Raw genomic sequence first — 57,671 nt, forward strand, 5'->3', positions numbered from 1 at the left:
GCCAACAGCGACGATGACGGCGTGCACCACGCCGTACAGGCAGGCGTGGGCGGCGGACAGTGCCTGGTTGACGGGGTCGCTGCTGGTAAAGTCGTCTGGGTTGTACTCACGGTTGCTCCAGTTCACACCGGTCCGCTTGGCGTGCTCGCGGTAGCTGCGACGTACTCGGGCTCCCTCTTTGCCGCGGAGCTGCTGCATGGTGAGGGCGGTGGTGTCTTCGCCCGGGAAGCGCATCCGATACATTTCCCGCGCGACCTGGAGCCGCCGATCGCGGTGCGTTACCGTGGCGGCCTGGGCGACGAGGAGGCGGCTGAACCGGGTCGGGCGAGGCTGACCAGGCCGCAGCCATAGGCTTTGCCGTGGCCGATTCCTCGCTGTACGGCGGTGCGGAAGGCCTCGGCGTCGGTGACGACAAGGTGGCCCTCGAACCTGACTGGTTCGATCGTGATCGGGCCTTTATCGCCTGGGCGAGCCCGTCCGCTTGCGTCGAGGCAGGGTGACGGCGATACGTCGGGATGACCGTTTTGGGCCGTGGGTACGACGAAGCCGTGCTGGTCACCTTTGCGGATCAGCCATTCGATTTGCTCTTCGGGTTTGCGTCGGGCGATGCGGATGCCGCGGGGGCGTTTGCCGTTCTCAGGCAAGGGGTGGTTTCGGTTGGCGGGGCGTACGACGGTGCGGGTGGGGTTGCCGACGAGGCGGAAGGCGAAGCGTTGTCCTGGGGTGATGGCGTCGAGTAATGGTTGCAGGCTGCGCACCTGGGGTGGTTCGGTGAGGTAGTCGGCGGGAAGTCGACTCCAGTCCGGTTTGGTGCTGCTCTGGATGTACTGGACGAAGCCGCGGTGGATGCTGTCGAGGCGCCACAGGATGGCTTGGGCTTGGCGGGCGGCGGTGGTTTCAGGCAGGTGGGGGTAGCCGGCCATGATGGTGCGGTGCATCTGGCGGATGTCGGCGTGGTCGCGGCGGAAGTCGCGTGAGTAGACGTTGATCGTGAGCTTGCTCAGGTACACGGGGTTTCCTTCGCGGTGATCAGCTCGTCCGTCAGGGGCACGGTTGCGGTGCGGACGGTGCGTGCGGTGTACCGGCGGTCGTTCGGTTGGAACGAGAGGGGGACGTCCAGTCGGACCTCGGCGTCTGGTGCGTCTGCCGGGCAGTCGACGACGGTGCGCAGCGGGGTTCGGGTGGCGAGATGCAGGTTGGCATTGCGGACCTGGTCTCGGTCGTCCAGCCACGGGTGGGTTGTCAGGACGGTGTCGAGCCGGTTGTGGGTCAGCCCGATTCCGGTGAGAGCGTTGTTGCTGGGATTGGCGGCTATGAGGGGGCGTGCGGGTGGGAAGGCGCGTCGGCCGAGGTACAGCGGCCAGACCGGTGCGCGTAGCGCGGCCTCAATCTGGTCCAGGCCAGCGTTCTCGTCGCCTTCGAGCACGACGAGAAAGACGGCGTCGGCGAGGTAGTAGCGGTGGCTGACGGAGTTGCGGTGTCCGCGGCCAGTGGTAGTGGGGATGTCCTGGGTGACCTGGTAGTCGCGTTCGAGGATGCCTTCGCGGTCAACGCGTACGCCCATGCGAAGTTGATTGAGGGCGGTGAGGGATTCAGTGTTGTCGCGGGGGATCCCGAGGGCAGCAGCGAGGAGCCCGATGATGCCTGACTTGCTGGGTTCGCGGCCGGTGTCGCGGATGTTGCCGCGGGATCGGACGCCCCATGACTGCAAGGGTGCGTCGAGGCAGAAGGCGAGTGAGCTGATGGGCACTGCGTTCAGACCTTCGTCGCGGCCAGGGTTCGGCTCACCAGTTCGTGCCGGCTTGGTGCGATCTCGTGGTCGGCGAGGCCTTCCAGGTCGGTAGTGACGGCGGCGGCGATAACCGCCCGGAGGTTGTCGTCGCCGTAGAAGCGGCGGAGGCGGTTGAAGTGTCCGAACAGGGCTCGGGTTGAGGTGACCATGAGGTCATTGGTGTCGACGGGTTGAAGGAACGCGTTGGCCAGGTTCCATGCGCCGGTGTCGCGGACGACGACGAGCAGCGTCTCGGGTGGTGTGAGGGCGGCCATGGAGTTCTGTTTGCCGCTGGGGATCGCGTCGATGAAGGCGTGGAGCCAGGCGCGGGTGGCGCGGGCCATCAGGTCGGTGTCGCCGTGCAGGTTGTCTCTGAGTTGGTTGAGGTGGAGGTTGGCGTATCGGTAGTAGCAGGCGGCGTTGAAGTCGACGGTGCCGATCATGTCGGCGCCGGTCTCGTCATCTGGTTGCAGGTCGTCGACGGCGGTGTAGTAGTCGTACTCGTTGACCACGGCGTGTGTTGAGATGGCGTGGGCGACCTGGGACGCGGCGCTGACGTTGAAGTCCTTGTTGTCTGCGATCATGCGGCCGAAGAGGGCGACGTCTACGACACGGCTGGCGTCGAGGATGCGCTTGGCCTCATCCCGCGTCTTCTTGTCCGGCTTGATCTTGCTCTGCTTGTCGGCCGTGTCGCTCTTGGTGTTGTCGGTCTTCTTCTTTTCGGCTGCTTTGGCTCGTGCTGCGGCGTCGGCGACGAGTCGGTCCCACTCGCGGTCGCAGTAGTCGGCGAGCAGGTTCACCGCGTCGGTACCGACGAAGAGCAGGTATTCGGTGAGGGCGCTTCTGCGCTTGTCGAGCCCGAATCCGAGGGCTAGCAGACCGGATGAAGCGACGGCCACGGCTTCGGCTTCGTCGCGGCCGCGTTCGCCGAGCAGGGTCGCGGTCTTGGTGATGAGCCGTTTGGTGCGGATTCCGGTTTCGTCAGGTTCCAGTCCGTGTCGTTGCAGCAGCAGCCGGGCTGATCTCTTGAGAGATTGGCTGGAGATGCGGCCGCGGAGTTGGCCGCCGAAGGTTGCTGTTTTGGGTTGGCCGACGTCGTCGCGGTTGAGGTTGCTGACGGGAAAGGACTGCAGCAGGTGCAACTCGATGATCATTGTTCTCCTCGTTAGGCGTCGACTGGCTCGACAACAGCGCCGTCGGCTGGCTGCGGGTCGGTGGTGGGGCTGTTCTTGCTGCGCGGTGGACGCGTGGGCTTGTGGTAGTCGCGTGCCCAGCGCAGTCGGATCTGGTGGGCGCGTTCGCGGGATGAGCGCATCTCGACCAGATCGTTGAGCAAGCGGAGGTAGTCGATGGCGATGTCCTCGGTGCGCAGGAGTTGAACGGCTTGGCGCAGGTAGTGGGGCATCGCGGTCGGGTCGAGTGAGAGCAGTTGGGTGAAGCGGCGGGCAGTTGACGGACGTTTGTCGACCAGCGTCTGCATCGCGGTGCCGAGGGTGCGTCCGCGGGCTGTGTTGCCGTGGGGGTGCAACGCGAAGAGGCCGGCGATCAGCAGCCAGAGATCCTGCTCGTCGATGGGTGGTTCGAAGGGGAAGACGACGTCGTACGCCTCGGCTTCCCGGTTGCCACCGGAGAAAGCTCGCCGTAGTCGCGCCAGCGTTTGCCGGGCTTCGCCTGAACGTCGCCGGTTGTCGGAGGTGACGGCGTAGTGCAGGCCGTAGAGGTGGCGGACGAAGGTTTCGCGTCGCTGGTAGATCGGTGGGCGGGCGTCCATGGCTGGTAGCTCCTAGGCGATGTAGCCGGCGAGGTGGCCGTGGTAGGCGGATATCTCGTGGTCGAGCTGTTCGGTGAACCGCCCGTAGCATTCGCCGGCGACTTCGAGGTTGCGGCCCTGTCGTGGAGAACCTTCCGCCCAGCGGACAGCCGCTTGGTCGGCGATCGTACGGATCTGTCTGGCCCACGCCTCGGTAACGGACACCGGCGACGCCGAGGCGCTGAGCGCCTGGGCGAGGGTCCGGAGGAACACGTCGAACGGGTCTGTCAGGCGGGGCCAATACGACAGGTGGAGACTTGATGCCGCCTCGGCACGGAATTGTGCGCGGTGGTCGCGCTCCATCTTGGTCAGGGCACTGCCGACATGGTTGGCCAGCTCGATGCTGTGCCCGATCACGGGCCCAGCGACCGGATAGTCGGCTCTGAGCAGGGCGACGGGCGCGGCGACCGTTTCCTCGAGTACCTGCTCGATCACGGTGCGGTTGTCGTCGAGTTGTTGGCCGAAGACCCGCAGGGTGTAGACCGCGTCGCGGGGGATGATGTCGTTGAGCACCATCTGGGCCACGTGGTCGAGTGCCGCTGGTCGCTGCCAGTGCCGCTCTGCGGCACCGGTCGGGGCGAGCAGGAGTTCCTGGCTGAAGCGCCAGATGCCTCGGTGGGCGTCGAGGCGGACGGATCGCCAGGGGCCGTACCGTGGTTTGGGGGCCTGGCCGCGTTTCGCGCGCCCTTCGCTGATCTTGGGGCGGCGGTAGGCTGCCATCCATTCGTTGTCATGTGGCTCGCCGAGCAGTCGGGTGCCGGGAGTGATGACGACCTGGTCGACGTGAGGGTCGTCGCCGCTGCCCCGGGCTAGCCATACCCGTCGCGATGGCCAGGTGAGCAGGTCGGTCCAGCCCTTCGGGTGCCGAGCGTCGGGTTCGGGTCGGGGTGGGTCGGTTTCCCACGCCGGGCAGTCGTCGGTGTCGGTCGTTCGGGGCAGGCCGTCGTCGGGGCTGTATGGCATCAGGTTCAGCAGCAGCGTCTCCTTGAGAGTGCTGCTCTCGATCAGCACCATGCCCATCCCGTTACCGGGTGCTGCCTGGGACGACTTCTCCTTGGCGTACGGCGTCTTCAGCCCGCCCGGGTCGTAGGCCTGCAGGGTCACCAGCCAGCGGGCAGCCTCGGCCGGGGACAGCCGTACCTGGTCGGTGGCGACGGTGTGGTCAAAGAGGGTGGTGTTGTTGCCGACGGCACGGTAGGGCACCAGTTTCGCCGCGCTGGCGGCGGGGACCTGCGCTACCGCCGGGCATTGGAAGAATGGCCGCTCGTTGTCGAACAGCTCGAACCGGTCGGTGGGCAGCTTCGGGGTGGGTAACGAGTCGGCGCGCCACATGTCGGCCCAGGCTGCGGCGTTGACAGGACCGTAGGCGCGGTGCATCAGGGCCAGGACCATCCGGTGCAGCGCCACGGTCATCGGCGGTGTCTGGCCCAGGATCCGGCGTATCCGATGCGCCTGGGTCAGCAGGGTGACCAGGTCTACCTCGTCGGTGGCGCCGTTGAGCCGGACGACCGGCAGCCAGGGATTCTCGGTCAGGTTGAAACGCACTCCGGTCACCCGTCCTGGTCGTCGCCGTCGTCGTTTGTCTCCGGGTCGCTGATCCGTAGGCCGCCGTGGTCGGAGTAGCGCACGGACAATGCTCCGGCCCGGCCGACGTCGTTCCGAATGACGACGGGTCGGCAATGGGCCAGCCACGGTGAGGCGGCGAAGGCGGGCGGTACCGCGATCGTTCTCAACTCCTCCAGCACGACGGGCAGGTGTCCGTCGTCGGCTCTGACCCGCACTATCGCGTCCATCAGTTCCGACAGCAGGTCGGCAGTGGGTGGCTGATCGACCGAGAGGTCCACCGCGCGACTGCCGGCCACCGGGATCGTGCGGTCGTTTTCGGTACGCAAGACGATGACGTCGACCGAGCTAGGCAGAGCGATTGCCTCATGCTCATCCATCACGGCGATGTCTCCCGTCCTCTCCCGTCCGGTTTGCGGGTCTGGCTGCTGTTCCTCGGATGCCTGGTCAGCTCAAACAGGGCGTCGTCGCGGGTCGGCGCCGGCAGGTAGAGTGCGGTCGCGGTTTTCCGTTCCGCTCGACGGGCCCGGTCGAGCTTGTCGGACGCGGTACGCCATCGCGCGCCCCACTCAGGCGGATAGTGGATGGTGTCCGGATCCGAGTAGACGGCGTCCACGAGCGCAGGTACCTCGTCAGGCATCCGCAACGCTTTCCGGCCGCGCAGCAACGCCCAGGTACGCAGCAGGATCGCATCCTGGTAGATGCGAATGGTGTGCGCGGGCCAACCCGGGCCGGCCGCCGTCTCGGTCACCCCGGTCAAGACCAGGGTGGGTGGGGTGTGCGGGTCGATGGGACGGAACCGGTGTAGCCGTCCGGCGCGCTGGATCAGGCTGTCGATCGGCGCCAAGTCGCTGGCCACCGCGTCGAAGTCCAGGTCGAGGCTCTGCTCCAACACCTGGGTGGCGACGACGATGTATCCCGCGTGTGGGGCGCGCTGCCCATGGCGACCGAACAGCGTCCGCAGTTCCTTCTCGACCGCAGCCCGCCTACCGGCAGGCAGGCCGCCGGTGAGCGACACAATCGTCGGCCGTTGCTCCATAGGCAGCGCTGCGACTGCCTCGTCGAGCAGCGCCACAGTCTGGTCGACTCGCCGTACCAGGTTGTGGATAATCGCCACCCCGTAGCCGGCGCGGGCCTGCTTCAGCGCCCAGGACGCCAGCTCGTCATCGGCGAGGCGGTGCAGGCTGATCCGGCGGGCCGTGTTGATGTCCGACGCGGTGGTCTGTACCGCTTTGGGGACGCCCCGGCCGTCGCACCAGATCGCGTGCGGGTAGCCGAGTGCCGGGACCGGCAGTTCGACGGCGTGTGGGTGCGCTTGCCGGGATCCGGCGTACCAGTGGCGCAGCAACTCCTCCCGTCGTATCCGGGGCAGGGTCGCCGACAGAAGGATCACCGGTACACCCAGCCAGCCGAGCCACCACAGCAGCCGGTCCAGGATCGTCGACATGTAGACCTGATAGCCGTGGACCTCGTCGAGGACGAGGACCCGATTGGAGAGGCCGACCAGTGGCACGGGTGCCCACGCAGAGCGGATTCCGCCCTTGAGGACCCGGTCGACGGTGCCCACCGCGAACGGCGCCAGCAATGAGCGCAGCTGGGTGAACCACTCTCGGACAGTCTCGTCTTGGGCACCATCCGCAGCATCGGTGCCGATGTGTTCCGGTTGGACGACATCCGCGAGGACCGTTGGCGACCGGCGATCAGTCAGATAATCCGCAGCGGCGCCGTGCAGCAACTTCACCGACAGCCCGTGGTCAAGCCCGGTCAGCAGCCGGTCGACCTCGTCGAACATTTGGTTGCTGGTGGCCCGGGTCGGCATCGCGATGAAGAACCCTGCCAGTCGGAGCTGGCAGATCAGGCTGATGGTCGCCTGCAAGGCCGCTTTCGTCTTCCCTTCACCGGTCGGTGCCTCGATCACCAGAACTCCTGGACGCGACACCGCGGCGACCAGACGCTGAACGGCGCCCTGGAGGGGCCGCGGCGCCTGGTCGAACAACGACATGAAGTTGAGGTCCCCAGCGGGCTGCCACTGCGACCAGCCCAGACGCTCGACAACCTGCTCGTGCGCCCGGGATCGAGCGACTCCGACGTACTCCGCCAGGTCGATATCGCTGCCAGCGTGAGTGGCCTTGTTAATCGAGCCTGAAGCGATCCAGTCGCTCACCGTTGTCAGGCCAGCCAGCCCGACTGCCGCCCCGCTGCCGAGCGTCGCCTTCGCCCATGGCGCGGTGCGCGGATCGGGCAGCCCGAGAAGCTGCGCGGTCCGGCAAACCAGCTGCTCCACCCAGCGGGCCCAGATGTGTCCGCCGTGGTCATTGACCGCCAACTCGGCATTGAGGACGACCTGGGGGGAGAAGAACCAGCCGTGATGCCCGCCCAGGGCCTGGGACAGGGTGTGAGCCGTCGTAGACGACGTCCCCCAATCGGTGAGCAGCCGCCGGATGTGGTACGCCGTCAGGATGCCGTGGAACGTGTCGGTACGCCTACCCGACGACCGGACCCTGCTCAACCGGCGCGTCTGCGCTGCTGCCGCCGGAGGAAGAGCGTTTACGACTACGTCCGCCCGGAGTGCTTGGAAGGCCGGGGATAGCTTCCCGAGGTCATGCAGCCCACAAAACAGGCCGACCCACGCGGCTGGCGTCGCGCCCAACGGCTCGAACGCGGCAGCGAACTCGCTCCGGCACGTGGAACTGAGCAACCTGTCGTAGAGCAGCTCGGCAACAGCGGCAGTGTCGATCGTGTGACAGATCAGAGGATGAGGAACCGTCTCCTCTCCCTGCTTGGACTTACCCGCCTTGCCCCAGAAGACCCGTACATCTATTCGCTCGTGCTCAGACACCAACACTCGCCCATCGGCCCGCAGTCGACGACGCCTCTACGGCACTCGGCAGCTATAGCGCCACCTACAACCAGCTGAAGACGCCCGAGAGTGGCCGGTCACACCACGTTTTCCAAGACCCCTGTCAGATAGGCGACTGGCGCCAAAAAACTCAGTGCGGTCTTTCCGCGCTGCTCGACTTGGCCGAACGTCCGTTACGTGACCGGAGCTCGGCCCGAACAGTCAATCCGCCAGCCGCACTGCTCCCCAAGAAGGATCAACATCCGCCGACTCAGCACATCTACCCGAATGGCAACGACGCTCATGCCCGGCAGCCACAGACCGCACCGCCGGCCTCCGGGTCTGCACAGAACTGATCCGGCGTCACGCGCTCTGGGGCGTCATCGCCACCCCCGTCGGCCCGATGCCGCCGACCAATATCGGACTGCACACCTGGGTCCTCAGTCAGCCCGACCCCCAGCAGCCCACGCGCCGCGGACCTCTTCGTCGTCGACGCTACCGCCGCCTCGGCCGACCGGGCCCTCAGCCAGATCACCGGTGCCCCCAGGGCGGCCCACCAGTCCGATCACTACGCCGAACAACCCAGCGTCCACCGCACCTGCCGGCCACCGAAATGCTCGATGACGAAGTCACCTGACCCTACAGCGCTACCAACCGAGGGCCAACGAACTCGCCACCAACCCGAGCCAGATCCTCGCCGACGTCAACGATCTCGAAAACTACTCGACCGCGCCCGGCGCAGCCTCCCAGCCGTACGCCAGACGCCGGCCCGCACCGTCACGCGACGCTTCCCAAACCGACCTCGCCGACCTCATCCGCGGTGATTCTGGCCCTCGTCGGACCAGGCACTCGCACCTTCGACTTCACCAGCGGCACCGGGTCGATCCTGCGGATGGCCGCCGACCAGGCCTTGACACGAGGTACGGCCACCCGCTGCTACGCCCAGGAGATCAGCCCGCAGTACGCCCTGATCACCCTGCTGCGGCTGTGGCTGCTGCACCTGCGCGCCCGACGCAGCATGGACAACGCCGAGCCTCCGGTCGTGCGCGTCGGCGACAGCCTGCTCGCCGACGCGCTGCCCGACCTACGCGCCGACGTCGTCGTGGCGAACTTCCCCTTCGGCATCCACAACTGGGGACACGACCGCCTCGCCTACGACCCCCGCTGGACCTACGGTCTGCCCCCACGCACCGAACCCGAACTCGCCTGGGTGCAACATGCCCTCGCCCACCTCGCACCCAGCGGCACCGCCGTCGTGCTCATGCCACCAGCAGCCGCGTCCCGCCCCGCCGGCCGTCGCGTCCGCACCGAACTTATCCGCCGCGGCGCGCTACGAGCCGTCGTCGCCTTACCCGCCGGACTGATGCCGCCCACCGCCATCGGGCTGCACATCTGGGTGCTCACCCAACCCGACCCAGACCAGCCACCCCCCGGCGACATCCTCGTAGTCGATACCACCACCACCGACCGGCCGCTGACCGAAACCGTACGCGCCGCCTGGAGCGCCTACCGGTCACACGAATACGCCGAGCTGCCTGGCGTCCATCGCACCGTGCCCCTGATCGACATCCTCGACGACCAGGTCGACCTCACCCCACAACGCCACCTTCCGCACGCCAACGACCCCGCCACCGACCCGGCACAGATCATCGCCAAAATCGGCGAATTCGACCACCTGCTCGACCATCTGCGGCGCGGCCTGCCAGCGGTACAACCGGTGCCAGACGGACCGCTCCGCGGCGCCCCGCAGGCCGACGTCGCCGACCTTATTCGGTCGGGCAGCATCACCGTGCACCGCGCCCCCACCCGCAGCCGGTCGACGGGTGTCACCGTCACCGGCATCGTATTGACCGCCGCCGACGTCTTCTCCGGCGGCCCGGCCACCGGCACGGCGACCCGCACCGCAGGCGACGAGCCGGGACCTGAGGTACGCCACGGCGACATCCTCGTCCCCGTCATCGGCCGCAGGATCAGCGCATGGGTAGCCACCCCGGAACAGGTCAGCGCCGAACTCGGACCCGGCATCCAACTGATTCGCATCGACACCACCCGCTTCGACCCGTGGTTCATCGCCGGCGTCATCTCCCGCAGCGACAACCGGCGAATCGCCGGACGCGCCTCCAGCACCGGCAACGGGGCTATACGCATCGACGTCCGGCGGCTGTCCATTCCGGTCGTGGCGCTCGAACAGCAGCACGCGTACGGACACGCCTTCCGCCAACTCATCGAATTCCGCACCACCCTGGAACGAGCATCAGCGACCGGAGTCACACTCGCCCACGAGATCAGCGACGCGCTGACATCAGGCACCCTTGGCCTCACATCCTGATCGACCCCCGATGAAGCTGGGCAGTTCGGCAGCCAGGAGCGACGACCAAACTGGTCGTCCAGAATCGAGCCGCCCGAATCTGCGGCCCTACCACCCGCGATTCGCCCGGTACGCTGCTCCCAGCCGCACATCAACAGGCACGCGCCGCCCTCGCAACACGAGTGTCGAAAGGGCCGATCTTGCGAACCAGAGTGAATGAAATCGGAGTGGTTGATCTATAGCGCTGCAGGTCAAGAAGCCTGCTCCCCGCGCACGCGGGGGTGATCCCATCCAGCGTGAGCTGGCCGAGGAACTGTTGGGCTGCTCCCCGCGCACGCGGGGGTGATCCCGTCAACACCGGACCCGTCTTGTCCTTCGAGTCCTGCTCCCCGCGCACGCGGGGGTGATCCCGGCTGGCACTGGCACGACGTGTACTGCTGGACCTGCTCCCCGCGCACGCGGGGGTGATCCCGGGCTGGACAAGGTGGCCGGCGCCGGGGACCGCTGCTCCCCGCGCACGCGGGGGTGATCCCGTGTTTCCGTGTTCACGCCCTGGGACGCTACTCTGCTCCCCGCGCACGCGGGGGTGATCCCGACATCATGCTCCAGCCGAGGCAGCACGAGTTCTGCTCCCCGCGCACGCGGGGGTGATCCCGCGCAGTCCGTCATCGGCTGGGGCCCGTCGTACTGCTCCCCGCGCACGCGGGGGTGATCCCTGCACCGCGACATCGCCGCCGCCCGCCGCATCCTGCTCCCCGCGCACGCGGGGGTGATCCCTCGGCCAACGTTTACATCGACTCGGGGAACAACTGCTCCCCGCGCACGCGGGGGTGATCCCCGGGAGGAGCCGACGATCACCATCGCCGAGCTCTGCTCCCCGCGCACGCGGGGGTGATCCCGGCATCGACGGCACGGTGGTGGCCTCGCCGGACTGCTCCCCGCGCACGCGGGGGTGATCCGTGGGACATCGTCGGCAACCAGCGGTCCTGGTACTGCTCCCCGCGCACGCGGGGGTGATCCCGCGCTACCCGCCACCCACACGGCGAGGGTCTGCTGCTCCCCGCGCACGCGGGGGTGATCCCGGGATGTGCGTGGGTTTCTGGCTGGCCGCCCACTGCTCCCCGCGCACGCGGGGGTGATCCCCATCATCGCGGGCGCCGCTCTGCTCGTGTCTCCTGCTCCCCGCGCACGCGGGGGTGATCCCGTAGCCGAGGAACGCATCCACGTTGGTGGGGGCTGCTCCCCGCGCACGCGGGGGTGATCCCATGGTGATCCGCTTCGACCCCGGGATCAGCGTCTGCTCCCCGCGCACGCGGGGGTGATCCGAACCCTCTACCCACAACCCCTTGACCCAGAGTCTGCTCCCCGCGCACGCGGGGGTGATCCCATCCACGCGCAGCCGGTGACGGTGGCGGGGACCTGCTCCCCGCGCACGCGGGGGTGATCCCGCGCGGGCGGCCCACCGGTCCCGGGTGCGGTCCTGCTCCCCGCGCACGCGGGGGTGATCCCACCGCTGCCACCGGGCGGTCCCGGCCGAGCAGCTGCTCCCCGCGCACGCGGGGGTGATCCCGACGACTGGAACTGCGTCCACGCCGTGGAGCCCTGCTCCCCGCGCACGCGGGGGTGATCCCCGCCCAGGCGCGTCAGCCTGGTCGCGCAGTTCCTGCTCCCCGCGCACGCGGGGGTGATCCCATTGCAAACATCATCCGCCGATTGGTGGTGCCCTGCTCCCCGCGCACGCGGGGGTGATCCCGGGAACCACCTGCCGGGCAGTGGCCTTGGTGGACTGCTCCGCGCGCACGCGGGGGTGATCCCGCCTGCCGGAGCTGCGCGGTGTTCTCGGCCACCTGCTCCCCGCGCACGCGGGGTGGCGGCCACGCGCACTACCCGCATCCTCCTGGTGACCGACCGGCCATCATCTCAATCTGCCGACAGCCCGCCTTCGAGGAGTTGCCTAATCAGTGAGGCCGGGAGCTGCCCGCCGGCTGGCAGAGCGCCCGCGAGAGCCCGCTATGACCGATTCGGCGAGGTCGAGCGCGCGGAGCAGAGTTCTCAGCTGCGCCGTCGGCATGGTGCCGTGGTCCAAGCCGCATGCTGATACAAGCGCCTTGAGCTGGTTCGCCGGGTGGTGGCGGGTGGCCGCGAGGCAGGTGGGGCGAGTCAGCAGATCGCGTGCGGCGTACCCGTCGCCCGCAGCGTGGTGGATCAGTTCGACGGTAATCTGCTCGGCAGCTGGGTGATCTTGGCCGAGGGTGTCCAACAGGGTGAGGCCGAGCCGGGTGTGGAAGACAGTAAGTCCGGGCTTGGCGGGTCCGAGGGCGTGGTAGGCGGTCAGCGCCCTGGCCTCCTGGTCGTCTGCGAGGTTGGAGTCCGGCATCAGCAGGAGCAGGCAGGCGGTGACGGCGTCTTCCCAGGGTTCGCCGCGTTGGGTGGCGTCTAGCATCGCGCGTGCCTGCCGGTGGCGGCCTGCTACGACGTGGGCGATGACCGCTATCTGCCTGCCGTCGAGCATGCGCTGGCCGACTCCTTTGTACTGGCTCAGGCGGTGGCCGGCTTCGTCCCATTGGCCTGCGGTGGCGAGGGCGTGGGCGCCGGTGCCGAGTAGGACGGTCCATAGCCACGTTCGTGTCTTGGTGTGGGCGCCGGGTGTGTCGGTGAGGCGGGCGGCGGGGATGGTGAGGCTGTCGATCAGAGTGTCGGTGCGGGTGTCGATTGCCTGGAAGAGGGTTTCGAGCAGGGTCCAGGCGGCGGGGCCGTCGCCTGCGCGGATGTGGAGGCGGGCGAGGTTCACGATGGGTTCGAGTGCGTGTTGGGGTTCACTGTCGTGGGCGAGTGCGATGGTGGCGAGCCGGTGGCACCAGGCGCGGGCCAGATCGGGCAGGCCGCAGTCGGAGGCCAGGAGGGCGGCGAGGTTGAAGACTGCGGTCGCTGCGGCCACGTCGCGGTCCTTGCTGGCGAGGTGGGCGCGTTCTTGAAGATCGGCTACGCGCCGGGCCAGGGGCGTGCAGGCGGGCCGGGGCCGGGCGATCAACGGGAACCTGCCGGCAACTGCCGGGTTCATGAGTCACCACCCGGTGTGAGAACGCGCGGCGCTGGGTCCGGGCCGAAGATGATGGTTTTGGCGACATGGGCGAGGGCCGCTTGATGGAGGCCGGGAATGCTGCGGCGGTTCCAGGCGAAGATCACATGGTGAGCCAGTACCGCACGGAGACCGCGCCGCAACCGTCCGGTTTGGTTGAGCCGGTTGAGGGTGTCGCCTGCGGCGGTATGCGCCTCGAACCACGTGCCGGCGGCGGCCAGCGGCGTCCCCTCGCGGGTCAGGCTCGCGGGGTCCACCGTGAGGAGTCGCTGTAAGGACTGCTGGTGGGCGTCGATGAGCGCGGGCGGGGGTCGGTCCCGATGGTCGGCGACGCGTGCCCACACGTCGCCTTGTTCGTACCAGTCGAGGCCCGCCGCTCGCATCATCGCCGCGGAGAGCATGATCGATAGCTCGCGTTGGTGGGCGGCTAGCTGGGCGGTGCTACGGGCAAGTAGGCGGCGGCTGTCGTGGTGCCAGAGCCGGTGGGCGATGTCCATAGCCTCGGGGCCGCCGAACGCGTGGGTTTCGGGTTCGTAGATGCCGGGGACGGCAGCGCGGAAATGGCGGTCGTGCGTGAGCCGTTCCAGCTCGCTGGTCAGGTAGCGGTCGGCGTTGGTCGTGGTGTCGGTGGGGAGGTAGCGCAGCCGCCAGTTGTCTTTGCGTACGTAGAACCAGGTGGTGATGAGGTGGCGGGCTTCGGCTTTGGCCAGGATCGGCGCGAGATGCCTGCTGGCTGTCTGTTCTGCGGCATGGGGGTCAGGGAAGGTGATCGTGGTTTGTCGCCATTCGGGTGCCGTCATCAGTGCTCTCCTCGGTTAGGTGAGGGCGAGGAAGGCGTCCCAGCCGGTGGCCGGCCTGCCGGTGGTGGCGGTGTGGACGGCGAGTGCGGCTCCGGCGGCACCGTTCATCAGCTCCGGATCGCCGCAGGTGTCGGTGGCGAGCTGATTGGAAAGCTCGGTGGCGAGGCCGGGAAGCTGGGCGGTGAGCTGGGTTGAGCGGTGCGGGTTGGTGCTGGTGGTGGCCATGCGGCAGGCCGCTTGGAGGAGTCCGGCTTTGCCGTGACACAGGCCGATCTCAGGAAGCCGGTCACGCTGGCTCTCGTCGGACAGTACGGCGAGCACCGCTGTCTCCGCCTGCTCGTGGCGGGCCTCGTCATGTAGGGCGAGACCGGCGAGTTGTTGAGCGCGGGCGATGCCGGGGGTTCCGTAGCACCAGGAGGGCCGGTGCCGTCGTGGGGTGGTGTCGGGGGTGACGTAGCCGGGCCACCAGGTTCCGGCAGGGTCGTCGTGGCGGTGGTGGTCGGTCCAGTCGCACAGGGCGGTGAGGGCGGTGAGGGCTGCGGGTGTGTCGTGGCCGTGGAGGATGGCGTAGGCGAGCAGGGCGATGACTGCGCTGATGCCGTGGGCAGCGCCGATGTTGCCGTGGCCGTGGGGGAAGTCGGGGTGTGGTGTGCCGCCGAGCCCGGAGGGCAGCCACCACGGCGGCTGGGTGGTGTGGTCGCTGAGGGGTTCGGTGAGGCGGGCGAGGTAGCCGATCAGGTGGTGGCTGACGGGGTGGTCGGGGTGGGCGTGCAGGTGGTAGAGGCCGAGCCCGGTCAGGCCGTGGACGAGGTCGAACTCGCACATGGTCAGTGGTTCGCGGCGGTCAATGCGGGCGTGGGCGGCGGCCAGCCGTTGCCGGGTGAGGGTGATCGTGGCGTCGTTGAGCTTGGCGAAGGCGCGGTGGTAGCCGCCGAGGGGGCGGGCGGTGTGCAGCATGAACGCCAGTGCGGGGGCGCCGTGGAAGGGGTCGGCGTTGCGGCCGATGCTGACCGGCTCGCTGGCTGCGGCGTGTATCCAGCGGTGGGCGGTGGCTTCGTCGCCGTGTCCGGCGACGGCCCGTTCGATGTGCAGCAGGGCGATGCCGGCCGCGCCTGCGGCCAGCGATTGTGGCCGGGTCCGACCGTCGGGTGACGGGCCAACGATGGAAGGGCTGGCGAGTCTCGCGCAGACCGCTGCGAGCGCATCCGATGGGCTGGCGGTGAGGGTTGGGGTGGTCACGGGGTGCTCCTTGTCGTCCAGCTCAGCGCGGCGGCGCGGCCGAGGTGCAGGCAGGCTCGTTCGCTGTCGAGGTCGGGCCCGGCGACGCGGACGTGGTGCAGGTGCAGCAGGTCGGGCAGCAATTCGACCGGCGGGACGGCGCTGATCGTGGGCAGGTTGTCGCGCCAGACGGCCACGGCGTGGCGGCGTTCAGTCCAGCGGTCTATCAGGTTCTCGCCGCCGGGCAGGGACGCCACGGCGGTGGGGTTGTTCCGGTTGGTCAGGTGGATGGCCTGGTCGTAGACGGCTCGTGGGGGTGCTGGCCGGTGTGTGCGGGCATGGGCTATCAGCCATCCCAGGGCATCGTGTGGATCGCCGATGACCGCCGTAACGAGGTCGACCATGCTGGCGGCGGTCAACGCTTGCCAGTTGAGAGTCGGACGTCGCGCGGTGACGGCCGTTTGGGCGAGTGCGGCTGCGGAGTCGGCTGCAAACACGGCGGTCGTCGCCTGGTAGGCGGCCGGGCTGCCGAAGCGGCCGGGCTCGCCGAAGTCGGTGTCCCACTGGACTCGCTGGGTCAGGTCGGCGTCGGCCAGCTCTCGGGTCCAGCCGGTAACGACGTCGATGGGCAGGCCGCAGATCCGTAGTCGTAGGTGTGGCTCGGGGTCGGCGTAGCGCAGGAACCACCACCTGCCCGCACCGGGGAGCCGGGATAGAAGCCTGGGCAGATGGGTGTTCAGGATGGTGGCCTGTTCCTCGGGCCGGGCATAGATCTTCAGGTAATGGTGGTCGCTGCCGGGCAGGCTGCCGTGGGTCCGGATGTCGACCGGAGGGCTGGCGAGGCGGGGCGCTGGTGGCCTCGGGGTGGTGGCAGTCAACGGGATGACGATCTCGTGTGGGTGCCCGCCGATCCAGGCGTCGCCGTCGGGGTTGAGGCGCAGCAGGGCGGTGGGGTTGCGGGTCAGGTGGTCGCGTAGCAGCGCCTGGTGAGCGGGCTCGTTGAGGTCGAGGCCGAGGGTCTGGTCGCCGATACCGAGCGAGACGGCGCTGGGGCAGCCGGTGACGTCGAGCCAGGCGGCGAGCGCCTGGCTCCACCGCCACGCCGGGGCTGTCCGGTCGGGTAGTTCAGCAGCGTTCAGGTGCCACCGCGCGGGGCTCAGGAGGGTCCGGCCGTACCTCAGCGCGGGCAGGAACGGTAAACCTTTGGCCGCTGGCCCCCACTCCAGCGGCGAGCAGCGGGTGGCGAGAGCCACCGGCGCTTCGGCCAGGAAGCGGGCTAGAGGGTGAGCGTGGCGTACGGGCTCGACCGCGTTGACTGCGATCGGCTGCAACGCACGGCGGCGAGAGATCGATACCAGATACAGGCGACGCGCGTCGGCGGTAACGGCGATGTCGTCCAGGCCGATCGTGGCCTGCGACGGCGCGTGGTGTTCACCGACCGGGATCAGATGTGGCAGCAGCTGGGCTGCACGGTTGACATCCAGGCTGACGGTGTAGCGGGTGACAGCCGACAGTTGGGCGGGCAGCGCCCGATCGCAGGCGGTCGGGCTGTCGGCGGCACGCACGGCCATCCGGTGCCGTTCGGTCTCGCTGAACAGGTCCAGGAACCGGCCCGCAGTCGAGAAGGCTTGCGCGGATGCGCGCACCACCGATAGGAGGAAATCGCCCCGCGTGATGGCCTGGAGGGAGTCGGCGTGGACGCGGACGGTGAGTTCGGCGGTGGGCGGGATCTCGGTCGGCGGCGGGCCGGCCAGCGCCTGCAGCGCCGCGTCGTCAAGGACGACCTGGTGTTCGCGGCGCAAGGCGGCCCGCTGCGCCAAGGCGAGCAGTCTACGGTCCCTGTCGGTCAATGCTGCCGAGTCTGTGGCTGGCGTAGCGGTGAAGCCGTCCGGGTAGTCGATACCCACCTGAGCATCGACGGCGTCCAGGACCGGGACGAGGGCGTGCAGGCCGTACCGGTGCAGGAAACGCGCGTGCCAGTCCCGCCATCCCGCGGATGTCGGCCGGGCGAGGCGGGTCAGCGCGGCAGCGGCACGGCACGCCTCGGCCGTTACCGTCGTCGGGACGACGAGGTCGCAGTCCAGGCGCAGATCGATCCCGACCGCATGCTCGGGCTGGACTGCGGCGGCGGCTCTGCCAAGCTCCCGGCGGTGGCCTGCGGCGTCGGACTCGTCCGGTGCGCCGTCGTGTCGGGCCTTCAGGTCGCGCACGCGGCGCAGCTGATCACGGAGAGCACCCACATCGCCGCCTTCGGCTGCGGCGGTCTCCAGCTGAACCAGGAGGTGCGTGAGGGGGTTGGTGTCGGTCGACGGTGTGCGCAGGCTCGTCAACAGCAATCGCTGTGCCACCATCTGGCCGACCAGCCGCTGCGCGCCCTCGCGCGGCACCCCACAGTCGGCCATCAGTTTGCCGGTGAGGTCGGCCCACCGGATCGGCTCAGCCGCCAGCGCCAGAGCCGCGCGGATCACGTCGGTAGCTGTGATGCGCAGATGTGCCGGCGCGCCCTGGGGGTCGCTCGTAGCGGCCCGGTATCCCAGCACGAGCTTCCCCGACCGCTCGACGAGCAGGTTGTTCACGTGTACCAACAGGTGCTGGCGCAGCCGCACGTCGGACTCCAGCCGATCGATGACGGAGGCCAGCCAGGGTGCCCGGAGGCGGGCGACGCGTCGGTGTGCGGTGCCCCAACGGATGCTGCCGGTGCGGCTCGCGGTGGCGGGAGCAACGCCCGCGAACAAGCCGTACGGTGTGGCACGGGTCGTGGCGCGTAGCAGATAGCGCATGACCGAGAGCACGACCCGGCGGGCGTCGGCCTGCCGCAGGCCGCCGTTGATGGTCGCGGTGACGCGCTCGGCGAGGTCCGGCGACGCGTGGGTCAAGGCCGTCGCGAACCCCGGAACCGTCAACGTCTCGCTGAGCCATGCCCGCCAATTGGCCGCCGCGTCGCTGCTGGTCAGGTCAGGCCATGCGCCGAGCTGGCCGGGGCGAAGTAGAGCTGCCCGCAGCATCAAGGCGTCGTTCACGCTGCGATACACACCAACCTCCCCTGAGGCGTGCTCATCTGTTGGCGGGTGCGGAGTGCCCGGCCCGCATGGGCACGTTTCGTCAGGCCGGGCACTCCTGCCCTGGTGTCGATGGCTCGCTGTACGGCCTGCCGTGGATTGGGCTGGCATCAGAGCGGGCCACCAGCGGATGCGGCTGGTCAGCAGCTGGTGCAGGCCGACTCACACGTGTTGCCGCAGTTGTCCTCGGTCATCCTGATGATGTGCTCGACGGTGCCGCCGGCCTCGATGAATTCGATGTCGAGATCGAAGTCATCGAGAGAGCCGCCCTCGATGTCGGGCTGAACCGTGGCGAGCTGTGCCATGACAACCTCCTGATGTGGAGTGATAGGGGTTTCTCCGGCGCGGGCCGCAGAGGGGGCGCCGAAGTCTTCTAGGGCCAGGTGACAGCCAGGACGCCGTGTCGCTTGGTGGTGTGCCACCCGGTCAGACCGCTGGTGTCGCCGGTGTGCGGGTGGTAAATGATGTGGGCAGCGCCGCGCCGGTAGTAGCCGCCGGCCCAGGCGCGGATCATGGCGAGCAGTTCCCCACTGACTTGCTCGGCGTCCGGCCCGTGGGCGATGACACCGGTCTCGTAGCCGCTGACGGTCTGCGGGTTCTCCCGTTTGATGCGGTAGGCGAGAGTGCCGCCGCGTACCAGTGTGGGAGTGCCGATTCGGACCGTGCGGTTGACCACGCCCTGATCAATCGCGGCCTGCGCGGCGTGAATCAGCGGCATTTCCGGCCCGCTGGTCAACAGGTACAGCTCCAGTTCGTCAGGCATGTCGAACGGCGTGCCCGACCATCTCTCCACCGGCTTGGTGTGAAGCGCCTTGCGCAGCGCTGGCACATCGAAGGTGAGAGCGCTGTCCTGATCGAGGCGCAGCCCGACGTCGGGGGTGACCGGGATCAGTTGCTCGCTGGCGGCGCCGTCGCCCTGCATCGGCACGAACGAGCCGAGCCGGTAGTTGCTGGCCGCCAGCACCGACCTGCCGGGGGCGCGGTCGAAGGCGACCAGGCGGGTGATCCCGGCGAAGCGCAGCGGCACGACGATCCGGCCGTTCGGGGTGAGCTGATCGAGCCAGGCGGGCGGGATGTCCCACGCCCCGACCGTGACAATGATCCGGTCATACGGCGCGTACGCTGCCACGCCGTGCTCCGCGTCGGCGAGCACCACGTTGACCTGCTCGTACCCGGCCCTGTGCAGGCCCGCGCGGGCGCGGTCCACGATGTCGGCGTCGATGTCTACGGTCGTCACCGAACCCGTCGGCCCGACAATCTCCGCGATCAGGGCGGCGTTGTACCCGCCCGAACCGATCTCCAGCACCTTCATGCCTGGCCCTACGTCGGCCTGTTCGAGCTGGATGGCCTGAATGTGCGAGGCAGAAACCACGCTGGTCTGACGCCCCTGGCCGTCGATTTTCGGAACCAGTGTGGTGTTGGTCTGATACACCTTCTCCAGTGGTTCGCCCGGTGCGAAGTCATGCCTGGGCACCGCGTTCATCGCTGCAGCCACCCTGTGGGTGGTGATCAGACCTTCGTCGCGCAACGCAGTCACCATGGCCTGACGCAAGGCGGTGGCGGCATCGTCAACCTGCACTGTCATCGGAACTCTTCTCGTCGGAGGGCTGCCGGACTCGTGCGTCCTGCTTCGCCCAGTGGATCTAGCGAATTGGGTGGTAGACCTCGCCCGGAGGTTTGTCAGGAAAGTGTTAGTTGCTCGCGGGTCAATGGATGGGGACCGCGCCGGGGTTCTTGTCTCCGTGACCCTGCCGTCAGTGGCAGTCCGGCACCGGTCGCGGACGGGCCAGTAGCCGACCGATGGGTGCTGTCCGCTGCGGATGCGCCGACGGTGACGCGGGCGAGGAAGCGATCGGCGTACGCCGTGGCCAAGTACGGCGGTGTTGGCATGCCAGTAACGGGAAGGGTTCGGGGCGCGTGGCGCAGAATCGCTCGGCCAACAGTGTCGGCAACCACGACAGCGTCGAGGGCCTCCCCCGGCAGCCGGGTTGACACTGGTATCCGGGCTCGGTACTGGGCTGAGTGACCTGGGTCATCGCCTGATGGCACTGCCCACAATGCGCCAGCCCTGGCGGCAGATGAGTCTCGCGAAACCTTCATGAGCGCGGTCCCGTCTGGGCCTGCGGTGACGTACGAGTCGGCGGCGTTAGCCCTGTGGGGCCTGTCTGTAGTGGGTGGTCGACGTCGTGCTGCCGTCGCGATGAGGGATGTCATGGCTCATCGGGTGCAGGGCCGGACCGTTTGCGAGTGTGATCGCCGGCTGGGCTGTGTAGCCGCTGCGGGCGAGGAGGCGCAGTCCGTCCGGAATGGTCATGGTCCATGACGGCAGTTCGATCCCGTCGAGCTGGCTGCGGAGGTGCGTCATCAGTGCGGTGCCCAGGCGGGATCGCTGGTGGTGGGGGTGCACAGCGAGGTACGCGAGGTGGTAGTGCGCCTCGGTGGGCTGGTTGTTGGCGATGATGTTGTCGAGGGCGGCGAACTGGTTGGTGTGCGGGCCGGCGGCGTCGGCGAGGCGGGTCGGGTAGTTGGCCGGTGGTGGCAGCGGCCGGTACCGGTGGAAGCAGACGGCGGCGGCGGTGATGCCGCCGTCAGCGCTGAGGTAGATGTCGCCGTAGAACATCGCGTGCTCGATCCAGATCTTGGTGACAGCGGCCAGGACTTTGCCGCGCTGGTCCAGATCGGGGACCAGCCATGCGCCGAGCGGGGTGGGATAGAGCGCGGCGGCGATCATTCCCGCGACATGGTCCATCTCAGTCCACCGGGCGGTGCGGATCCGGTGTCTCATCTCAATGCCGCCCTGGTCTTAGTTGCCCTTGCGGGCATGGATGAAGCGGCGTTCGTAGGAACTCAGGAGCACCGTGGGGTCGGCCATGAGCGCGGCGAACCGGTCGGCGTCCGCGTCGGTGATGCCGGTGAGGTGGGGCCGTCGGTGTGTGACGACGCCGGTGACGAGGCGGCCTCCGGGGCCGCCTCCGGTCCAGGTTTCGGTGGTGGTGTGGACGCAGTACTGCACTATGCCGTTGTTCAGGAGGAGGGTTTCGGGGTCGGCCGTCCAGGTGCCGCCGTCACGGTTGGTGATGGTGGTGTGGAGCTGCTGCATGACGGCGTGGATGAGGGTGGCGTCTTCGTTGTCGGGGGCTCGGTGGATCCGCGGCGGGGTGGGTGTGAAGTCGGCGAGGACGAGCCAGCCGTCCGGCCGCAGCCGGGCGATCATCTGCTCCAGCACGTCGATGGGGTCGCGTAGTGGGTGGGGCCAGCGGGCGATGATGTGGTCGTAGCTGTCCAGCTTGCCGGGCAGCATCTCTCGGTCGAGGTCCCGTGGGGCGAGGTCGATGACGCTGGTGGGAGTGAGCTGGCTGGTGTCGGCGTCGACTGCGGTGACTGACCCGTAGCGGCCGACGAGTTGGGCCAGGCGGGCGGTGACATTGCCGGTACCGGCACCGATCTCCAGGATCCGCTGGTTGGTTCTGATGTCGAGCCGGTCGAGGTCGGTGAGGAAGATCGGGTCGAGTAGTGGGGGTGCGGTGTGGGCGGGTAGCGGCGTGGTGGTCACGGGTCCTCCTCCTGCTGTCGGCGGTGTTGGTGATGTCGCCGGCATCGGTGCCGGTGGCGTCTGACGTGCTGTCAGTTGCTGGTTCTGGCGGTGGTGGGCGGGCGGATGAGCTTGAGGAACTCGGTGGCCTCTTGGATCACTTCGTCTTGGTGGCGCAGGAGGGGTTCGGCGGCGTACTCGGCGGCGATGTCGGCGTAGGGGTCCGGGATTCCGGTGGTGTGACCGGACAGTTCTTCCAGGAACGCCAGGACGCAGAACGGCACGTACCACGGGTTGTAGCCGCCCTCGTGGGCGGCGACGAGGCGTCCGTGGCAGAGCCGGTCGGCCGCGTCGACGAGGAGTCGGGTCATGGTGCGGTAGCTGTCGGCGGTGAGGACCTGCCGGGACATGGGATCCCAGGCGTTCGCGTCGAAGCCGGCCGCGAGCAGAATCAGGTCGGGCTTGAACCGGTCGAGGGCCGGGAGGACGACCTGGCGCATGGCCTTGACGTAGGCGGCGTGCCCGCTGCCGGCGGGTAGTGGCACGTTGAGGGCGTACCCGGTGCCGTCGCGTACACCGTGTTCGTGGATCCAACCCGAGTTGGGCGGGTAGGACAAGGCTTGGTGCAGGGAGATGGTGAGCACGGTCGGATCGGTGTAGAAGATCGACTGGGTGCCGTTGCCGTGATGGGCGTCCCAGTCCACGATCGCGATCCGCGGCAGGCCGAGTTCGGCTTGGGCGTGCCTGGCGGCGACCGCGAGGGAGTTGAACAGACAGAAACCCATACTCGTGTCGGCGGTGGCGTGGTGGCCGGGTGGCCGCGTCAGGGCGTATCCCCTGGTGAGCTCACCTTTCACGACTGCGGTGACGAGTTCGACCAGGCCACCGGCGGCAAGTCGGGCGATGTCGTAGCTGCCGCGGCCTACCGGGCTGAAGCCGTCGCCGGCGTCTCCGCCGCTGCGCTCGCTCTGTTCCTTGATGTGCTGCACGTGGTCGCCGGTGTGGACTCGCAGGAGTTCGGTCATGGTGGCTTCGCGGGGCTCGATGACGACGAGTTTGCGGAGCAGGCCGCAGGCGTGGATCAGTTCGTGGGTGCGTCGTTTGGCGTCGGCGGCTTCGACGTGCTTGCCGGGTTGAACGCCTGCTAACGGGTCCGCGGGACGCAGGCCGGCGCTGGTGCCGGTGTCGTGCCATGCGAACAGCGGGTGGTAGACGTAGCCGGTAGGGCGAGGGATGTCGGTGCTCGCGGCAGGATGAGGGGTCATCGGGGTTGCCTTCCGTCAGTCGGTGGACGGCGCGGAACGAGGGACGCGGGGGTGTTCTCCGGTGCGGCTGGTACGCGGGGGCGCGGGATCGCCGCCGTCGGCGATGTGGTGGCGATGTCGGCGACGAAGGCGTCGATCTGCCTGCGGGTGACGCCGGGCATGCAGATGACGTGGCTGATCTCGCCGTCGGTGGCGATCAACCATTTGCGGCGGACGGGTTCGGGTGGGGTGGGCAGCACGACGGTGAAGGCGTGCGGGTGTCGCCAGGCGGGCCAGCCGGCGGCGGTGAGCCGGTCGACGGCGTAGGCGGCGAGGCGTCGGGATTCGCTGACCCGCCACCGGTGGCCTTCCCGGCCGTAGGTGGCGATGGCGTGCCACAGCAGGGCTGCCGACAGTCCGCAGCGGGAGCCGCTGATGGTGGTGTCGACGGTGTCGGTGTAGGTGATGTGCCGGCTGTGCGTGCGGGCGTGATTGCGGATGAGCACCACGCCGCAGGGTGTGGGCACGCCGAAGAACTTGTGTCCGGACACGGCGATGCTGCCGATGCCGCTGCTGCTGTCGAGGCGCAACCGGCCGTCGAGGGCCAGGGGAATGCCGGACAGCGCGGCATCGACGTGCAGGTGCCCGCCGGGGGTATGCGCGGCCAGGATGTCGTGGATGCGGGTGGTGTCGTCGACGGCCTCGGTCATGGTGGTGCCGGCGGTGGCGACCACGATCGCGGGCCGGGTGGGGCGTCGCCGGATCTGCGCGGCGAGGTGCGTGTAGTCCATCTCGCCGTCGCTGTTCGCTTTGATGACGACCGCGCGGGTGCCGATGATGTCGAGGATCTTGGGGATGGAGTAGTGGGCGGCCGTCGAGTGGTAGACGACCGCGCGGGGGTGACGGCGGTGAGCGGCGTGCAGGGCGGCGAGGTTGCCCTCGGTGCCGCCGCTGGTCACGTAGCCCCATCGGTCGTCCGGTGGCATGGTCAGGGTTTCGGCGACCCAGGCGACGACGGCCCGCTCCAAGGTTTTGGTGTGGGCTGCCCCGCCGGGGTCAGTCGTGGGGTCGCCGATGTTGTTCCACAGCCGGTTGCCCATGCGGGCTACGACCTCGTTGTAGTCGAGGTCCACGGCGCCGGGAAAACCGATGCTCGTCGCCGCAGCGGCGTCGGCCCGGTCGACGAGTTGCTGGAGCACGGCCGGGACGTCGATCTCCACTCGGCTCAAGTCCGCGGCAGCGGTGAGGTCGGTGACGGGAGTGGTGGTCACGCCGGCCGCCAGGCCGGTAGGTGGTCAGTGAGGACACCGTGCAGGACGTCGAGCTGTGCCCACATCTGCCGGGTGTTGTCGTCGCCCTGCTCGGTCAGGTTCGCGTACCGGTTGTGGTACGTGGCCCGGTCGGGGTCCAGGGTCTTGGAGCAGCGGATCCCGGTATCGCCGATCGACCGGTTGCGGTTCTGGTCCACGTACAGGGCGGTGCCGTCGGTCAGCAGGGCGTAGCACTGGCCGCGCAGGTCGAACATCGACATCCTGCCGCCGAGCGGTTGGTCACGGATCTGACGTGCGACCTGGTACCAGGGCCCCATCTCGGAGTCCAGCGTGGTCACCGCGACTCCGACGTACCGGGCGGAGGACGGCAGGGCCATGTCACCGCCGTTGACTAGGGAGTTCTCCGGACCGAGCGGATCCCACCTGCGTCCTGCCCTTGCGGCGCGGGTGATGTTGTCCCGTGCGATGGCGGCGAGGTCGACCAGGACCCGGTGCAGGTCGTTCGACTCGGGCGAGGACAGGAACAGGCGGGTGGCAAGCTTCAACTCGAACCCATGCGGCTGGTGATCGGCCGGTACGACATACAGCAACCCGACACCGTGCGGGCCGAGGGCGTCGCTGCGGTCCAGTCGCTCGAAGGCCGCCAGGACGTGTCCGACGTTGGCTCGCTGAAGCCGGTACCCGACCTGCTGACGCAGATGTGCCCACCGGCGTGCCTCCTCGGTCACCGGCTCGTCCACCGGTGCCAGACCGTACGGGCCTTGCGACCCGACCGGACCCACCGGGGCGATGGGGGCCACGGGCTCCGACACCGGGCCGTACGGGTCCGGTGTGGAGGCGGATGGCGAGACCGGTGCCGTTGGGACCTCAGGCGGGCGAGGGTAGCCGGCGGGTACCCGCGCCGGACCGTAACCCGGCGGTGGTTGCGCCGGTACCTGGCCAGCCGGTCTCGGGTAGCCGGTGGCGGAATGGCCCGCTGGGGGATGCTCCGGTCGCCAGCCGGGATCCAACGGATCGTAGTGCCGCCCAGGTGGCGGCGGGGCTGCGTGAGTCATCATCCTCGCTCCCGCCTCAGATCGAGACGTTGACGGTGTCGGGGACCGCGTGGGTCTTCGGCGTGCCGCGGCCGATAGCGGCGTACACCTGCGGGCGGACCCGACGCAGGTGCCCGGCCCACATCCCGCCTCCGACGGCGGTCGCGACGATGATCGCGGGCAGCAGGAACGGATACAGCGACCCGGGCGCGGCGCCGAGCAACGATCCGACGTTGCCGACCATCAAGCCCAGCACCACCGACCCGCCGATCAGCCCCAGCACCGGCGCAACCCGGAACGACCATCTCCACGGCCCCGGACCACGCACGCCCTCCGATGCCGCAACCGCCGCCACGGATGCGGCGAACAGCAGGCACAACAGGCCGAGCGCACCCACCGTCGACAGCCACGTGAACATCACCGCCACCGGGTCGGCCCCGGACGCGGCGAACGCGGCCACCACGACCGCCGCGATGACGGTCTGGGTCAGCGACCCGCCACGCGGCGCGCTGACCCGAGTCGCACTACTGGCCTGCGCGAGGCCGGCGGGCAGGACGTGTTCCCGGGCCATCGCGAACACATAACGCGCAATCACGGAATGGAACGCGAGCATCGAGGTGACGATCGCGAAAACAAGCATGACCCCCGCGACGGCCACCCACCCGCTACCAGCACGCTCCAGAACCAAGAACGGCAAGCCCACCGCCGGGTCGGCAGCAGCCTCGGCGACCTGCCGGGGCCCGACCGCGACGCCCATAGCCCAGGCCGCGATCGAGTAGACCGCGCCGAGCACGGCCACCCCACCGATGCAGGCGCGGCTGATCGACCGCCGGTCGACGGCCTCCTCAGCGAACGACCCCGCCGCGTCGATGCCCATGAACGCGGCCACACACAACGCGACCGCGCCACCGATGCCACTGACCGCCAACCCGGACGCCTCGGAGCCCTCCCAGGACACCTCCCCACCAGCTGGCTGCCACAGCGCAGCGGCCACGAACACCGCCACGATCAGCAGCGACACCGCCAGCACGGCGACCAGGACCCGGGTGGACAGCACGATCGCCCGCACACCCAACACCCCGACCACCGCCAGGGCGATGCCCGCCCACACCCACCACACGCCACCCAGCGTGCCCGCGAGAGTCGCACCAACCAGCCCGTACAAGCTGACCTGAATGCTGTTGTAGGCCAGCAGCGCGACCATCCCGCCCGCCACTGCCCACCGGCGGCCCAGGCCATGCGCGAGGATCCCGTAGTACGCCGCCGGATGCCCCACCTGACGTGCCATGGCGGTGTAGCCGACCGCCAACAATGCCACCGTCACGGCGACGACAACGAACGTCAACGGCAGCGCCGTCACTCCGGTGGTCGCATACGTCGCGGGAATACCACCGACGAGGACCACCATCGGCGCCGAAGCAGCCGCACCGAACACCCACAACCCGAACGGACTCAACGTCCGACGCGCCAACCCCACTTGCACTGTCACCGCGACTCCCCCCGCTGCGGCGAGTCCGCGCACGACCAGCTACGGCAACCCTTCACCGGATGCCGATCCACGGCGGCGGCGTTGACCGGCACCAGGTACACCGCCACCGGCCGCACCGGGCCGGAATGCCAGTAGCTCTGGTCGCGGGCGAGGCGCCGTTCGGCCACGTCCTTGTCGGGCGTGAACCCGAACAGGTCGTGGCTGCCGTTGCGCCACTCGCGCCGGATCGCGTAACCCCACACGAACTCGGTCGACGTTCCGGCTCCCGCGTCCGGGACGGCACCAGCGGGACGCGCCAAGCCCAGTCGCGTGGCCAACCACTGCCCCACGTTGCGCCGTCGTAGGGCGGTTGTGGTGACGGGATCGGTGGCTGTGGTCAGCATGAGAAACAGTCCTCCTCCAGAAGTTGGGTATGACGAGGTGGCCCGCTGGCCGACGAAACGCCAGCAGGTGATCAACGTGATGTCAGAGCCGTGCCGCTCAGGGCGAACGCGGTGACGCCGTCAGCAGCAGCGCGCCGCGAAACGGAATCGCCGTGCGCTCGGCACGGACCCGAGCTGGCAACTCGTCACCCGTGGCGTCGCCGGATCGTCCGGCGCACGGTGGTCGCCACATGCGCCACAGCACCGGACCACCGGGCTCCAGCAGGATCGGCGACCGCGGCACGTAACCGAGCCGGGCCAGCAGGCCATCCCGAGGACGGTCCGTGCTCACCTCCGCGTACGCCGGCAGCCCCACCACGTCGAGGGACCGGTGGTAGCCGGCCAGCAACGCGCTGCCCACCCCGGCCTGCCGACGGTCGGCGGCGACCGCCAGGTGCGCGAGGTAGTGATGCGCCGTGTGCGGGTGCACCGCGTCGACGTACGCGTGCAGCAGACCGAACCGGGTCGCATGCGCGCCGAGCAGCCGATGCAGGTCGTACATCCACACCGCGGACGCCGGTGGTGTCGCCGGCCGCGAGTACCAGATCGCGACGGCGGCATGGTCGTCAGTCGTGTCGACCTGGCCGTGTGCCAACCCCTGCGCCACGACGAGCCGCGCGTACCGTCGCAACACCGCCGGGCGCTCGGCCGCATCCGGCACCAGCCAGGCACCCAACCGCTGACTCAGCAACGCGTCCGCCAGCACCCTGGACAGGACGGCGGCATCATCGCCGGTCGCGCGACGGACACCGGATTCCATCAACCGCATCTCAGCTCCCCGAAGCTTGATTGACACCGTCGTGTCCGGTCGCCCCAACAGCTGGTGGTGGCGTGACGCAGACACTTCCAGCTCATGCTTGGCAATACACCTTTCTGGGCGACCGCAGGCAGACCGATCTATGGGCATCCTGACCAGCCCGAACGCGTCGCAGGACCATGTTTGCCCAGCAGGATGGGTATGGTGCTCTCGATCGTCGTCCATCACAGCCCTAGCACCTGCCGAAAGGGGCACCATGGGTATTTCCACATCCACGAGCCGGGGCGTCAGTCCGCAGGCGCGTGGCCGGGAGTTGGCTCGACTTGGCAAGCAGCTGTGGCGTGAGACAGAATCCGTCAAGGCGGCCGCAGCTGAGTTGATGAGTCGAAACCCGGACGTTCCCAGTATTCAGGCATACCGCTATGCCGCTGGGCTTTCACAGGACCAAGCAGCATTGCGCTATAACGAGGTGACCGAACATCAAACAAGCCTCGGAGGAACAACGATAAATGCGTGGGAGACGTGGGCGCGCGCCCGAGGCGCGGGATCACCTCCGAACTTCTCTAGCTTGCTCATTCTTGCCGAAGCCTATGGACGGGGACCACTCGGAGTCGCCGCCGAAGACATTTCACCAGGTGACCTGGTTTCAGAGGCATATGAGCGACTCCCTCCCGAAGACCAGTTATCGTTAAAGAAATTTTCGGCCAGGAGGAGTAGTCATTCGCCAGGAGTCGTCAGCGCGACGACCCAACTAGACCGACAAGTCGAAGGCTGGGGCCACCTCGTTGGATCAGACTTCAACCTAACGGTCCCCACTGTCGACTACGGAAACCCCGAAATATGCGTGTTTTCGCTACCGAATCCCCGTCCCGGGAACCTCCTAGATATCGATTGGTGGACTTTCGGCTTTGGAATTGAGCGCTTAATAAGGCAAATAAAGAACCTAGGAAGGCGCCTTGAGGTCGACATCTGCTTCGGTGTCAACGAAGCAGGCTTGGTAATGGCCACATTCCTAGCTTCCGCCCAGTTCTCCCGATGCGCCATAGGCTACCTCCGCTGCAACAAGGTCCGTGACAGCATTGTCCTCGACTCAACTTCCTTCTACCCCGATGCCGAGGAGGCCACTACGATTCTTATCTGCGATTTCGAGGTCAAGCATGCGGATGTAGTCGGCTTCATCGCCAGCGAGATTCGGCGCAGATACCCGAAAGCACTGCTCTACTTCGCGGTTTTCGGCGCGATGACGAAGGGGTCAGACCTCGAAGTAGCAAGCTTCGATGACCTTACGGGCTCACAAATCATGCGAGCAGCAGACTTCTCGGCAGTATTCATAGCTGCAACAATGAGTCCGCCCGGCATTGAGCCACCCCTTGAACTACGATAGACCTGGAAGGTACCCATGGAAAACGTTGCCCAGCTGCCTGAACTTGCCAGGAAGACAGCGGAGGTGGTGGAAACTCTCATGCTTGAGATCCGCCCGAAACTAATGGAAGCCGCCTTCTCAGGCAACGTTGGCGAGAGTGAGAACCTCCGGCACTCGGACAACTTCTTGTCTGTCCACGACATGTGGTTGCATGAGCGGTATTGCGAGCTGATGGCCCGTCACCTCGGCTCGTTTGTGTACGCCTCCGAGGAAGCGGAACCACAAGTCGTCGGCAATGAGAGCGATCCGGATCTGTGCATCCTTGTCGACCCCCTCGACACCAGTGAACTGGCTGTCCGAGGGCTCCTCGGGTACACGCACATCATGATCTACTCGCGGGCGCTCGCGCGGCCGATCGTGTCGGTAGTCGGCGATATTTACCACCATGTGCGACTATATGTCGCAGCGCGGCACGAGGACGGCGAGGACTACGCTTATGCATATACCGCCGATGGCACTTATCACGCGCTCGGCCACCGAGAACCTAAACGTTTATCGGAGGCGCTTCTCACGAACTTCCTCATGCGGCCTACTGAGCGACTCTTGCCATTAAGTCGCCAAGAGCGCCTGATGAACGCCCTGGATCAGCGCGATAAAGACGGCAAGAGTCGCGGCAGGATCGGGGTTGATTTTGGCTCGGTCAGCCTCTGCCATGTGGCGACAGGCTTTACCGAGGGAGTACTGGAGTTCGCCAAGGGCTTCGCGATATGGGATTTAGCCCCGGGTCACTACATTCTACATTCAGCCGGGGGTGTCGTCCTTGACCTTACAGGAAAACCGATTTCCCTTGACTACAATTTACGGTCATTGTCCGACATTTCGCGAGCAATGGACCGGAGGCAGAAGTTTGTCGCCGCAGGCACCCTTGATCTAGCTCAAGAAATCTTACGCCACCTCGACTTGTCAGAGTGAATGCAAGCAGGCAAGCCTGAATCAAAGGCATATAAGCTGCGACATCAACAGCGTGAGGGCGCCCGTGAAGTGGCGGGGGCGCCCCTACGTCGCCCAAATCGACCGCAACCGCCCATTCCCGGCGACGCGGTCCGGTCACCGAGATGGTTAGCGGAGGCAGGATCCTCATCCGCCATTAGACCTTAGGCGCCGTGTTTGCTGCCGGCACGTCCCGTGTCTTAATGGCAGTGATCAGGCCAGCTGTGCGCAGGTGTCGGCTCCTGCCGGGCGTTGATTGCAAGTGGCGAAGCGCAGAAAGGCCGGGATGTGTGGTGGTGGGCGAGCCCACCACCACAAAGGCTAGCCGTTCTCGGTGCTCCGTCCCTTCTCGGCGGTCCGGCTGCCGAGTACGCGGACGGTGCTGCTCAGCTTGATGGGTAGGTCGTCATATCCCTTGAGGAATGGCTCGATGTCGATTGTTCGGCGGAGGCTTCGGCCGGGGCCGTATGGCTGTTGGCGTTCGTGGCCGGTGACCCAGAACCGGTGATCGGGTTTCGCCCGGGTGCGAGTGCCTGCGGGTTGGCTCCGTTGCGGTGGTGGAATGGTGGTGCGGGGTTTGATCCGTACGATCCTGACGTCGGGGGCGGGGCGCTGGTTGCGTTGGTACGCCTTGGTGGTGCCCTTGGGCAGTTTCGCCGGTACGGTTTCGGTCAGCTGCTGTTTGATCAGGAGCCAGGTGGTGATGAGGGGGCCGAGGGGGTGGCGTCCGTCGAGCTTGGCGCGGCGGGCGATGTAATCGGTGTGGATCGGTACGAGCCAGCCGATCTCGTGTCGCAGCGCGGGCATCAGGTCGTCGTCTAGGGCGCTGCCAATGCTGCGGTAGCCGATGATCTGCCAGCCGTCGGCGTGGGGCGTCCAGGAGACGGCGGCGAGCTGCCGGGTGTCGCCGACGGGTTCGGGCCAGGCGAGCAGTCCGGCTGGTGAGGATGAGAGTTCGTCGGTGACCGTCGCCGGGGGCTGGTCGCCGCTGACCTCGTTGATCCGATCGGTGAATTCCTGGTTGATCCAGTACATGGGTACGAGGTCGAGTTGGTTGGCCAGAGTCCTGCGCTGGCCGGGGTCGTTGATGGGTGCCGGCAGTCCGGCAGGACCACGTAGGAGCCTGGTGAACCGGTCGCGGATCTTCGGCAGCATCTCGGCGGTGATCCGGGCCGGCGGCCAGTCGGCGGTGGTGAGCAGTGTTCTGCCTTCACGGCCGAGGACGATGCCGCGGTGCAGTGTGCGCAGGACCGCGTACTCGTCGCTGCTGGGTGGCCAGAGCATGAGGGCGGCGCAGTGGGCGGTGAGGGCATCGGAGTCGTCGGCCTCGATGTGCTGGGCGCAGCGGTAGCAGACATGCCACTGGTTGCTGTAGGTCACGAGGACGCCAGCCGAGAGGTCCCCGATCTGGATGAGGCTGGTGCGGTAGTTCCACACGGGCAGTCCGGCGGTGCAGGTGTGGCAGCGGTGGAAGACCTGCTGGAGCTGGCTGGCGTCAACGGGCACCACGTCGTGCCGGTCTTCGGTGACGGGATGCCGGTAGACGGTGCGGTCCCCATCCGAGTCCTCGGTGAGAACGTGGTGACAGGTGGCGCAGGCGGTGAGGGTAGCGAGGTTCATTCGACGCTCCCCCGCTGGTCGCGGCGCAGGTCACGCAGGCGTGGTCCACGGCGGCGCTCCCGGTCGGGCATGGTCATGCCGGGCGTGTAGAGGACGTGACGGTCGCCGCCGTGGTGCTTGGCGTGGTACATGGCGGTGTCGGCGCGGTGCAGGGCGATGTCCTGCACCGGGTCGGTGCTGGCCACGGCGGCGATGCCGAGGCTGGCCGTGACGGTCACCGCGACCGGACCACTGTCGGCCTGGACCTTGACCGGCGCGGCGATCACGCTGTTGAACCGATCCGCGATGTCGCTGATCGGGTGGCGGCCGACGGGCAGGATGGCGGCGAACTCGTCGCCGGAGAGGCGGGCGACGGTGCCGCCGTAGGTGTGGGCGAGCCGGTTCAGCCGGTCGGCGGTCTCCATGAGCAGGTCGTCGCCTGCGTCGTGACTGTGGGTGTCGTTGATCTCTTTGAACTGGTCGAGGTCGATCAGCATGACGATGAGCGGTTGCGGGTCGCTGGTTGCGGCGATGGTGGCGTGGACGGTGCGCAGGCCGGTGCGGTTGAGTAGGCCGGTGAGCGGGTCGTGGGTCAGCTGCCAGGCGGCGTCAGCTAGCTCTTTGCGCAGCCGATGGATGGTCGGCCGGGTGGACAGGTAGCCGACTCCGACCCCGAGTGTGGCCGCCACGATGGTGGCGATCACGAGGAGTGTGGTGGACACTGGGTTCCTCCTTCGTTGGAGAACCCGGGACGCGTACGTTGTCTAGGCGAGGCGTCCCGGGTCCAGATGCGACGACGGCCCGCCTTCTGGCGGGCCGTTTGCGTGCTCGATGCCCACGTGGCACGGGCACTGCGGGGCGGGCTTTGGTGTGTTCCTCGGCAATGGCGTTGCCCGCTCGGTCGGGTGGTTAGGGTCTGGCCTGCTTCTGCGTGTTTGGGCTGGCCGGGTGATGTGTGGTGGTCGTGCGCCAGGGCCAGAGGTAGGCAGCGAGGCTGTACCGCCCGCTGGTGTCGGGGTGGACGCGGTCGGCCTCGACGCGGCGGGTGGTGTGACCGTCGTCGACTTCCCAGGAGATGACGGCGGTGTCGTGGTCCCAGGTGATGATCGGGTGCTCGCCGGGCATGTCACCGATGCGGACAAGGTCGAGGTCGTCGGCGATCTGGCGGACGGTGGCGTAGTCGAAGCGGGCCAGAACGCCGCCGAGGGCGGTGTAGTCGACGGCGACGACGGCGGGGTATTCCAGTTCGGCCACCGCGTCGGCGGTCACGGTCGCGGGCGCCCATGTGGCGTCGGGAGGGGCGATGTCGTCGCGGTGGTCGAGGACTTCGACGCCCGCGGTGGTGTGCAGGGCGGTGGGGTCGAGTGCGAGCCAGTGTCCGCCGGTTGCGGCGCCTCGGCGCAGCAGCTTGATCAACGATTGGCGTTTCGGGTCGCGGTAGGTGCGGTCGAGGCGCAGGAAGCCGGCGGCACGGTCGGGTTGGCCGGGTGTTCCCCGAGTGCCGGTGGGGGTGTGCAGCCAGGTGTGGGCCTGAACGCGTCGTGGGCTGCCGTCCTTGTCGTACCAGAGCGGTACGCCGTTGGAGCCGATCCAGTCTCCGTCGGGCTCGGAGTCCCAGATCAACGCTGCTTTGGTGGCGGCCTTGGCGAGGACCTGCTGGCCGGTGATCCGGTGCTCTCGTGCGGCGAGGGCGTGCTCGGCCAGGGGCAGCACGTCATCGAGGTGCCACCACAGGCGTTTGGGTGGGGTTGGCATAGCCAAACTCCTTTTCAGGGGATGAACCCGGGGACGCGCATGCCGTGGCGTGGCGTCCCGGGTCCAGATGCGATGACGGCCCGCCTTCTGGCGGGCCGCTCTTTCTGTGTGCGCCGCCGGAGGGCGGCGTCCTCGACGTGTCGGTCGAGGGTCAGTGGGGGGCGGTCGGTGGGACGGATCCGTCGAGGTTCCAGGTGGCGCCAACGCGGGCCGGGTAGCGGCCGGAGTGGGCGTCTCCGCCGGGGTACGGCGACTGGTAGGGCTCGTCGGTGCGGGGCCGCCGGTCGGTGACCCGGTCGGGATCGCTCGGGGTGCCTTTCGGTCGATGCTCGTAGCGCTCGGACCGCAGGTTGACCAGGTCGACGTGGGAGGTGTAGGGCATGTAGACGCCGTGCAGGATGGTGCCGCCGAGCCGGTTGCAGCAGGCCACCGAGACCGGGTACCAGCCGGTCCGGGCGAGGGTGACGAGGTGGCCACAGTTCAGGGCCACCTCGAACACGCACAGCCGGTGCAGTTCCTGACCGTCCGGCGGACTGGCCGGGTCCGGGCCGCCGCCGGTGCCGGATTGGGTGCAGGGGTGGCAGATGGGGCCGAGGTCGGGGTGGTAGCCGGCGTCGCATGCCTCGCACACGATGCGCAGGCAGGACCGGCATTCGCCGGAGGCGATGGTGTGCAGGCTGGTGCCGCAGTAACCGCACGGCCCGGTCAGGCAAGCGTCGGTGTGATGTCCCGGGGAGTGCTGCTCGCAGGGGTGCTCACGCATGGCGACCTCGCCGCAGGTGCTGGTAGACAGTGGCGGCGGTGAGCGGTCCGCCGGTAAGGCTGGTCGGCGGGCCGATGCGCTTCCAGCCGACGAACTCGCACGCCAGCCAGGTGGTGTGGCCGTTGGCGGTGACGGCGACGACGTCGCCGGTGGACAGGGAGCGCAGCCGCAGCAGCCGATAGGTGCAGGCGATGAGGAAGTCCGCCTCCCCGTTCGGCGTCGCCCGTTCGGTCTCCAGGTGGTCAAGGTCGGCGTTGAAGACGTGGAAAGCCCAGTCGGCGAGTTGCTCCGGGGCAGCGGTGGCGGGCAGGTGCCGCCAGTGGGTGATGACCTGGGTGAGCGTATGGCCGGGCTCGTAGGGGAAGAACCGGCTGTCGGCGTTGTGATAGACGTCGATAACGTGCAGGGTCATGGCAGCTCCAGTTCGAGGTCAGGTGTGGGATGCGGGATCGGTCACGGGGCTTCGCAGCGGTGCGGGCGGGCCGATCGGGCGGGCGCGCAGGATCTGCTCGGGCAGCACCATCGCGGCGGGCTGTCCGGTCAGGGGGTGTGTGGTGATCCGGTACCCGGTGGCCCAAAGCAGGTTCCAGCGCTCGGCGGGTGCCGCTGGGCGGGTGCCGGCGGGGTCGCCGTGGAAACTAGACGCCGAGGTCGGCAAGCTGCGCGGCGAGCGGGGTCGCCCGGTAGTGGCTGATCCGACCGGCCAGCATGGGGCATCCGCTGGCGGAGTAAGCGGCGCACACGGGGTGCATGCCCGGCTCGTGGCTGATGAACGCCCGTAGGTCGCTGTCGCGCATCGCGAAGACGATCCGCGCCGGGTCGAGCGGGCCGCCGCAGGTCTGGCAGAGCCGGTCGCGCAGCGCCTCGAGCTGCCGGTGGTAGTCGACGTTGCCGAAGCGGTACCGGCCATCGGGTGTGCGGGCGGTGATCCAGGGGACGACGAGCCCGCCAATGACGGGCCGGCGGGCCAGGCGTACCGGGATGGCGGGAACGTCGGGCGCGGTCATGCCCTCACCGCCAGACGGTGCGGGCCGGTGAGGGTGTGGCGCATCTGGTGGATCGCGCGGCGTTCCAGGCAGCGGACGGCTTCGGCGCTACGACCCATGAGGAGGTGGGAGAACCAGTCGATGTCGGTCAGGTACCAGCGGGGCTTGAGCATGTCGTGCTCCAAAGGACAGCAAGAAGGCGGCCACCGGGTGGTGACCGCCTCAAGGGATGGGGATCCCGCGTCCCGATCGCGTGGGCGAGGGGCGCGGGTTTGTGGGTGCCAGATCCGAGGCTGGCGACGGCGGCCGACCGGTAGTGGTGGGCGCGTTGCCGTCGCGCGAGGCGTCAGATCAGAGGCACATAGGAAGTAGGGAGAGCCTTCAGGCTAGGCGTGTGGGAGCCTCGACGGTCGGGCTGTCAGGTTCGGCCACCTGGCAGCACCTGACAGCCCGACGATGGCCCCTTCCCTTGTCAGGTTTGCCCGTCGGAGCGGGACCCTGCGGGGCTGCGGGACCTCGTCCCGGTGGCAGGCTGCCGCTGGGTCCCGCTCCGACCAGCCGATACCGGGGTACCGGGGTGCGGGAACCCGTCCCCTAGCAGCGACGTAGGACCAGCGCGTCCTCATGCGCCACAAGGTGCACAGGGATGCCGTCGTCCCTGGCGCGGCGCACCGCCAGGAGGCCGAACATGTTGGCCCGGTGCACGATCTGCCCGTCGCGGACGGCGGCGAGCATTGCCGCAGCCCGCTTCACCGGGACCAGCCCCACCGACCGGGCGACAGCGAGCAGTTCGCCGGGCAGGTCGATGAAGTCGTCCCGCTGGCGGCGTACCGGTCGGCAGGTGATGATCACGGTCCCGCCGGGACGCAGCAGCGGGTAGCTGGCGGCCAGAATTGCGGCGAACCCGTCGAGCAAGCGAGACCAACCGCCGTAGGCCAGGTTGCCGCGCTCCCGGTCCCCATACTGGTGGTCCCGCTTGCGTACCCCGGTACTCGTGGCCCGCACGAGACCGTGGGTCCCGCGCCCGTACGGCGGCGAGGTGAGCAGGAGTCCCACCCGGCCGACCGCGGACGCGGGCACCAGATCGAGCAACCCGGTGGCGTCGCCGGTGAGCACCTGCGCCGCCCCGGACGCGCCTTTCGACGCGGCGAAGGCGACGTTGGCCTCGGCCATGGCGGTGTAGCGGGGCTCGATGTCGATCCCGATCCCGTCTCGGTCAAGGTGCATGGACTCCACCAGGGTGGTGCCGGACCCGCACATCGGGTCGAACACCAGATCGCCCGGGGCGGTGTACGAGCTGATCGCGTGGGCGGCCAGGTGGGGCAGCATCTTGGCCGGATGGCTGGAGGTCTCCGGGACGTATCGGCCTCTCCGCTGGTCACGAGCAGGTATCTGGCAGGTCAACCAGACCGAGGTGACCGGCATGGACTCAACCATCGGCGTCCTCGGCCTCCGTGCTGCGAGTCAGGATCAGCACGTCGGTATGAATGTCGAGCTGTGTCTGCTGGCCACGTCGGGGCGGTCGGTCGGCCGCCACGATGTGCTGCAGGTACGCCAGCCCGGCCCGCTTCGCGGCGATGACCACGTCGACCGGCAGGACAACGTCGCCGTGCGGCAGCAGCACCGCCACGCAGCCGCCGGACACAAGGCTTTCGCGGCAGCGGAGAAAGAAGTCCACCGGCGAGGTGGTGTCGGCGAGCGGCCAGCCGGTGACGATCAGGGTCGCCGCCTCCCGGCCCCAGCCGACCTGCCGAGGCGTGTGCAGGTGGCTGCGGCGGCGGGCGGCGATGACCGCGCGGGCCAACTGCGGCCCGCCGGCCAGGTCGATGATCAGGTCGGACGGGTGAGTGAGGTTGTGGACCAGCCGCACGCCCATCGCGTTGGACATGGTCTCACCCCGGTTCGGGGCGGGGACCGGCCAGACGGTGATCGGCACGGGCGGGTCGCCGGGCACCACGTCCCCCACAGGGTTCGGCGCGCGGCGCGGGTTTCTATCGGTCATAGGCACGGTGGCCCCCGGACCGGCGGGCGTACTGACGATCCCCAGTGCGCCGCTGACAGGCCGATCGAACCCACCCCGCCCCTGACAGAATCCGTCACCCCGGCCGCCTGACAGCCCTGTGACCGGGCGTGCGGGGCATCCTGACAGGGCGGAACCTGACAGACCCGGACACAACCTGTCCCGGTCCGACAATCGCCTCTGGTGTCAGGTCGAGCTGTCCCAATCGGTGCGGACGGAGCCTTCGCACAAGGCGGCGCGCTCCGCGTCGAAGGGACATCACCATGGCAACCATCAGCCGCACAAGAACTGCCGACACGGCACTGACCACCGCCGAGACGGCATTCGAGCTGCTGACGTGCAAACCCGCGCCGCTGGTGTTCGACGCACGGCCGGTGCCCGGCCTGCCGGACACCACGATGCCGCTGGACAAGCTACGCCAGCTGCTCATATTCGAGCGCTACGACAGCACCACCACCGACGAGCTGTGGCGGCAACTCGCCCACCACGCCCGCGAATGGGGACCCGCCTGGGTCGTCGGCGCGATCGGCGTAGCGCTGCCCGCGCTGACGCACCTCGCAGCGAAGATCAGCCGCGGCTACGCCCGGCACGCCGACGACGTGGACTCCGAAGTCCTCGCCGGGTTCCTCCACGCCCTGCGCACGGCGGACCTCGCCCCACCCCGGCTGTGGCTGCGACTGTGCTGGGCGGCCTATCGCGCAGGCGTCGCGGTCGTCAAGGCAGACGACGCCGAGGAACTGCCGCCCGACCTGTCCAGCGGATCGCGCTCACCACGGATGCCCTACGGGCACCCGGACCTGCTGCTCGGCCGGGCAGCCGCCACCGGCCTGATCACCACCGACGCCGCCGAACTGATCAGCGCGACCCGATTCGGCGACGCCCTGATCGAGCACCTGGCCGCCGAGCAAGGCGTGACCGCATCGGCCCTGCGCATGCGCAGAAGACGAGCCGAGCGCATCGTGGCCGCCGCCATCACGCGAGGCCACCTCTCCGGCCCGATCCACTCGTCCAGCCGCCGCGAAGGCATGGCTGCCTAACAACGCCCCACTCTTTTCGGACAGAGGCCGCCCCGGCTTTCGCCCGGGGCGGCCTCTGTCGGCATACAGCTCCGAGTGCAGAGGTAGGTAGGTACGGCTGCAAGTGCACAGCGGCACCGAGTTCGATCTACGTCCGGCGACCCGTCGCCTGGGTGATGCTGTTGCTGAGCCCAGCCGCCTCCTCGGCGCGCGGATTTGCCGATGAGAGCGCACTCGATCTTGTTGGCGGGCTTACCCAGTCGGCGGGTGTTTTACTAGGAAAACTGTTGTCGGGTCGATGCCCTGAGCAGTCGCGAGGTAGGGCAATTCGTGCTCCCCGCCTGACAGTTCGATGGCGGCCTTGCCCGCAAGATGGGCGGAGTTGACTGACTGGCCGTTAGCAACCGAAGAGTAAAGGGCGGCCGCGTAGTTGAGGGCGTCGCCGTCGTCGATGCTGTCTGTCATGCCGATCGCCAAGGGTGCAAAGCGGTCGACGAGCGCATCGGCGGTGCCGGAGGACTTGCAGGCGTTGAACACGATCAGGGTCGGCGGCGAGTCGGTGGCTTGGCACGCCGAGGCGAAGGCGCTCGCAGTGAGGTGATCTCAGCAAGATTCGGGTAGGTAGCGGTATTCGAAGTGAGTCAGGTGTAGCGCGGCGGCGACGATCTCGCCGATCCGGCGTGGGCTGGCGGTGGTGTGGCGGAGCGTTTTCCAGCGTCCGGTCAGGATGGCGAAGCCGCGTTCGCCTTGCCAGCGCAGGCCGCGTAGCAGCCGGTTGTAGGCGCGGTTGTCGGGTGCGAGTCGGCTGCCGTCGGCGGGCTGTTTGATCGGTGTCTTGATGCCGTGGCCTGCGCTTTCGTAGCCGGAGTCGGCCAGGGTGGGCAGGTCGAGTTCGGCGGCGGACCAGTTCAATGCGGCGGTGACACCGAGTTCGCGGGCGCAGCTGGTGTCGTGCAGATGCGCGGGCATAGCCTGCGAGGTCCAGATCGGCAGCCCGTCTGGGCGCATGATCGCTTGGATGTTCGCGCCGAAGTCGCGGTGCTTTCCGGAGTACCAGGCGTCGATGGTCTCGCCCTTGACCGACAGGGTGGTCTCGGTGAGGCGGTCGCAGTCGAACAGCTTGCCGTCGAGGATCACGTGCGACCAGCCGTCGTCGGCGGCACGGCGCAGCGCGGTGTGTAAGTCGCTTGCTTGCGCGGCGAGTACCGCGATGCCCTCGTCGCGGTAGCGGTACGCGGTCGCCCGGGAGATCCCGAACCCCGCGCCGAGCAGGGCCAGGTCCTCGCCCTTGCGGAACCAGATCAGCACCAACAACGCCTGGTAGAAGCAGGTCAACGCGCGAGTGCCGCGCCGGGTCCCCTTGGCTCGACGCTCGGCGGCAAGCAGCCGGCCGAGATGCTGCACGAGTTCCCTCGGGACGTCGACCATGGCACGATAGGCAATCACGTGGAGCCCTCTCGAAGACGTGTTTCTGTCGCAAGGACGTGTCTATCGATGGCTCCACGCCTGTTTCCATCACCGCCCGACTCGACACCTTCGCCCGTGTCGTACTAATCAACACTTTTGCGCTGCTGAGATCACCTCAGTCACCACGATGCCGGAGTGGAAGTCATCTACATCTTCCTCGAAGGCGATCAGCTGCTCATCGCCGTGCCCGGAGAAGTGGACGACGTGGGGGCGGAATTTGGCGATGCCGTCCTGCAAATCCTGCGTAGTAGCCGAAAGGCGCACGTCAATCTCAACTTGATCGCGGTGGAGTGCAGCTTCGACTGCTCGGCGGATCCTGGTGTGTTCGCGGGTGACGCGGAGGTCTCCCTCGGACGACGCGCCCAACATGAGGATACGGAGCTTTTCGGCTTTCGGCGCGCTGAGTGCATGCAACGCCTGCTCTGAAATGGCGATTCTCTCCTGCGATAGTGCAACCTGCTGGGCGAGTTGGCGTTGCTGGACCTGTGCTGCCCGCTGGGCGATAGTCTGCTGACGGGTGGCCCGTTGACGTTCAGCTGCTTCTGCGTTCGCGATCTTGGTTTGCAGCTTCGCCGCATCGGTGCCATAGCCAGCGGCTTTGGCCTCCAGCGCGGATGCGTCTCGGCCGTACTTGTTGGCAGCCTCCAAGGCCCGGACGGCTTCGCGTCTCTTGCTTTGAGCTTGCGAAGGGCTGCGAGTGCGGCCGGCTGCTTGATCGGCTCTGGCTGCGTCAACGCGCTTGCGCGCCTCTTTGGCGCGCAGGTCTGCGGCCTTGCGCGCGCTTTCCGACTGCGCCCTCTGCTTGCGCTCCAACTCTCGCCGATCCTGCTGGATACTCACGAGTCTCCTATCGGGACGGTTGATGATTGAGTTAATCGCTGCCGTTACTGGCCTTTCCATGCACGGGATGTCGGACCCGTGAACTCTAGGTCATTTGTCCGAGTTAGGAACGACGCTCGGGATTCGGTGGAGAGCTGCGTGTTCAGGTCGAATTGAAGCAGCCGGTGCCATCTGTCCTTCTGCCACCACCGACGCGGAGCCGACCGAACCTCTACGGTGACGACGTAGGGACCGTCTGCGAGCGTCGTGGGTGGACCATCCCACTGAAACTCCACGAACTTCTCCACCATCCCTCGTCCATCCACTGCAAACGGCGCGTTGTATGTCCGTGAGTCGGAGTAGATGTCAGACCGACAAGCAATCCACGGCATGATCTTTGGTAGAGCGACGAAGTCGGCCGTCGGCTCGGCAACATCCCGACGCCTTGCTTCGGGTAAGTCGACCCGCAATCGAAGCCCAACCACCGCCAGCGGCGCCGGTGCCGGATTATGAATCACCAGGGGTAGCACTATCATTATCTTGTTTGGTCCAAAGGCGGCTGCGTAGACCTGCGGCGGATAGCTGCGAAGCCGGCCACGGCGAACCTGGATCCACCAGAACGAACCGATCGTGAAGAATAGCGCGCAGATAGACGCCACCAGGCTGGGGGTAATCCATGCGTCTGAGGCGCCAATGACTGGCTTGGCGAGCGGCATGGGCGCACGCTACCGCAGAGGAGCCCGAGCTACACCATCGGATCAGGCCGAGGCTATCCAATACTGCACCGCCACGGCAATGTCGCCGAGGTTGCTTCCGTTCTCTTGCTGGACGAACTGCCAGAGCGGCCATCCGCAGCCGTCAAGCTCGGCCCAACCGCGTACTGCCGGCGCTGGCAGTTCGTTCTCGACGATCGTCCCGACGTCGCCCGCGACCGTCCCGCAGCCAAAACGGACCGGCACGCCACCGATGCTGCGCCACCTGATCAGGAAGCGTTGGCTGGCACAACCGTTCATTGTGGCGAGATAAGGGTGGTCCGGGTCGTCGGGTGATAGAGATCGCCAGTCCCCGCAGAACACCCGCAGGTGAGCTTCCCACTCCCGACGGAGACACCAGCCCCGCAGAACAGTGGGAAAGTCTGGGCCCTGATCTGGGTGGATTGAGTTGCCTACGTTGGCGCCGTTCCACAGGAGCGTATCGTCCACGTTTTGAACCGTAGCGCATCACGAGGAAGCTCCACGACGTCGCAACCTGGTCTGGCTCACGGTGACCGTCGTCTACGAACGCCACCCAACTGTTGCGGCGGACTTTTGTAAGTGCTCAACGCTCGCGGTCACTTTAGCGACGGCACCCTCTCATGCCGCGAGCCGCGCGCTACGTCAGGTACGGGTAGCTGACCGCGACGACCGCTGACCGCCGATGAGCGGTACGGTTCGGCGGTGGCTGCCAGCGACGGAAGACCGTCGATCTTTGTTGACATCGACGGCGTGCTCATCCCGCTACGTCAGCCGGTGCCGGTCGTCAGCGCAACAGCAGCGCGGGAGACGATCCCGACTGCGACGGCAATCCCCTGCTAGATCGTCTTGAACCCGACGACGGTGGCTCCTCGCCTTTCCGGGTCAACTGGTCTGGGCGAGTACCTGGATGGCCGAGGCGAACGAGGTGGTGGTACCTCGGCTCGGCCTACCTGCTCTGCCTGTCGTCGACTGGATCGACGGTGACGAAGAACCACCGAGCGGGATGCACTGGAAGACCGCGTCGGTGGCGCGGTGGGCGGCAGAACGTCCGTTTGTCTGGCTCGACGACGAGATCACCGACGCCGACCGGCGATGGATCGCCGCACATCACCCACACCCGGCGCTGCTGCGACGCGTCGACCCGTACGTGGGACTGACCGACATCGACCTCCCGGCAGTGCGCCAATGGCTCGACCACCGAGAATAGGCAGCTTGATCCGCTGCGCCATCCATCGCGCATCGACTCGTCCGCCGCGATCCGGTCTGAGCGCGACTGACCCGAAAGTTACGGAGTGTAGCTGTCGAGTGGGTCCGCCGTCTGACATTAGGCTTGCTCGACAGGCACCATCGGCACAGTCTCGATGGCACCGGACAGCGCATCGTCAAGCGGCGGCGACGTGAGTCGCTGTCCGGTCTTGTCAGGGCGTGACAGGCGTGGGGTGGGTTCGATCGGCCTGACAGCCGAGTTCTGGGCGTTGCATGTCATCCACGGCATGCCCGCCCGGTGGGGACCATTTCCTTCCGGCGGGGCCCCAGGGTCCGGCATGGCTGGCGCGGCGTACTGACACCGCAACCCCTTCGCATCAGGCAAGGGAGGAGCGCCCCCAACCGGACCTCACCGGTCCTTCGCCCTGGTCCTCACCGCGGCGGCCCCGCAAATCCCTTGTGGAGCGCCGCAATGCACACGACTCTCTCGGTTTTGTCCGAACTCGCCGCCACGCCGCAGCCGTTGGCGGTCAACAGCATCAACCAGGTCATCTCCAACATCACCGGCTGGATCATGGGCATCATCGCGCTCGTCGCGACGATGTTCCTGGTCATCGGCGGCCTGCGCTACATGACGGCCGGCGGCGACCCGGCCCAGGTCGAGCAGGCCAAGGGCAACTTCAAGAGCGCCCTGATCGGCTACGCCTTGGCGGTTCTGGCCCCGGTGATCCTGCAGGTGTTGCAGGGCATCCTTGGCGGCTAGGCGGCCACGGTCATGGTCAACTGGCTGATGAACGGCCTGGTCGGCTGGCTCGCCGAGACGGTCAACGACCTTCTCGGCGGCCTGCTGGCCTTCCTCACGTCATCGATCTTCGTCTCGCCGGACGTCACCGTCCTGCCCCAGGTGCGATCGGTCGCCGGCAACAGTGCGCTGGTCGTCAGCGCCTGCTTTGTCCTCGCGGTCATCGCCGCCGGTATCGCCGTGATGCTCGGTGATTCCGTCGAAACCCAGTTTCAGGTCAAGCAGCTGGTACCCCGGCTCGTGGTCGGGTTCGTGCTGTCCGCGTTCGCGGTCCCGCTGACCGGCGTGCTCATCAGCATTGCCAACGCCTTGACGGTGGCGATGGCCGGTGAGTCCGCACCGACCACCGAGGCCATCACCTTCGTTCGCGCGCGCGTCGCGTCGGCGATGACCGACCCGAGCAACGCCCTGCTGATCGCCGTTATCGGGCTGCTCATCGTGGTGCTGATGTTCATGCTCATCGGCACCTGGCTCGTACGGATCGGGATGCTGGTCATCCTGGCGGGCATCGCGCCGGTGGCGCTGGCCTGCTACGCCACCCCATGGACGCAGGGCGCCGCCGACCTGTGGTGGCGGACCCTGCTGGGTTGCCTGGCGACACCCACGTTGCAGGCGGTCGCGTTCTCGGCGGGCATCAACCTGCTGGTCGATCCGGAGGCGAATCTGCCGATTCTGCTCGGTCTGCCCGGTTCGGACGCCCTGAACCTGCTGCTCGTGATCGTGGTCCTGTGGACCACGATCAAGATCCCGAGCTTGATGAGCCGGTTCGTCGCTCACCAGGGCCGGCCGCCGAACATCACCGGACTCATCCTGCGGACCGTCGCCGTCCAAGGAATGACTCGCGGTCTGGGCGGTCGTACGCCAATCCCGGTACGGCCAACCCGGTCGACATGAGTTCCCGCACCGGCCACCACTACTGCCGGATGCGCCACGTCTACCTCAACGGAGTGATACATGACCAACCTCGATGACATCCCGCGGGCCGTCGTGCCGGCCAACGTCAACGAGCCGGATCGCATCGCGTTCGGCCTGACGTTCCGGCAGCTCGGCATCGTCGGTGGTGTCGGCCTGGCCGGGTTCGGGATCTACCGCGCGTACGGGCACCTGCTTCCGCCGGTGGCGTGGATCGTCGCCGGGGTCCTTGTGTTCGCGATCGCGGTCGTGGTGGCGCTCGGCCGTCGCGATGGCCTGCCCTTGGACGTGTGGCTACGCCACGGTCTCGCGTTGTCCCGCAGCCCGCGCGTCTTCGCGCCGGGCACCGCGCGGGCCAGCTCGGTCGCGGCCGTCGTCGGAAGGCCGAGGGTTCCGGCGCCGCTGCGCTCGCCGGTCACGGCGGTCAGCGCGACCGGAGTCCTGACCAGCGAGGGCAGCGACAAGGTGCTGATCGCCTGCGGCACCACGAACATCCACCTACGCACCGGCGGCGAGCAGGGCGCGCTGGTGGACGGGTTCGGTCGGTTCCTCAACAGCCTGACCGGACCGGCGCAGATCGTCGTGGCCGCGCAGCGGCACGACCTGACCACGTATGCGCAGGCAACCGTCGATCACGCGCCGCGCCTGCCACACCCTGCGTTGCAGGCCGCCGCCGACGACTACGCCGAGTTCCTCCTCGACCTCGACAGCGAACGGGACCCGTTACGCCGCCAGGTCCTCGCCGTCGTCACCGGCGCGCACGCCGCCGACACGGCCGTGCGTGCCCTGTCCGGCCTTGGTGTCGAGGCCGCCGCACTGGACGGGCCGGCCGTCGCGTCCGCCCTCGCTAACGCGGTCGATCCGTTCTCCCCACCGGTGCCTGGCCCTCGCGCGGTGCCCGGCGCCCCGATCACCTCACGGAGCACATCGTGAACCTGTGGAAATCTAAGAAAAGTGTCGCGGCCGGGGACGGGATGCCCTCCCCGGCCGCGTTGTCGGTCACCCCCTGGCATGTGCAAGTCGGCGACGGGTACGCCGCGACCTACGCGGTGTGCGGATACCCGGCCGAGGTCGGCCCCGCATGGCTCGATCCGTTGCTGTCCTATCCCGGACGGGTCGACGTGGCGGTGCACGTGGATCCCGTCGCGCCGCAGTTGGCCGCGCCGATGCTCAAACGCCAGCGCGCCCGCCTCGAATCGTCGCGCCGCCTGGATGCCGATCAGGGACGGCTCGGTGACCCGATGGTCGAGGCGGCAGCCGCCGATGCCGCCGACCTCGCCGAACGGGTTGCCAGGGGCGCGGCGAAGCTGTTCGACACCGGCATCTACGTCACCGTCCACGCCCGTACCCTGGACGAGCTGCGCACCGTCACGGCGGGCGTGAAGTCGGCAGCCGCGAGTGTTCTGCTGGACTTGCAGCCGGCGACGTTCCGCCACCAGCAAGGCTGGGTGGCGACGTTGCCGGTCGGGGTGGACCCGCTGCGGATGCGCCGCATTCTCGACACCACCGCCCTCGCTGCCGCCTTCCCGCTCGCGTCGGCGGACCTCGCCGCTCCGGCACCGGGTACCGTCGCCCCGCCCGAGGGTGTGCTCTACGGGGTCAACACGACCAGCAACGGGGTGCTGGTCTGGGACCGGTGGGCGCAGGACAACCACAACAGTGTCGTCCTCGCCCGTTCCGGGGCGGGCAAGAGCTACTTCGTCAAGCTCGAAGTCCTGCGCAACCTGTACCAGGGCACGACCGTCAGCGTGATCGACCCGGAGGACGAGTACGCGCCCCTCGCAGAGCACGTCGGCGGCAGCGTCGTGCAGCTCGGCCAGCCGGACGTCCGCATCAACCCTCTCGACCTGCCTGCCGACAACCGGCCCGACACTCTCACCCGACGTGGCCTGTACCTGCACACGCTGATCTCGGTCATGCTCGGCGCGGCACCGCCGCCGGCCGAACGCGCCGCCCTGGATCGGGCCATCACCGCCACCTACGCCACCGCGGGGATCACCGGCGACCCGGCCACCTGGACCACACCCGCCCCGTTGCTGCGGGATTTGGCCGCCACCCTCGACGCGGATGACGACCCGGCCGCCGGGCAGCTCGCGGCGCGGCTCGCCCCGTGGACGTTGGGAAACTTCGCCAGCCTGTTTAGCGGGCCGACCACCACCACGTCGACCGGACATCTGGTGGTGTGGTCGCTGCGGCACCTGCCCGACGAGCTACGCACCGTCGGCACGCTCCTGGCCTTGGACTCGATCTGGTCGGGCATCGACACCCCGCCCACGAGTTCGCGCCGGCGGCGCAGGCTCGTGGTGGTGGACGAAGCATGGCTGTTGATGCGCGACGGCGAGGGCGCACGGTTTCTGTTCCGGATGGCCAAGGCCGCCCGGAAGCGGTCCGCCGGGCTGTGCGTGATCACTCAGGACGCCGCCGACGTGCTCTCGACCGACCTGGGTCTCGCCGTCGTGTCCAACGCCGCGACCCAGGTGTTGATGCGCCAGAGCACGCAGTCCATCGACGCGGTGAGTGAGGCGTTCAGCCTGACCGCCGGGGAGTCGCGGCTGCTGCTGTCGGCGCCCAGGGGCGAGGGTCTGCTCGTCGCGGGCCGATCGCGGATCCCCTTCAGGAGCGTCGGATCGGCCGCAGAGCATCGGATCGCCGTCACGGGTGTCGGGGAGGCCGAATGATGACCGCCCCGACCTGGCCTACCGAGGTGTGGCAGTGGGTCATTGTCCGGCCGTGGCTCGGTTTCCTCGCCGCCGCCGCGATCGTCGGCACGGTGTTCGTCCACGATCAGCTCCTCGCATGGCGGCACCGGCGGTTCGCGGCCGACGCCCGGTGGCTGACCATCGCCGCCCCACCCGAGGTCACCGCCGAGGGCGCCGCCGCGTTCTGGACCACCCTCATGGGTGTGCTGACACCGTCGGTGTGGCGTCGGCGTGTGTTCGGCTATCCGCACGTCGGGTGGGAGTACACCTGGACCGGCCGTGCCCTGACCATCCGGGTCTGGGTGCCCGGCACGGTGCCGCCCGGCGCGGTCGAGGCCGCCGTCCGGGCGGCCTGGCCCGCCGCCACCCTTACCACCGCCGACGCCGCCGCGCCGATCCCCGGCGAGGTGGGCGAAGAGGTGGGCGGGGCGCACTGGCCGCAACACAGCGACGTGCTGCCGTTGCGCGCCGAGCATGACACCGATCCGCTGCGGGCGCTGCTCGCCGCCGGGGCCGAGGTCCGCCATCGGGAGCACGCGTGTGTGCAGATCCTCGCCCGCCCGGCACCCGCCCGCCGGGTCCGCGCGGCTCGGCGGGCCGCAGCGGGCGCCAACACCTATCCGCGCGGGCGGCCCGACGTGGCCGCCCGCGCCGTCTCCGGGGCGGCCCGGTTGGCGATCGAGCCTCTGCTGTGGCTGCTCGACGCGTTCACGCCCAACCCGGCCCGGACCCGCACACCAGCCACGGCAGGGCGGGTAACCGAGCGGGACCCGGTTGCCAGCGCGGACGCCCGCACGGTCGTGGACAAGGCGGTGCGGGTGCCGCACTTCGAGATCGCGGTCCGGTTCGCCGTCGCCACCGCCCCGGACAAGACCCCACCGGACGCGCAGCGGGCGAAGCAGATCCGTGAACGCCTGGTCGGGCTCGGGCACACGATCGCCTCGGCCGCCGCGGCGTACACGGGCCCGAACCGGCTGCGGCGGATGAAGATGCCGCAACCGGTCGCCACGATCGCCGGGCGCAGGTTGCGGCGGGGGTTCCTGGCCACCGTGCCGGAACTCGCCGCGATGGCCGCACTGCCACTGGGCCTGGCGGTGCCGGGCCTGGACCGGGCGCGGGCGAAGGCGGTGCCGGCGCCGGTGCAGGTGCCCTCCGGCGGGCGTGGGGTGAAGGTGTTGGGCCGGTCGCAGATCGGCCACCACAGTGTCGGCCTGCGGGTGACCGACGCCCGGCAGCACGTGCATGTGGTCGGCAAGACCGGCGTCGGCAAGTCCACGCTGCTGCTGAACATGATCCTCGGCGACATCAAAGCGGGCAGGGGGACGGTGGTCATCGACCCGCGCGGAGACCTGATCACCGACATCCTCGACCGGCTCCCCGCCTCCCACGCGAGCAAGATTGTGATCATCGACCCGGACCAGGAGAACCCGGCCTGCTTCAACCCCCTGGATGACGGCGGTGACCGGCACCTGGCCGTGGACAACCTGGTGGGGATCTTCGCGAAGATCTTCCAGGGGCAGTGGGGTCCCCGTATGGACGACACCATGCGGGTGGCGTGCCTGACGCTGATGCGCCACGCCAAGCCGACGCTGAGTCTGGTGCCGTCGCTGTTGCAGGATCGGGAGTTCCGGGGCCGGTTCACTCACGGCCTGGACGACCCGGATGGGCTCGCCGGGTTCTGGATCTGGTACGACGGCATCAACGAGCAGTTCCGCGGCCAGGTCATCGCCCCCGTCCTCGCCAGGCTCAGAGCGTTTCTGCTGCGGGACTTCGTCAAGAGCGTCATCGGCAACGCGCACAGCTCGTTCGACATGGGCAAGGTCCTCGACGGGGGTGTGCTGTTGTGCCGACTACCGAAGGGCATCCTCGGTGAGGAGACCAGCCGCATCCTCGGGTCGATGATCGTCGCCCGCGTGTGGCAGGCCGCCATAGCCCGCGCCTCCATCCCCGAAGACCAGCGAAAGGACGCCAACCTATACATTGACGAATGTCAAAACTTTTTGACATTGCCGGGCAGCGTCGGGGACATGCTGGCCGAGGCGCGCGGCTTCCGGCTCGGGCTCGTGCTGGCGCACCAGGACTTGGCACAGTTGCCCCATGATGTGGCGGCGGCGGTGTCGGCGAACGCGCGCAGCAAGGTGTTCTTCAACGTCGACCCGGCCGACGCGCGGGAGCTGTCCCGGCACACCAAACCCGAGCTGGACGAGCACGACCTCGCCCACCTCGACGTCTACACCGCCGCCGCCCGGCTGCTGGTCGGCAACCGGGAGCTACCCGGGTTCACCTTCGTGACGAACCCACCGGCGCCGGTCGTGGGTGAGGCGACCGCGATCCGGCTGGAATGCGCCGCCGCCCACGCTCGCGCCGACGAAGAGCCGCCGATGCAGCAACTCGCCCGCACGGCGATGAAGCGGCGTATGAATTCCCGCGAGCGCTGAGCACCGAAGCCGCTCGTTCGGGGCCTCGGCTGGGTGCGGCATCGGGGGCTCGTTTGGGGGTGCCCACGACACGAGACCCCAGACGAGCCCCCCCGCACTCGGCCTGTCAGGTGCCTGGCCTGCCCAAACCGGCCCCACGGCGGGGTCATGCGCAAGATCAACCTATCCAGACTCCCTACGGGATTCTCTCTCCACGGGGTGAGCCATCTATGCCGCAATCGCGTACTGCCAGCCTGCTGGCTATCTATCCCCACATCACCAACCGGGACCGTCTCCTGCTCCAGCTCCTCGACGACCATCAGGTCCTCACCACCGACCAGATTCACCGCATGCTGTTCCACGCCCGCCGGACCTGTCAGATCCGGCTCGGTGAGCTGGCCGCCCTGGGCCTGCTGGCCCGGTTCCGGTTCGCCCGCGACGGCGGCGGCAGCCACCCGTGGCACTGGACGCTCGGCCACCACGGGCACCGCTTCCAGGCCGCCGCCCACCACCGGCCCGAACCCACCCTGCGCACCAGCCGGCAGACCGCGCAGCGACTTTCGGCGAACCCACACCTGACGCACCTGCTCACCGCGAACGAGTTCTTCGTCCGCCTCACCGCCCACGCCCGGCAGCACCCAGAGGCGCGGTTGGACCGGTGGTGGTCCGAGACGCTGACCACCAAGCAGTTCCGGACCATCACCGCCGACGGACACGGCCTGTGGAGTGTCGGCGATGCCACGGTGGGGTTCTTCCTGGAAGCCGATACCGGCACCGAGCCCCTGCGGAGCCGGGTGGTGACCAAGCTCGACCGGTACGCACGCCTGACCCGACGCGGCGGACCCCGCTACCCGGTGCTGTTCTGGCTCGGCAGCGAACACCGCGAAGAACACCTCCACCAGCTCCTACGTGGCGAGCACGACGATGTTCCGGTCGCGACCGCCACCCACACCAGCGAGCCCGCCGAAGCGGTCTGGCTCCCGACCGGCGCCACCGGCCGGGTCCGGCTCGCCGAGCTGCCCAGCGACCATGGCCAGCCGGTAGCGGACAACCCGAACTACCAAGACGACGGGGACTTCGTTCTCTGACAGCCCCTGACAGGCGCACGGCGGATTCTGTCACCGCAGGTCAGAGGCATGGTCGTGTTTCCTGACAGGGGATGGTGCTGTCAGGTCACGACGCTACGGTGCAGCTTCTTCTCTTTGCTCGCACCGCCGCTCGTCTGTTTCCTCTTCGGATCTGCCCGCGCCAGCGGGATCACCCTCACAGCTCACCCTCCGGTCGGCTCGTGATCCACGCCCGCGCCATCCACGGCAGCTCTCCTGGTCCAGACGCCGCGATCCGGTGGCACCACCCCTACACCCATCCATGCCCCGCCCTGTCGCGAAGGGAGCACTCCGCCATGCCCAAGCCCACGTCGCTCACCGACAAGGTCGTCACCGTCTGCTTCGCCCCCGGCGAAGACGCCGACTGGTTCGCCGCCTCGGAGAAGGTCAACGACCTTCTGCATGCCAACGGCACCCCGGCCCGCCGCTACCGCGTCCGGCACCGCCGCTTGATCGGGTGGCTGACCCGGTTCCTCGGCTATTACCTGCTCGACGCCGCACGCCGCTTCGGCGCGGTCACCCTCGCCGCGGGAGGCCGCAAGAGTCGCCTCGACCTGACCGGCACCACCGCCCAGGCCGCCCGCGCCGCTGGCCTTCGCTGGCGTGCGTGGAACACCCACATCAACGCCACCACCAGGCCGGCCCGCCCGTGGGAGGACTACCTCGCCCAGCACCACGCCGACCCTGGCAAGGTCACCCTGAACGAGGCCCGCCGCCGCTTCGAACAGCAGCCCCGCGTCCTGGCGATGCTCGCCGCCTCGTTCGACCCCTACGAACTGTCCGTCTACCAGGCCGGCGAAGCCACCTACGTCGGGCTCCACTGGCGCATCGCGCTCATCGGCGACGCGCTGATCACCACCGAGGGCCGGCTCCTCGCCCCGGACAGTGACTCTGTCGCGGATCGGTTCCGGTTCCTCAACGAGGCGTGCGCCTACCTGCGCGGCCTGCGCTCCAGCGCTCGCCTGTGCGCCGTCGCCATCGCCTGATCCCTCCCGCCTGAAACCTCCGAAGGCCGGTCGCAGCCCCCGCTGCGACCGGCCTTCGCCATGCCCACAACCCGACCAGAGAAGGAGTTCCTCGATGTTCCTGACCGATCCGGCGTTGCGGCGTATCGCCGCCGACACCAACGACGTCCTGGCCGAGCAGCTGTGGCGCCACGACACGGCTGCCCTCGACGCGCTCGGTGACCTCGCCCGCGTCCTGCACAAAACCGCCCGCGACTTCACCGACAGCTCTGCCACCCTCGACCAGTCCCTCGTCCGGGTGCGTGACCTTGCGGAAAGGGCCCGGCAGGGGTTGGCTGCCCGCGCCGACCTACACATCGCCGGCTACGGACAGGCCCTCACCGGCGCGCTCGTCGCCCGCGAGCGGCACATCATCCTCGGGGCCGCGCTCGTCACCGCGTACCGCGGGTGGCGCAACCACCGGGCGATCGGCGACGGCGACGAGCGGCACCTGCTCCTGCGACGCAGCGACCCGTCGCGCGGCGTGGCGACACTACGGCGCAAGGACCCAGGCACCTGGCTGGTGGTGCCCGACACCGAGGCCGCCAGCGCCTTCACCATTCCTTACCCGGACCGTGTCGTCGGTGAGGTCACCGAAACCGAGCAGGGATGGGCGCCGACCGCGTACACCGACCCGCAGCATCGCCGGATTCAGTCCGGGATGGTGTATCCGCTTCCGGTGTGTGACGACCTTGCCTCGGCCTGCCGGTCGCTGCTGCGCTGGTGGCACCTGCGCCACTCCGACGCCTGGCGCAGCCGCACCCCCGCACAGCTCACGCCGGCCGAACTCGCCCACCTCGCCAGCTAGGTCAGGGGATGCTGATGCTGCACCTTGACACGATCGGGCGATGGGTGGCCCTAGCCACCGGCCGCACCCTCGATCAGCACGCCGCCGACCCGATCCCCGCCGCCGCACACCTACCCGAGGCCGCCGCCACACTGCGGCACCTGCGGACCGAGTTGCTGCTCGCGGTGGACCGGCTGCGCACTTCACTGATCAACGAGGACGACCTGAACGCTTCCGCCAGCACGGTCGCCGGCAGCGTGGAGACCGTCCGGGAGCTGGCCCGCGAGTACCGGTACGCCCGCAACTGGATCGACACCCTCATCGGCGACGAGGCACGGGCCGCGTACGCACAGACACATCCAGGCCAGACGGTACGACGGCGCTACGTCAACCCCGGCGACACCGTCCTGGTCGTCCTGCCACACACCGACTCCTGCCGCAGGCAGAACCTCGCCGGACACACCACCCGCATCCGGGTCGGCACGTCCGACGCCAGGCTCCGCCCACCCGGCAGCGTCAACCCGCTGCGGCTGTCCCACGCCGACGCCGGCATCTACCGCGACCCGACCGAAGACCGCCTCTACGTCCTCCACACCGGCGATGAGACCGCCGGCGCCGGCCACTAACCCCTCAGCCGCATCACGCAGCCCCGAGGCCACCGGGCCGCAATCCCCGCAGCGCCCCACACGGCAGCACACCGCATCGACGTGCCTGCCGCGCTGGCCGCTGCCCGCGACCCGGCGCACCACCGCCCGGCCACAACCCCGTGCCGGGCATCCCAACCACAAGTCCCAAGGAGGGACCGATGGAAAACCTGTCCCTGACGCCTGCCACGCAGGCCGTCCTCGACGCCCTGACCGAACTCGGTCAGGGCAACGTCCACGAACTGGCCGACAAGGCCGGCAAGGCCCGGTCGACCACCGACAAGGCGATCAAGACCCTCGCCGACGCCGGACTGATCGCCGAAGTGGACACCGACGCCGACCCGGCCGAAGGCACGCCCACCCGGTGGACCCTGGCCACCTCGGTAGAGGCCGCCGACGCCGTACCGGACGACGCCACCGACCTCGGCGGCGAGCACCCGGTTAACCCGGACGAGACCGTTCCACTCAACGGCATCGACCCCGACAACGCGGCCGATCAGCCGGACATCGGCGACACCGAGCAGGCCGACCAGACCGACTACGGCGACGACGGCGCGACCCTCGACCTGATCGTCGCCGAAAGCGGCATCGGACACGTCACCGCTACCCGGCTGCTGGCCGCGATGGAGCAGGCCGACGCCGCCCGCCGGCTGCCCGGCGAGCCGCAGCGGTGGATTCCGGGCCCGACCAAAGCCAGCGAGGTCGACCCGAACCCGGAACCACCCCGTTGCCCGCTCTGCTGTCAGGTCATTCGCGGCCTGGCGAACGCGCCGAGCGCCACGGCGGCGGTGCTGCCACTGATCCGTCCGGACGGCACGCTGCACATCGTCGGACCGGACGGTGAGACCCACATCGTCACCCTGCCCACCCGCACCGCCCCCCGCGCAGCGGCCACCACCCGCACCGTGGCCCGTAGCGGTGACGGGACCGTCAACGCCGACGGCAACCAGCCATTCGGTCGAGGCGAGTTGGAGAGGCTCACCCTCGACTATCTGGCCGCCAGCCCCGGCCGTCAGATGACCCCGCAGGACATCGCCACCGCGCTCGCCGCGCAGCTCAACCGGGCGGTCAGCAACGGGGCGGTGCGCAACAACCTCACGAAGGCCGCCGCCGCCGGCCGCATCCTGCTGGTCTCCGACAACCCGCTGACCTTCGTCCACCCGGCACCGACCGACAGTGGCGCCGCCGCCGAGGCCGACCCGGGCAGCACCGCGCAGTCCTGACCCACACCCATCCCCCGCCGTCGGGGGCCGAGCCGCGCGCTCGGCCCCCGCGGCCGCATCGAGAGGAGCACCCGTGCCGCACGAACTGGAGAGGTTCGCGGACGGAACCACCGCCTTCGCCAGCGCCCGCCTGTCGGCCTGGCACCAGCTTGGCACCGTCACCCAGGACACCATGCGCGCCGAAGAGATCATGGCTGCCGCCCAACTCGGCGACTGGGGTGTCCGCACCATCCGCACCGTCGGCATTGACATCGTCGATGGGGTCGAGGTGCAGATCCCCGCCGACGACAAGCGGATGACCGTCCGCCGCAACCCGGTAACCGGCGCCACTGAGTATCTGGGGATCGTGGGCACCGACTACACGGTGGTGCAGAACGAGCAGTGCGCCGACATGCTGGATCGTCTTGTCGATCAGGTGGGTGGCGCGCACTTCGAGACCGCCGGCAGCCTGCGTCGTGGCAAGTCGGTGTTCGTGACGATGAAGCTCCCGGACGCGATGGAGATCGCCGGGGTCGACCGCCTCGACCTGTACCTGATCGGCACCACCAGCCACGACGGCACCGCCGCGCTGCGCGTGGACGCCAGCCCCATCCGAGTCGTGTGCGCGAACACCCAGCGGGCCGCATTCGCCAACGCGGTCGGGCACTACACGTTCCGGCACACCTCCAACGTCAACTCCCAGATCAGCCAGGCCCGCGAAGCCCTCGGGCTGATGTGGAAGTACATGGAAACCTTCGAGAAGGCCGCCGAACGGATGCTCCAGACCGAGATGACCATGCGCGAGTTCGAGCAGGTCGTCGGCCAGGTGTGGCCGGTCAAGGACAACGCGTCCGAGCAGACGAAGAACAACGCCAAGCAGCGGCTCGGCACGCTGAAGTACCTGATCCGCGAGGCCGACACCCAGAAAGCCATCACCGGCAGCCGGTGGGCCGGCTTCCAGGCCATCACCGAGTACCTCGACCACTACCAGCCCGCCAAAAACGACATCGCCCGCGCCAACCGGGTACTCACCGGCAACGCCGGTGAGCTGAAGGTGGCCGCCTTCGACCTGCTCAAGGTCTGACCACACCTCGTCCACACCGCCGGGGCGGCGGCCACCCGTGCCGCCGCCCCGGCCTGCGAAGGAAGGGACACGCCCCATGACAACGCTGAGCACAACGACGTGGGGTTCAGACCGGGCTGGCAGCCGATGAGCGGCCACATCCGCCACCCCCGCGACCTACGGCAGTCGGTGTGCGGACTCCATGCCGCCGACGTGCAGCGGTGGGAAACCGAGAACCCACCGCGCATCGACTACACCTGCGAAGACTGCTACACGCTGCTCCCCGAGGCCCAGCGCCCCGATGACGCCAACCACCCAGCAGGCGACGCCACGCTCATCGACACGCTGCGGCGCATCGTCGCCGAGCGCCAGTACGCCAAGATCGACGGCGTCATCGTGGACGTGTGGTCCGCCTCCGTCACCATCCTCATCTGGGACCAGCTTCGCGACGACAAACGACAGCGGCTGCTGACCCTACCGTCACACGAGCTGATCCTGCGCTGCGTCGCGATCTACACCCGCCTCACCCACAACGGAGGCGACACATGACCGGCCCCCGGGCAGCCGCAGTGGTTCCACTTCGGGCCGTGGGTGTTCTCCATCGACGCCGCACAGGCCCTGATCGCTGCCACACCCGTGACACCGAGCCCCTCGACGTCCCGACCTGGGCGACCGCGTACGGCCTGACCCGGCTCGACGACCCGCACCAGCGGGCAGTCAGCCTCATCGGCCCGACCAGCACCGCCCTCAACCGGACCCACGCCATGACCACCGACCTGACCACACCCCGGATCGTCGCCCAACTCGACATCACCGGGCACCCACCCGCCCCACTGCTCATCGACGGGACATACCTGGGGCTGCGCCCTCTTCCTCGACCACGGCGGCGACCTCTGGCACGTCCCCGCCATGGCCCACGGCACCTTCGACTGGACGTACGCCGCAGAAATCGACAGCCGCCACGACCACTACGACGCCAGCCGGCACATCGAGCACCTGCTACGCCAAGCCGCCCACGTCCTCCAGACATCCATCAACTGACCCGACCGCTCAAGGTGGGCCGCCCGCGCGGGCGGCCCACGGCCCTTTTCCGTTTCACCACCCGAGGAAAACGCCGTACCGCACCAACCGCAGCGTCTACGACCGCGACCGCGAGCGGCTGACCCACCGCTAGACCGCCGGCCTGATCGCCGGCTTCCTCCGCGATATCCCCGCCAGGCGCTTACCGCTCATCCATCGCGCATAACCACAGCACCAGTCCACCCCTGCCGGCCACGCACGCCACCCTTCTTCGTTTGCAACGGAAGGTCAACCACGATGACCAAAGCCATCATCGGTGTCGTCACCATCGTCATCGTCGCCTGCTTCGGCCTACCCATGCTCCTCCTGTCGGCCGTCACCGGCAGCAGCTCCAACGGATGCAGCACCGTCGCCGCGCCCGCCCCGCGCCCCACCAGAACACAGCCCGACATCGGCACCTGGGACACCGAGCAGCTAGAAATCGCCGCCACCATCATCGACGTCGGCGTCGCCAAAGGCATACCCCGCTGGGGATGGGTCGTCGCTGTCGCCACCGCCATGCAGGAGTCCGGCCTGCGTAACCTGCCCCACCTCGGCGACGGCAACGACCACGACTCCATCGGGGTGTTCCAGCAACGCCCAAGCCAGGGATGGGGCACCGTCACGCAACTGTCCGAGCCCGCCTACCAAGCCGGGAAGTTCTTCGACAAGCTCCTGACCGTGCCCGGCTGGGAGTCGATGCCACTCACCCAAGCCGCCCAGACGGTGCAGGTCTCGGCCTTTCCCGACGCGTACGCGAGGTGGATCGACGACGCGTTGCACCTGGTGGACCAGCTGGCCAACACCCTTACCGATTGCGCCACCGACGTGCTCGCCGCCCTCCCGGACGGATTCGCGCTACCCGCGAACACCCCACCCGCCGTCGCCACCGCCATCTTCTGGGCGGCGAACCAGCTCGGCACCCCGTACCACTTCGGGGGGTCATGCACCGACCCCCACTCCGGCAACCCTGACAAACAGTGCGACTGCTCATCGCTCATGCAGGCGGCGTACCGGGCCGCCGGGATCGCCATCCCCCGCATCACCACCGACCAGGCCAAA

General features: G+C 68.4%; 54 protein-coding genes, 1 pseudogene and 1 CRISPR repeat array (1 of these 56 running past the window's edge). Of the genes and pseudogenes, 19 read left to right on the forward strand and 36 right to left on the reverse strand.

What is annotated here, in order from left to right; translation table 11 throughout:
• The 8 genes and pseudogenes from JMF97_RS29120 to cas3 form a co-directional block, all read right to left on the reverse strand.
• Nucleotides 1–318 (reverse strand): annotated as a pseudogene (locus tag JMF97_RS29120) (CRISPR-associated endonuclease Cas1); the annotation flags it as partial.
• On the reverse strand, nt 279–1,010 hold the full coding sequence (gene cas6e / locus JMF97_RS29125) for a type I-E CRISPR-associated protein Cas6/Cse3/CasE (RefSeq protein WP_203224454.1): 732 nt from the start codon (nt 1,008–1,010) through the stop codon (nt 279–281). The gene cas6e and the pseudogene JMF97_RS29120, both read right to left, overlap by 40 nt.
• Entirely contained in the window at nt 1,001–1,750 is a 750-nt protein-coding gene (cas5e, locus tag JMF97_RS29130; RefSeq protein WP_203224455.1) for a type I-E CRISPR-associated protein Cas5/CasD, read from the reverse strand. The genes cas6e and cas5e overlap by 10 nt, the downstream gene beginning before the upstream one ends.
• 5 nt (nt 1,751–1,755) lie before the next feature.
• Nucleotides 1,756–2,925 carry a type I-E CRISPR-associated protein Cas7/Cse4/CasC gene (gene cas7e, locus JMF97_RS29135; protein WP_203224456.1) on the reverse strand — a complete coding sequence of 390 codons (1,170 nt, stop codon included), beginning with the start codon at nt 2,923–2,925 and terminating at the stop codon, nt 1,756–1,758.
• 11 nt (nt 2,926–2,936) lie between these two features.
• Entirely contained in the window at nt 2,937–3,542 is a 606-nt protein-coding gene (casB, locus tag JMF97_RS29140; protein WP_203224457.1) for a type I-E CRISPR-associated protein Cse2/CasB, read from the reverse strand.
• A 12-nt stretch (nt 3,543–3,554) separates the two neighbouring features.
• Nucleotides 3,555–5,135, reverse strand: coding sequence for a type I-E CRISPR-associated protein Cse1/CasA (casA, locus tag JMF97_RS29145; protein ID WP_203224458.1), 1,581 nt, complete (start codon nt 5,133–5,135; stop codon nt 3,555–3,557).
• The gene (locus JMF97_RS29150; RefSeq protein WP_203224459.1) at nt 5,132–5,524 is read right to left on the reverse strand and encodes a hypothetical protein; all 393 of its coding nucleotides are present in this window, start codon (nt 5,522–5,524) and stop codon (nt 5,132–5,134) included. Before JMF97_RS29150 ends, casA begins: the two co-directional genes overlap by 4 nt.
• A complete protein-coding gene (gene cas3 / locus JMF97_RS29155; RefSeq protein WP_203224460.1) occupies nt 5,524–7,983 on the reverse strand; it encodes a CRISPR-associated helicase Cas3' in 2,460 nt (819 codons plus the stop codon). Before cas3 ends, JMF97_RS29150 begins: the two co-directional genes overlap by 1 nt.
• A gap of 820 nt (nt 7,984–8,803) precedes the next feature.
• On the opposite strand from cas3, the gene JMF97_RS29160 reads away from it, so the two are divergent.
• Nucleotides 8,804–10,312, forward strand: a complete 1,509-nt coding sequence (locus JMF97_RS29160) for an HsdM family class I SAM-dependent methyltransferase (RefSeq protein ID WP_307817135.1) — start codon at nt 8,804–8,806, stop codon at nt 10,310–10,312.
• A 239-nt stretch (nt 10,313–10,551) separates the two neighbouring features.
• Nucleotides 10,552–12,167: direct repeats of the CRISPR family, unit length 29 nt; unit sequence CTGCTCCCCGCGCACGCGGGGGTGATCCC.
• A gap of 78 nt (nt 12,168–12,245) precedes the next feature.
• Here JMF97_RS29160 and JMF97_RS29165 read toward each other — a convergent pair.
• The 14 genes from JMF97_RS29165 to JMF97_RS29230 form a co-directional block, all read right to left on the reverse strand.
• Nucleotides 12,246–13,229, reverse strand: a complete 984-nt coding sequence (locus JMF97_RS29165; protein WP_203224461.1) for a hypothetical protein — start codon at nt 13,227–13,229, stop codon at nt 12,246–12,248.
• Nucleotides 13,230–13,348: 119 nt separating this feature from the next.
• A complete protein-coding gene (locus JMF97_RS29170; protein WP_203224462.1) occupies nt 13,349–14,170 on the reverse strand; it encodes a thiopeptide-type bacteriocin biosynthesis protein in 822 nt (273 codons plus the stop codon).
• 15 nt (nt 14,171–14,185) lie between these two features.
• A complete protein-coding gene (locus JMF97_RS29175) occupies nt 14,186–15,409 on the reverse strand; it encodes a lanthionine synthetase C family protein (RefSeq protein WP_203224463.1) in 1,224 nt (407 codons plus the stop codon).
• Nucleotides 15,406–18,420: a lantibiotic dehydratase gene (locus JMF97_RS29180; protein ID WP_203224464.1), complete on the reverse strand. Its 3,015-nt coding sequence runs from the start codon at nt 18,418–18,420 to the stop codon at nt 15,406–15,408. Before JMF97_RS29180 ends, JMF97_RS29175 begins: the two co-directional genes overlap by 4 nt.
• A gap of 167 nt (nt 18,421–18,587) precedes the next feature.
• Nucleotides 18,588–18,752, reverse strand: coding sequence for an FxLD family lanthipeptide (locus JMF97_RS29185; RefSeq protein WP_203224465.1), 165 nt, complete (start codon nt 18,750–18,752; stop codon nt 18,588–18,590).
• A 68-nt stretch (nt 18,753–18,820) separates the two neighbouring features.
• Nucleotides 18,821–20,026 carry a methyltransferase, FxLD system gene (gene fxlM / locus JMF97_RS29190; RefSeq protein WP_203224466.1) on the reverse strand — a complete coding sequence of 402 codons (1,206 nt, stop codon included), beginning with the start codon at nt 20,024–20,026 and terminating at the stop codon, nt 18,821–18,823.
• 567 nt (nt 20,027–20,593) lie between these two features.
• Nucleotides 20,594–21,196, reverse strand: coding sequence for a GNAT family N-acetyltransferase (locus JMF97_RS29195; protein WP_238360382.1), 603 nt, complete (start codon nt 21,194–21,196; stop codon nt 20,594–20,596).
• 54 nt (nt 21,197–21,250) lie between these two features.
• Nucleotides 21,251–22,000 (reverse strand): class I SAM-dependent methyltransferase, encoded by a 750-nt coding sequence (locus JMF97_RS29200; protein ID WP_203224468.1) that lies wholly within the window; start codon nt 21,998–22,000, stop codon nt 21,251–21,253.
• Nucleotides 22,001–22,071: 71 nt separating this feature from the next.
• A complete protein-coding gene (locus JMF97_RS29205) occupies nt 22,072–23,244 on the reverse strand; it encodes a class II histone deacetylase (protein WP_203224469.1) in 1,173 nt (390 codons plus the stop codon).
• The gene (locus JMF97_RS29210; protein ID WP_203224470.1) at nt 23,241–24,494 is read right to left on the reverse strand and encodes a histidine decarboxylase; all 1,254 of its coding nucleotides are present in this window, start codon (nt 24,492–24,494) and stop codon (nt 23,241–23,243) included. Before JMF97_RS29210 ends, JMF97_RS29205 begins: the two co-directional genes overlap by 4 nt.
• Nucleotides 24,491–25,234 carry a hypothetical protein gene (locus tag JMF97_RS29215; RefSeq protein WP_307817136.1) on the reverse strand — a complete coding sequence of 248 codons (744 nt, stop codon included), beginning with the start codon at nt 25,232–25,234 and terminating at the stop codon, nt 24,491–24,493. Before JMF97_RS29215 ends, JMF97_RS29210 begins: the two co-directional genes overlap by 4 nt.
• Before the next feature lie 331 nt (nt 25,235–25,565).
• Nucleotides 25,566–27,011 carry an APC family permease gene (locus JMF97_RS29220; RefSeq protein ID WP_203224502.1) on the reverse strand — a complete coding sequence of 482 codons (1,446 nt, stop codon included), beginning with the start codon at nt 27,009–27,011 and terminating at the stop codon, nt 25,566–25,568.
• A 2-nt stretch (nt 27,012–27,013) separates the two neighbouring features.
• Nucleotides 27,014–27,400 carry a hypothetical protein gene (locus JMF97_RS29225; protein ID WP_203224471.1) on the reverse strand — a complete coding sequence of 129 codons (387 nt, stop codon included), beginning with the start codon at nt 27,398–27,400 and terminating at the stop codon, nt 27,014–27,016.
• Between the two features lie 97 nt (nt 27,401–27,497).
• Nucleotides 27,498–28,208 (reverse strand): GNAT family N-acetyltransferase, encoded by a 711-nt coding sequence (locus JMF97_RS29230; RefSeq protein WP_238360384.1) that lies wholly within the window; start codon nt 28,206–28,208, stop codon nt 27,498–27,500.
• Between the two features lie 367 nt (nt 28,209–28,575).
• On the opposite strand from JMF97_RS29230, the gene JMF97_RS29235 reads away from it, so the two are divergent.
• Entirely contained in the window at nt 28,576–29,580 is a 1,005-nt protein-coding gene (locus tag JMF97_RS29235) for a hypothetical protein (RefSeq protein ID WP_203224472.1), read from the forward strand.
• A 15-nt stretch (nt 29,581–29,595) separates the two neighbouring features.
• Nucleotides 29,596–30,531, forward strand: a complete 936-nt coding sequence (locus JMF97_RS29240) for an inositol monophosphatase family protein (protein WP_203224473.1) — start codon at nt 29,596–29,598, stop codon at nt 30,529–30,531.
• A gap of 339 nt (nt 30,532–30,870) precedes the next feature.
• On the opposite strand, the gene JMF97_RS29245 is transcribed toward JMF97_RS29240, so the two are convergent.
• The 9 genes from JMF97_RS29245 to JMF97_RS29285 form a co-directional block, all read right to left on the reverse strand.
• Nucleotides 30,871–32,169, reverse strand: coding sequence for a hypothetical protein (locus JMF97_RS29245; RefSeq protein WP_203224474.1), 1,299 nt, complete (start codon nt 32,167–32,169; stop codon nt 30,871–30,873).
• Nucleotides 32,166–32,870, reverse strand: coding sequence for a GGDEF domain-containing protein (locus tag JMF97_RS29250; protein WP_203224475.1), 705 nt, complete (start codon nt 32,868–32,870; stop codon nt 32,166–32,168). The genes JMF97_RS29245 and JMF97_RS29250 overlap by 4 nt, the downstream gene beginning before the upstream one ends.
• Before the next feature lie 187 nt (nt 32,871–33,057).
• Nucleotides 33,058–33,903: a hypothetical protein gene (locus JMF97_RS29255; RefSeq protein ID WP_203224476.1), complete on the reverse strand. Its 846-nt coding sequence runs from the start codon at nt 33,901–33,903 to the stop codon at nt 33,058–33,060.
• A 151-nt stretch (nt 33,904–34,054) separates the two neighbouring features.
• Complete coding sequence (locus JMF97_RS29260; protein WP_203224477.1) at nt 34,055–34,666, reverse strand: hypothetical protein; 612 nt, start codon at nt 34,664–34,666, stop codon at nt 34,055–34,057.
• Nucleotides 34,659–35,078: a hypothetical protein gene (locus JMF97_RS29265; RefSeq protein ID WP_203224478.1), complete on the reverse strand. Its 420-nt coding sequence runs from the start codon at nt 35,076–35,078 to the stop codon at nt 34,659–34,661. Before JMF97_RS29265 ends, JMF97_RS29260 begins: the two co-directional genes overlap by 8 nt.
• Nucleotides 35,079–35,304: 226 nt before the next feature.
• Entirely contained in the window at nt 35,305–35,673 is a 369-nt protein-coding gene (locus JMF97_RS29270) for a hypothetical protein (protein WP_203224479.1), read from the reverse strand.
• Nucleotides 35,670–35,825, reverse strand: a complete 156-nt coding sequence (locus JMF97_RS29275) for a hypothetical protein (RefSeq protein WP_203224480.1) — start codon at nt 35,823–35,825, stop codon at nt 35,670–35,672. Before JMF97_RS29275 ends, JMF97_RS29270 begins: the two co-directional genes overlap by 4 nt.
• 421 nt (nt 35,826–36,246) lie before the next feature.
• A complete protein-coding gene (locus JMF97_RS29280; protein ID WP_203224481.1) occupies nt 36,247–37,089 on the reverse strand; it encodes a TRM11 family SAM-dependent methyltransferase in 843 nt (280 codons plus the stop codon).
• A complete protein-coding gene (locus JMF97_RS29285; RefSeq protein WP_238360385.1) occupies nt 37,082–37,540 on the reverse strand; it encodes a hypothetical protein in 459 nt (152 codons plus the stop codon). The genes JMF97_RS29280 and JMF97_RS29285 overlap by 8 nt, the downstream gene beginning before the upstream one ends.
• A 395-nt stretch (nt 37,541–37,935) precedes the next feature.
• Between JMF97_RS29285 and JMF97_RS29290 the strand changes: the two genes are divergently transcribed.
• Entirely contained in the window at nt 37,936–38,709 is a 774-nt protein-coding gene (locus JMF97_RS29290) for a hypothetical protein (RefSeq protein WP_203224482.1), read from the forward strand.
• A gap of 231 nt (nt 38,710–38,940) precedes the next feature.
• Here the strand turns inward: JMF97_RS29290 and JMF97_RS29295 are convergent, their stop codons facing one another.
• From JMF97_RS29295 to JMF97_RS29315, 5 genes are all read right to left on the reverse strand, one after another.
• Nucleotides 38,941–39,225 (reverse strand): hypothetical protein, encoded by a 285-nt coding sequence (locus JMF97_RS29295; protein WP_203224483.1) that lies wholly within the window; start codon nt 39,223–39,225, stop codon nt 38,941–38,943.
• A 66-nt stretch (nt 39,226–39,291) separates the two neighbouring features.
• Nucleotides 39,292–40,116 (reverse strand): transposase family protein, encoded by an 825-nt coding sequence (locus tag JMF97_RS29300; RefSeq protein WP_203220950.1) that lies wholly within the window; start codon nt 40,114–40,116, stop codon nt 39,292–39,294.
• 126 nt (nt 40,117–40,242) lie between these two features.
• Nucleotides 40,243–40,995: a coiled-coil domain-containing protein gene (locus JMF97_RS29305; RefSeq protein ID WP_203224484.1), complete on the reverse strand. Its 753-nt coding sequence runs from the start codon at nt 40,993–40,995 to the stop codon at nt 40,243–40,245.
• A gap of 44 nt (nt 40,996–41,039) precedes the next feature.
• Nucleotides 41,040–41,690: a hypothetical protein gene (locus JMF97_RS29310; protein ID WP_203224485.1), complete on the reverse strand. Its 651-nt coding sequence runs from the start codon at nt 41,688–41,690 to the stop codon at nt 41,040–41,042.
• A 42-nt stretch (nt 41,691–41,732) separates the two neighbouring features.
• Nucleotides 41,733–42,176: a hypothetical protein gene (locus JMF97_RS29315; protein WP_203224486.1), complete on the reverse strand. Its 444-nt coding sequence runs from the start codon at nt 42,174–42,176 to the stop codon at nt 41,733–41,735.
• 439 nt (nt 42,177–42,615) lie between these two features.
• Here JMF97_RS29315 and JMF97_RS29320 point away from each other — a divergent pair, with 439 nt between their 5' ends.
• From JMF97_RS29320 to JMF97_RS29385, 15 genes are all read left to right on the forward strand, one after another.
• The gene (locus JMF97_RS29320; protein ID WP_238360386.1) at nt 42,616–42,915 is read left to right on the forward strand and encodes a hypothetical protein; all 300 of its coding nucleotides are present in this window, start codon (nt 42,616–42,618) and stop codon (nt 42,913–42,915) included.
• Nucleotides 42,916–43,386: 471 nt separating this feature from the next.
• Complete coding sequence (locus tag JMF97_RS29325; protein ID WP_203224487.1) at nt 43,387–43,677, forward strand: pilin; 291 nt, start codon at nt 43,387–43,389, stop codon at nt 43,675–43,677.
• 12 nt (nt 43,678–43,689) lie between these two features.
• Nucleotides 43,690–44,610, forward strand: coding sequence for a conjugal transfer protein TrbL family protein (locus JMF97_RS29330; protein WP_203224488.1), 921 nt, complete (start codon nt 43,690–43,692; stop codon nt 44,608–44,610).
• A 60-nt stretch (nt 44,611–44,670) separates the two neighbouring features.
• On the forward strand, nt 44,671–45,561 hold the full coding sequence (locus JMF97_RS29335) for a PrgI family protein (protein WP_203224489.1): 891 nt from the start codon (nt 44,671–44,673) through the stop codon (nt 45,559–45,561).
• A 41-nt stretch (nt 45,562–45,602) separates the two neighbouring features.
• Nucleotides 45,603–47,306 (forward strand): VirB4 family type IV secretion system protein, encoded by a 1,704-nt coding sequence (locus tag JMF97_RS29340; RefSeq protein WP_203224505.1) that lies wholly within the window; start codon nt 45,603–45,605, stop codon nt 47,304–47,306.
• A complete protein-coding gene (locus tag JMF97_RS29345) occupies nt 47,306–49,765 on the forward strand; it encodes a DUF8128 domain-containing protein (protein ID WP_307817137.1) in 2,460 nt (819 codons plus the stop codon). The genes JMF97_RS29340 and JMF97_RS29345 overlap by 1 nt, the downstream gene beginning before the upstream one ends.
• Nucleotides 49,766–49,974: 209 nt before the next feature.
• A complete protein-coding gene (locus JMF97_RS29350; protein WP_203224491.1) occupies nt 49,975–50,832 on the forward strand; it encodes a replication-relaxation family protein in 858 nt (285 codons plus the stop codon).
• A 314-nt stretch (nt 50,833–51,146) separates the two neighbouring features.
• Nucleotides 51,147–51,836 carry a hypothetical protein gene (locus JMF97_RS29355; RefSeq protein ID WP_203224492.1) on the forward strand — a complete coding sequence of 230 codons (690 nt, stop codon included), beginning with the start codon at nt 51,147–51,149 and terminating at the stop codon, nt 51,834–51,836.
• Between the two features lie 94 nt (nt 51,837–51,930).
• Entirely contained in the window at nt 51,931–52,662 is a 732-nt protein-coding gene (locus tag JMF97_RS29360; RefSeq protein WP_203224493.1) for a hypothetical protein, read from the forward strand.
• 14 nt (nt 52,663–52,676) lie between these two features.
• Entirely contained in the window at nt 52,677–53,267 is a 591-nt protein-coding gene (locus JMF97_RS29365) for a hypothetical protein (RefSeq protein ID WP_203224494.1), read from the forward strand.
• Nucleotides 53,268–53,446: 179 nt separating this feature from the next.
• Nucleotides 53,447–54,508, forward strand: a complete 1,062-nt coding sequence (locus tag JMF97_RS29370; RefSeq protein ID WP_203224495.1) for a helix-turn-helix domain-containing protein — start codon at nt 53,447–53,449, stop codon at nt 54,506–54,508.
• 73 nt (nt 54,509–54,581) lie between these two features.
• Nucleotides 54,582–55,571, forward strand: coding sequence for a DUF932 domain-containing protein (locus JMF97_RS29375; RefSeq protein WP_203224496.1), 990 nt, complete (start codon nt 54,582–54,584; stop codon nt 55,569–55,571).
• 126 nt (nt 55,572–55,697) lie between these two features.
• Nucleotides 55,698–56,099 carry a hypothetical protein gene (locus JMF97_RS29380; protein ID WP_203224497.1) on the forward strand — a complete coding sequence of 134 codons (402 nt, stop codon included), beginning with the start codon at nt 55,698–55,700 and terminating at the stop codon, nt 56,097–56,099.
• A 360-nt stretch (nt 56,100–56,459) separates the two neighbouring features.
• Complete coding sequence (locus JMF97_RS31855) at nt 56,460–56,591, forward strand: hypothetical protein (protein WP_273543965.1); 132 nt, start codon at nt 56,460–56,462, stop codon at nt 56,589–56,591.
• Nucleotides 56,592–56,867: 276 nt separating this feature from the next.
• On the forward strand, nt 56,868–57,671 hold the 5' portion of the coding sequence (locus tag JMF97_RS29385) for a C40 family peptidase (RefSeq protein ID WP_203224498.1). It continues 216 nt past the right edge of the window; only the first 804 of its 1,020 coding nucleotides appear in the window; its start codon is at nt 56,868–56,870; the stop codon falls past the right edge of the window.

It is taken from the genome of Micromonospora fiedleri (assembly GCF_016774385.1).
GTDB classification, from domain to species: domain Bacteria; phylum Actinomycetota; class Actinomycetes; order Mycobacteriales; family Micromonosporaceae; genus Micromonospora; species Micromonospora gifhornensis.

Bases quoted from the DNA above. Each gene is read 5' to 3' on its own strand.
- JMF97_RS29265 (WP_203224478.1), bottom strand. From the start codon at position 35,078: ATGACCCTGCACGTTATCGACGTCTATCACAACGCCGACAGCCGGTTC.
- JMF97_RS29325 (WP_203224487.1), top strand. From the start codon at position 43,387: ATGCACACGACTCTCTCGGTTTTGTCCGAACTCGCCGCCACGCCGCAG.
- JMF97_RS29365 (WP_203224494.1), top strand. From the start codon at position 52,677: ATGCTGCACCTTGACACGATCGGGCGATGGGTGGCCCTAGCCACCGGC.
- cas7e (WP_203224456.1), bottom strand. From the start codon at position 2,925: ATGATCATCGAGTTGCACCTGCTGCAGTCCTTTCCCGTCAGCAACCTC.
- JMF97_RS29280 (WP_203224481.1), bottom strand. From the start codon at position 37,089: ATGGTTGAGTCCATGCCGGTCACCTCGGTCTGGTTGACCTGCCAGATA.
- JMF97_RS29150 (WP_203224459.1), bottom strand. From the start codon at position 5,524: ATGGATGAGCATGAGGCAATCGCTCTGCCTAGCTCGGTCGACGTCATC.
- JMF97_RS31855 (WP_273543965.1), top strand. From the start codon at position 56,460: ATGGCCCACGGCACCTTCGACTGGACGTACGCCGCAGAAATCGACAGC.
- JMF97_RS29360 (WP_203224493.1), top strand. From the start codon at position 51,931: ATGTTCCTGACCGATCCGGCGTTGCGGCGTATCGCCGCCGACACCAAC.
- JMF97_RS29300 (WP_203220950.1), bottom strand. From the start codon at position 40,116: ATGGTCGACGTCCCGAGGGAACTCGTGCAGCATCTCGGCCGGCTGCTT.
- JMF97_RS29260 (WP_203224477.1), bottom strand. From the start codon at position 34,666: ATGCGTGAGCACCCCTGCGAGCAGCACTCCCCGGGACATCACACCGAC.
- JMF97_RS29350 (WP_203224491.1), top strand. From the start codon at position 49,975: ATGCCGCAATCGCGTACTGCCAGCCTGCTGGCTATCTATCCCCACATC.
- JMF97_RS29290 (WP_203224482.1), top strand. From the start codon at position 37,936: ATGGCAACCATCAGCCGCACAAGAACTGCCGACACGGCACTGACCACC.
- JMF97_RS29240 (WP_203224473.1), top strand. From the start codon at position 29,596: ATGGAAAACGTTGCCCAGCTGCCTGAACTTGCCAGGAAGACAGCGGAG.
- JMF97_RS29245 (WP_203224474.1), bottom strand. From the start codon at position 32,169: ATGAACCTCGCTACCCTCACCGCCTGCGCCACCTGTCACCACGTTCTC.
- JMF97_RS29205 (WP_203224469.1), bottom strand. From the start codon at position 23,244: ATGACCCCTCATCCTGCCGCGAGCACCGACATCCCTCGCCCTACCGGC.
- JMF97_RS29255 (WP_203224476.1), bottom strand. From the start codon at position 33,903: ATGCCAACCCCACCCAAACGCCTGTGGTGGCACCTCGATGACGTGCTG.
- JMF97_RS29170 (WP_203224462.1), bottom strand. From the start codon at position 14,170: ATGACGGCACCCGAATGGCGACAAACCACGATCACCTTCCCTGACCCC.
- JMF97_RS29345 (WP_307817137.1), top strand. From the start codon at position 47,306: ATGACCGCCCCGACCTGGCCTACCGAGGTGTGGCAGTGGGTCATTGTC.
- casB (WP_203224457.1), bottom strand. From the start codon at position 3,542: ATGGACGCCCGCCCACCGATCTACCAGCGACGCGAAACCTTCGTCCGC.
- JMF97_RS29225 (WP_203224471.1), bottom strand. From the start codon at position 27,400: ATGCTGACCACAGCCACCGATCCCGTCACCACAACCGCCCTACGACGG.
- JMF97_RS29275 (WP_203224480.1), bottom strand. From the start codon at position 35,825: ATGCTCAAGCCCCGCTGGTACCTGACCGACATCGACTGGTTCTCCCAC.
- JMF97_RS29235 (WP_203224472.1), top strand. From the start codon at position 28,576: ATGAGTCGAAACCCGGACGTTCCCAGTATTCAGGCATACCGCTATGCC.
- JMF97_RS29310 (WP_203224485.1), bottom strand. From the start codon at position 41,690: ATGCCGCTCGCCAAGCCAGTCATTGGCGCCTCAGACGCATGGATTACC.
- JMF97_RS29380 (WP_203224497.1), top strand. From the start codon at position 55,698: ATGAGCGGCCACATCCGCCACCCCCGCGACCTACGGCAGTCGGTGTGC.
- JMF97_RS29320 (WP_238360386.1), top strand. From the start codon at position 42,616: ATGGCCGAGGCGAACGAGGTGGTGGTACCTCGGCTCGGCCTACCTGCT.
- JMF97_RS29340 (WP_203224505.1), top strand. From the start codon at position 45,603: ATGCCCTCCCCGGCCGCGTTGTCGGTCACCCCCTGGCATGTGCAAGTC.
- JMF97_RS29355 (WP_203224492.1), top strand. From the start codon at position 51,147: ATGCCCAAGCCCACGTCGCTCACCGACAAGGTCGTCACCGTCTGCTTC.
- JMF97_RS29285 (WP_238360385.1), bottom strand. From the start codon at position 37,540: ATGTCCAACGCGATGGGCGTGCGGCTGGTCCACAACCTCACTCACCCG.
- JMF97_RS29370 (WP_203224495.1), top strand. From the start codon at position 53,447: ATGGAAAACCTGTCCCTGACGCCTGCCACGCAGGCCGTCCTCGACGCC.
- JMF97_RS29330 (WP_203224488.1), top strand. From the start codon at position 43,690: ATGGTCAACTGGCTGATGAACGGCCTGGTCGGCTGGCTCGCCGAGACG.
- JMF97_RS29230 (WP_238360384.1), bottom strand. From the start codon at position 28,208: ATGCGGTTGATGGAATCCGGTGTCCGTCGCGCGACCGGCGATGATGCC.
- JMF97_RS29270 (WP_203224479.1), bottom strand. From the start codon at position 35,673: ATGACCGCGCCCGACGTTCCCGCCATCCCGGTACGCCTGGCCCGCCGG.
- JMF97_RS29195 (WP_238360382.1), bottom strand. From the start codon at position 21,196: ATGGACCATGTCGCGGGAATGATCGCCGCCGCGCTCTATCCCACCCCG.
- JMF97_RS29335 (WP_203224489.1), top strand. From the start codon at position 44,671: ATGACCAACCTCGATGACATCCCGCGGGCCGTCGTGCCGGCCAACGTC.
- JMF97_RS29185 (WP_203224465.1), bottom strand. From the start codon at position 18,752: ATGGCACAGCTCGCCACGGTTCAGCCCGACATCGAGGGCGGCTCTCTC.